The 57,671-nt window shown below is 73.1% G+C and carries 43 protein-coding genes and 1 pseudogene (2 of these 44 running past the window's edge); 16 read left to right on the plus strand and 28 right to left on the minus strand.

Annotated elements, in window-relative coordinates; all coding sequences use genetic code 11:
• The 6 genes from AMK18_RS32120 to AMK18_RS32145 all read right to left on the minus strand — a co-directional run.
• Window positions 1-1,624 carry the 5' portion of an ABC transporter ATP-binding protein gene (locus AMK18_RS32120; RefSeq protein WP_073865572.1) on the minus strand. Its footprint begins 149 nt before the window's first position, so only the first 1,624 of its 1,773 coding nucleotides appear in the window; the start codon lies at window positions 1,622-1,624; its stop codon lies beyond the left edge, outside the window.
• Window positions 1,621-2,679: an iron-siderophore ABC transporter substrate-binding protein gene (locus AMK18_RS32125; RefSeq protein ID WP_073865573.1), complete on the minus strand. Its 1,059-nt coding sequence runs from the start codon at window positions 2,677-2,679 to the stop codon at window positions 1,621-1,623. Before AMK18_RS32125 ends, AMK18_RS32120 begins: the two co-directional genes overlap by 4 nt.
• A gap of 113 nt (window positions 2,680-2,792) precedes the next feature.
• The gene (locus AMK18_RS32130; protein WP_018102795.1) at window positions 2,793-3,635 is read right to left on the minus strand and encodes an ABC transporter ATP-binding protein; all 843 of its coding nucleotides are present in this window, start codon (window positions 3,633-3,635) and stop codon (window positions 2,793-2,795) included.
• 38 nt (window positions 3,636-3,673) lie between these two features.
• Window positions 3,674-4,735, minus strand: a complete 1,062-nt coding sequence (locus tag AMK18_RS32135; RefSeq protein ID WP_018102794.1) for a FecCD family ABC transporter permease — start codon at window positions 4,733-4,735, stop codon at window positions 3,674-3,676.
• Window positions 4,732-5,790, minus strand: coding sequence for a FecCD family ABC transporter permease (locus AMK18_RS32140; RefSeq protein WP_198957120.1), 1,059 nt, complete (start codon window positions 5,788-5,790; stop codon window positions 4,732-4,734). The genes AMK18_RS32135 and AMK18_RS32140 overlap by 4 nt, the downstream gene beginning before the upstream one ends.
• 53 nt (window positions 5,791-5,843) lie before the next feature.
• Window positions 5,844-7,190: a lysine N(6)-hydroxylase/L-ornithine N(5)-oxygenase family protein gene (locus tag AMK18_RS32145; protein WP_026171481.1), complete on the minus strand. Its 1,347-nt coding sequence runs from the start codon at window positions 7,188-7,190 to the stop codon at window positions 5,844-5,846.
• A 249-nt stretch (window positions 7,191-7,439) separates the two neighbouring features.
• Here AMK18_RS32145 and AMK18_RS32150 point away from each other — a divergent pair, with 249 nt between their 5' ends.
• Window positions 7,440-8,387, plus strand: a complete 948-nt coding sequence (locus tag AMK18_RS32150; protein WP_018102791.1) for a methionyl-tRNA formyltransferase — start codon at window positions 7,440-7,442, stop codon at window positions 8,385-8,387.
• 60 nt (window positions 8,388-8,447) lie between these two features.
• On the opposite strand, the gene AMK18_RS32155 is transcribed toward AMK18_RS32150, so the two are convergent.
• The 8 genes from AMK18_RS32155 to AMK18_RS32190 form a co-directional block, all read right to left on the minus strand.
• Window positions 8,448-9,848, minus strand: coding sequence for an MDR family MFS transporter (locus AMK18_RS32155; RefSeq protein ID WP_073865575.1), 1,401 nt, complete (start codon window positions 9,846-9,848; stop codon window positions 8,448-8,450).
• The gene (locus AMK18_RS32160) at window positions 9,845-19,828 is read right to left on the minus strand and encodes a non-ribosomal peptide synthetase (protein ID WP_073865576.1); all 9,984 of its coding nucleotides are present in this window, start codon (window positions 19,826-19,828) and stop codon (window positions 9,845-9,847) included. The genes AMK18_RS32155 and AMK18_RS32160 overlap by 4 nt, the downstream gene beginning before the upstream one ends.
• A gap of 1 nt (window position 19,829) precedes the next feature.
• Window positions 19,830-20,615 (minus strand): ABC transporter ATP-binding protein, encoded by a 786-nt coding sequence (locus AMK18_RS32165; protein ID WP_073865577.1) that lies wholly within the window; start codon window positions 20,613-20,615, stop codon window positions 19,830-19,832.
• Window positions 20,612-21,607 carry a FecCD family ABC transporter permease gene (locus tag AMK18_RS32170; protein WP_073865578.1) on the minus strand — a complete coding sequence of 332 codons (996 nt, stop codon included), beginning with the start codon at window positions 21,605-21,607 and terminating at the stop codon, window positions 20,612-20,614. Before AMK18_RS32170 ends, AMK18_RS32165 begins: the two co-directional genes overlap by 4 nt.
• Window positions 21,604-22,629, minus strand: coding sequence for a FecCD family ABC transporter permease (locus AMK18_RS32175; protein ID WP_018102786.1), 1,026 nt, complete (start codon window positions 22,627-22,629; stop codon window positions 21,604-21,606). Before AMK18_RS32175 ends, AMK18_RS32170 begins: the two co-directional genes overlap by 4 nt.
• Complete coding sequence (locus AMK18_RS32180) at window positions 22,626-23,627, minus strand: ABC transporter substrate-binding protein (protein ID WP_018102785.1); 1,002 nt, start codon at window positions 23,625-23,627, stop codon at window positions 22,626-22,628. The genes AMK18_RS32175 and AMK18_RS32180 overlap by 4 nt, the downstream gene beginning before the upstream one ends.
• A gap of 95 nt (window positions 23,628-23,722) precedes the next feature.
• Window positions 23,723-24,607 (minus strand): siderophore-interacting protein, encoded by an 885-nt coding sequence (locus AMK18_RS32185; RefSeq protein ID WP_073865579.1) that lies wholly within the window; start codon window positions 24,605-24,607, stop codon window positions 23,723-23,725.
• The gene (locus tag AMK18_RS32190) at window positions 24,604-24,843 is read right to left on the minus strand and encodes a phosphopantetheine-binding protein (protein WP_073865580.1); all 240 of its coding nucleotides are present in this window, start codon (window positions 24,841-24,843) and stop codon (window positions 24,604-24,606) included. The genes AMK18_RS32185 and AMK18_RS32190 overlap by 4 nt, the downstream gene beginning before the upstream one ends.
• 483 nt (window positions 24,844-25,326) lie before the next feature.
• On the opposite strand from AMK18_RS32190, the gene dhbC reads away from it, so the two are divergent.
• Window positions 25,327-26,523, plus strand: a complete 1,197-nt coding sequence (dhbC, locus tag AMK18_RS32195) for an isochorismate synthase DhbC (RefSeq protein WP_073865581.1) — start codon at window positions 25,327-25,329, stop codon at window positions 26,521-26,523.
• Between the two features lie 9 nt (window positions 26,524-26,532).
• Here the strand turns inward: dhbC and AMK18_RS32200 are convergent, their stop codons facing one another.
• Both AMK18_RS32200 and AMK18_RS32205 read right to left on the minus strand, forming a co-directional pair.
• A complete protein-coding gene (locus AMK18_RS32200) occupies window positions 26,533-27,195 on the minus strand; it encodes a lysophospholipid acyltransferase family protein (RefSeq protein WP_026171480.1) in 663 nt (220 codons plus the stop codon).
• 113 nt (window positions 27,196-27,308) lie between these two features.
• Window positions 27,309-27,905: a TetR/AcrR family transcriptional regulator gene (locus AMK18_RS32205; RefSeq protein WP_073865582.1), complete on the minus strand. Its 597-nt coding sequence runs from the start codon at window positions 27,903-27,905 to the stop codon at window positions 27,309-27,311.
• Between the two features lie 73 nt (window positions 27,906-27,978).
• Here AMK18_RS32205 and AMK18_RS32210 point away from each other — a divergent pair, with 73 nt between their 5' ends.
• Window positions 27,979-28,794 (plus strand): class I SAM-dependent methyltransferase, encoded by an 816-nt coding sequence (locus AMK18_RS32210; RefSeq protein WP_073865583.1) that lies wholly within the window; start codon window positions 27,979-27,981, stop codon window positions 28,792-28,794.
• On the opposite strand, the gene AMK18_RS32215 is transcribed toward AMK18_RS32210, so the two are convergent.
• From AMK18_RS32215 to AMK18_RS32225, 3 genes are all read right to left on the minus strand, one after another.
• The gene (locus AMK18_RS32215) at window positions 28,791-30,746 is read right to left on the minus strand and encodes an acyl-CoA dehydrogenase family protein (RefSeq protein ID WP_073865584.1); all 1,956 of its coding nucleotides are present in this window, start codon (window positions 30,744-30,746) and stop codon (window positions 28,791-28,793) included. The genes AMK18_RS32210 and AMK18_RS32215 overlap by 4 nt on opposite strands.
• Window positions 30,747-30,804: 58 nt before the next feature.
• Window positions 30,805-31,938 (minus strand): hypothetical protein, encoded by a 1,134-nt coding sequence (locus AMK18_RS32220; RefSeq protein ID WP_241836693.1) that lies wholly within the window; start codon window positions 31,936-31,938, stop codon window positions 30,805-30,807.
• A 303-nt stretch (window positions 31,939-32,241) separates the two neighbouring features.
• Complete coding sequence (locus AMK18_RS32225) at window positions 32,242-33,732, minus strand: DHA2 family efflux MFS transporter permease subunit (RefSeq protein WP_073865585.1); 1,491 nt, start codon at window positions 33,730-33,732, stop codon at window positions 32,242-32,244.
• Window positions 33,733-33,988: 256 nt separating this feature from the next.
• Here AMK18_RS32225 and AMK18_RS32230 point away from each other — a divergent pair, with 256 nt between their 5' ends.
• A complete protein-coding gene (locus AMK18_RS32230) occupies window positions 33,989-34,585 on the plus strand; it encodes a TetR/AcrR family transcriptional regulator (protein ID WP_018102775.1) in 597 nt (198 codons plus the stop codon).
• 5 nt (window positions 34,586-34,590) lie between these two features.
• Here AMK18_RS32230 and AMK18_RS32235 read toward each other — a convergent pair whose 3' ends face one another.
• Window positions 34,591-36,075 carry a hypothetical protein gene (locus AMK18_RS32235; protein WP_143202283.1) on the minus strand — a complete coding sequence of 495 codons (1,485 nt, stop codon included), beginning with the start codon at window positions 36,073-36,075 and terminating at the stop codon, window positions 34,591-34,593.
• 180 nt (window positions 36,076-36,255) lie between these two features.
• On the opposite strand from AMK18_RS32235, the gene AMK18_RS32240 reads away from it, so the two are divergent.
• Complete coding sequence (locus AMK18_RS32240) at window positions 36,256-37,647, plus strand: MFS transporter (RefSeq protein WP_073865587.1); 1,392 nt, start codon at window positions 36,256-36,258, stop codon at window positions 37,645-37,647.
• A 72-nt stretch (window positions 37,648-37,719) separates the two neighbouring features.
• Here AMK18_RS32240 and AMK18_RS32245 read toward each other — a convergent pair whose 3' ends face one another.
• Both AMK18_RS32245 and lnt read right to left on the minus strand, forming a co-directional pair.
• Window positions 37,720-38,202: an NUDIX hydrolase gene (locus tag AMK18_RS32245; protein ID WP_073865588.1), complete on the minus strand. Its 483-nt coding sequence runs from the start codon at window positions 38,200-38,202 to the stop codon at window positions 37,720-37,722.
• A 29-nt stretch (window positions 38,203-38,231) separates the two neighbouring features.
• Window positions 38,232-39,827, minus strand: coding sequence for an apolipoprotein N-acyltransferase (gene lnt, locus AMK18_RS32250; RefSeq protein ID WP_018102772.1), 1,596 nt, complete (start codon window positions 39,825-39,827; stop codon window positions 38,232-38,234).
• A 194-nt stretch (window positions 39,828-40,021) separates the two neighbouring features.
• Between lnt and AMK18_RS32255 the strand changes: the two genes are divergently transcribed.
• Complete coding sequence (locus tag AMK18_RS32255) at window positions 40,022-41,134, plus strand: O-antigen ligase family protein (RefSeq protein WP_198957121.1); 1,113 nt, start codon at window positions 40,022-40,024, stop codon at window positions 41,132-41,134.
• On the opposite strand, the gene AMK18_RS32260 is transcribed toward AMK18_RS32255, so the two are convergent.
• Both AMK18_RS32260 and AMK18_RS32265 read right to left on the minus strand, forming a co-directional pair.
• A complete protein-coding gene (locus AMK18_RS32260) occupies window positions 41,082-41,645 on the minus strand; it encodes a hypothetical protein (protein WP_018102770.1) in 564 nt (187 codons plus the stop codon). The two genes, AMK18_RS32255 and AMK18_RS32260, sit on opposite strands and share 53 nt — an antisense overlap.
• Before the next feature lie 69 nt (window positions 41,646-41,714).
• Window positions 41,715-42,497 carry a glutamate racemase gene (locus tag AMK18_RS32265; protein WP_018102769.1) on the minus strand — a complete coding sequence of 261 codons (783 nt, stop codon included), beginning with the start codon at window positions 42,495-42,497 and terminating at the stop codon, window positions 41,715-41,717.
• 58 nt (window positions 42,498-42,555) lie between these two features.
• Here AMK18_RS32265 and AMK18_RS32270 point away from each other — a divergent pair, with 58 nt between their 5' ends.
• The gene (locus AMK18_RS32270; RefSeq protein WP_073865590.1) at window positions 42,556-43,728 is read left to right on the plus strand and encodes a glycosyltransferase; all 1,173 of its coding nucleotides are present in this window, start codon (window positions 42,556-42,558) and stop codon (window positions 43,726-43,728) included.
• A gap of 21 nt (window positions 43,729-43,749) precedes the next feature.
• Here AMK18_RS32270 and AMK18_RS32275 read toward each other — a convergent pair whose 3' ends face one another.
• Both AMK18_RS32275 and AMK18_RS32280 read right to left on the minus strand, forming a co-directional pair.
• The gene (locus AMK18_RS32275; RefSeq protein ID WP_073865591.1) at window positions 43,750-45,105 is read right to left on the minus strand and encodes a TerD family protein; all 1,356 of its coding nucleotides are present in this window, start codon (window positions 45,103-45,105) and stop codon (window positions 43,750-43,752) included.
• A gap of 111 nt (window positions 45,106-45,216) precedes the next feature.
• Window positions 45,217-46,326 (minus strand): DUF5954 family protein, encoded by a 1,110-nt coding sequence (locus AMK18_RS32280; RefSeq protein ID WP_073865592.1) that lies wholly within the window; start codon window positions 46,324-46,326, stop codon window positions 45,217-45,219.
• A gap of 367 nt (window positions 46,327-46,693) precedes the next feature.
• Between AMK18_RS32280 and AMK18_RS32285 the strand changes: the two genes are divergently transcribed.
• The 3 genes from AMK18_RS32285 (at window position 46,694) to AMK18_RS32295 (ending at window position 50,591) form a co-directional block, all read left to right on the plus strand.
• Window positions 46,694-47,170, plus strand: a complete 477-nt coding sequence (locus AMK18_RS32285; RefSeq protein WP_018102765.1) for a DUF6643 family protein — start codon at window positions 46,694-46,696, stop codon at window positions 47,168-47,170.
• Between the two features lie 223 nt (window positions 47,171-47,393).
• Window positions 47,394-47,993 carry an Rv1733c family protein gene (locus tag AMK18_RS32290; protein WP_073865593.1) on the plus strand — a complete coding sequence of 200 codons (600 nt, stop codon included), beginning with the start codon at window positions 47,394-47,396 and terminating at the stop codon, window positions 47,991-47,993.
• A gap of 174 nt (window positions 47,994-48,167) precedes the next feature.
• Window positions 48,168-50,591: a right-handed parallel beta-helix repeat-containing protein gene (locus tag AMK18_RS32295; protein ID WP_073865594.1), complete on the plus strand. Its 2,424-nt coding sequence runs from the start codon at window positions 48,168-48,170 to the stop codon at window positions 50,589-50,591.
• On the opposite strand, the pseudogene AMK18_RS32300 reads toward AMK18_RS32295, so the two are convergent.
• Window positions 50,564-52,848 (minus strand): annotated as a pseudogene (locus AMK18_RS32300) (hypothetical protein); the annotation flags it as partial. The gene AMK18_RS32295 and the pseudogene AMK18_RS32300 overlap by 28 nt on opposite strands.
• 240 nt (window positions 52,849-53,088) lie before the next feature.
• Here AMK18_RS32300 and AMK18_RS32305 point away from each other — a divergent pair.
• Window positions 53,089-53,922 (plus strand): DeoR/GlpR family DNA-binding transcription regulator, encoded by an 834-nt coding sequence (locus AMK18_RS32305; protein WP_073865595.1) that lies wholly within the window; start codon window positions 53,089-53,091, stop codon window positions 53,920-53,922.
• A gap of 48 nt (window positions 53,923-53,970) precedes the next feature.
• Window positions 53,971-54,423 carry a hypothetical protein gene (locus AMK18_RS32310; protein WP_018102761.1) on the plus strand — a complete coding sequence of 151 codons (453 nt, stop codon included), beginning with the start codon at window positions 53,971-53,973 and terminating at the stop codon, window positions 54,421-54,423.
• A gap of 4 nt (window positions 54,424-54,427) precedes the next feature.
• Here AMK18_RS32310 and AMK18_RS32315 read toward each other — a convergent pair whose 3' ends face one another.
• Complete coding sequence (locus tag AMK18_RS32315) at window positions 54,428-55,564, minus strand: PLP-dependent cysteine synthase family protein (RefSeq protein ID WP_018102760.1); 1,137 nt, start codon at window positions 55,562-55,564, stop codon at window positions 54,428-54,430.
• 227 nt (window positions 55,565-55,791) lie between these two features.
• On the opposite strand from AMK18_RS32315, the gene AMK18_RS32320 reads away from it, so the two are divergent.
• The 4 genes from AMK18_RS32320 to AMK18_RS32335 form a co-directional block, all read left to right on the plus strand.
• Window positions 55,792-56,133, plus strand: a complete 342-nt coding sequence (locus tag AMK18_RS32320; RefSeq protein ID WP_018102759.1) for a hypothetical protein — start codon at window positions 55,792-55,794, stop codon at window positions 56,131-56,133.
• A gap of 186 nt (window positions 56,134-56,319) precedes the next feature.
• Window positions 56,320-56,838 carry an ATP-binding protein gene (locus AMK18_RS32325; protein WP_026171477.1) on the plus strand — a complete coding sequence of 173 codons (519 nt, stop codon included), beginning with the start codon at window positions 56,320-56,322 and terminating at the stop codon, window positions 56,836-56,838.
• Between the two features lie 85 nt (window positions 56,839-56,923).
• On the plus strand, window positions 56,924-57,499 hold the full coding sequence (locus AMK18_RS32330) for a TetR/AcrR family transcriptional regulator (protein WP_073865596.1): 576 nt from the start codon (window positions 56,924-56,926) through the stop codon (window positions 57,497-57,499).
• 29 nt (window positions 57,500-57,528) lie between these two features.
• Window positions 57,529-57,671 carry the 5' end (the start) of a (R)-mandelonitrile lyase gene (locus tag AMK18_RS32335; RefSeq protein ID WP_073865597.1) on the plus strand. Its footprint extends 256 nt past the window's final position, so the window shows 143 of its 399 coding nt (coding positions 1-143); it begins with the start codon at window positions 57,529-57,531; the stop codon falls past the right edge of the window.

Genomic DNA, 57,671 nt, shown 5'->3' on the forward strand with positions numbered 1-57,671 from the left:
CGAACAGCGTCGTGCGTCCCGCACAGGCCGCCAGGACGGCGCGCTCCAGCTCCGCGGCGCCCTCGCTGCCCGCCTCGGCGGTGGACTCGTCCAGCACCACCACGGGTGAACGGGCCAGCACCAGGCGGGCCAGGGCGATCTGGGCGACTTTGGTGACGTCCAGCCGCTCGCCGCCCTCGCCGACCTCGGTGTGCAGCCCTTCGGGAAGCGCCTCCACCCAGTCGGCGGCACCCACCGTCCGCAGGGCGTCCAGCAGTTGGGCCTCGCTCACCCCGGGCGCTGACAGCCGGAGGTCGTCGGCGAGCGGGCCGGAGAACACATGGGTCTCCTGGGTGAGGATGCTCACCAGGGCCCGCGCGCCCGCCTCGTCCACATCGGCCAGATCGGTCGTCCCGATGCGCACCGATCCCGACTGCGGGGTGCCGATACCGGCGATCAGCGCGGCCAGGGTCGACTTTCCGGCGCCGGTCGCCCCCACCAGGGCGAGGGAGCCCCCGGCCGGAATGGTCAGGCTCACGTCGCGCAGGACCGGCTCCTCGGAGCCGGGATAGCGATACGTCAGCCCCTCCACCGCCACCCGGTACGGCACGTCCTGAGCGGGCGTCACGCCGGGGTCGCCCACCAGTCTCTCCTCGGTGTCCTCCCCCAGGACCCCGACCAGGCGGGTCAGGCTGGCGCCCGACTTCTGCGCCTCGTCGAAGGTGAACATGATCGCGCCGAGCGGGGTGAACAGCCGGTGGAACATGAGCGGGGCGGCCGCGACCTCGCCGAGGGTGGCCGCGTCGCCCTCCAGCAGGGCGTACCCGACCAGGAGGATGAGGACCAGCCCGATGAACTCGGCGCGGTTCTCCCGGCCGACGAACCGGCCGAAGAAGCGGAACACCTCGACGCCCAGATCGCGTACCCGCCAGGACTCGGTGGTGACCTTCTCGCGGAACGCGCCCTCCAGGCGGTACGCCCGGACCGTGTCGATCCCGTTGAGGCCGCTGATCAGCGCCTGGGCGCGGTCGGCCTGGGCCGCGCGCTGCTTGCGGTAGAGCGGGGCGGAGCGCGGCAGGTACCAGCGCAGGGCCAGCGCGTACGCGGGCAGCGCGGCGGCGCCCGCGAGGCCGAGCCGCCAGTCCAGGCCGAACATGCCGACGGTGGCGATGGCGACGAGCACCCCCGCCGAGAACACGGTGGGGATCGCGCTCCTGATGCCCCGGGAGAGCACGGCGACGTCGTCGCCGACCCGGGAGAGCACATCGCCGCGGCCGACCTGTTCCAGCCGGGTGCTCGGCATGCCGAGCACCGCGCGGACGGCGCCTTCCCGCAGCGTCGCCAGCAGGTCGGCGCCGAGCCGTCCGATCAGATACGTCGATGCCGCGGTGGCCGCCGCGCCGAGCAGCACGGCGGCCACCATCAGCGCCCCGACCCTGACCAGCACCGTGCGCGACTCGCCGTCCACGACCCCGTCGACCACCTGGCCGAGCAGCAGCACGGGGAGCACTTGGAGTGCCGCCCCCGCCACGGTCGTGAGAAGGGTCGCGGCGGTCAGCCACGGCACCGTGCGGCAGTGGGCGGCGAGCCAGCGGGTGGCCTCGCTCCCCGTCGCCGTACGCAGGGTGGGGACGACGAGGGTCACTTGGCTTCGGCCGCCTTCACGAGTTCGTCGACCGCGTACGGCATGGACAGCAGCGTGCCCTGCGAGATGGCGGCGCCGACCGCCGGGCCCTCGCTGTCGAGGAGGTAGGTCACCCGGCCCTCCTTGAACGCCTTGAGGTTGCTGAAGAGTTCGGACTTCTTCAGGGCGTCCGTGTCGGCCTTGTCGTTGATGACGAAGACGCGGTCGACGTCGACGAGGTCCATGCGCTCCGGGGAGAGCTTGGTGTAGAACTTGCCGCCGGCGATCTTGTCGATCTCGGTGTCACCCTGGTAGCCGATGCCGGTCAGCAGCCGGCCGCGCACGTCGGTGGTGGTGAACGGCGCCACCGAGTTGTCGTACCAGGACAGGGCGACGGCGGTCTGCTTCGCGAACTCGGGGTGCGCCTTCTTGGCGGTGTCCAGCTGCTCCTGGATGCCGTCCACCATCTCCTTGCCCTCCTTCTCCTTGCCGAGGGCCTTGGCGATGTGCAGCGCGTTGTCCTGCCACGGAGCGCTGAAGGGCTCCTTCTCGCCCTTGGTGCGGGCGACCGTGGGGGCGATCTTCGACAGCTTGTCGTAGGCGGCCTGGTCGATCTCGGAGTAGACGGCGACGATCAGGTCGGGGCGCAGGCCCGCGATCTTCTCGTAGTTGGGGCCGGAGTCACCGTTCTTCATGATGACCTCGGGGCGGGCGTCCCCCCACTTGTCCTTGGTCCAGGGCCACTGGGTGTTGATGTCGGGGGTCTTGCCCTCGGGGTTCGGGTACTGGTCGACCATGCCGACCGGCTTGATGCCGAACGCCAGGATGTCCTGGTCGTCCGTGTAGCCGACGGAGACCACCCGCTTCGGGGCCTTGGTGATCTTCGTGGACCCGAAGGCGTGCTCCACGGTGACAGGGAAGACGCCGTCCGCCGAGGCGGCCGGGGCCTTGTCGGCCGCCTTGTCCTCGGAGTCGGAGCCGCAGCCCGCGAGGAGGCCGACACCGAGGGCCGCCGCGGTCAAGACCGCCGCGAGCCGCCGCCGCGACCTGGTGGGCGTGGTTCTGTCGAGGAGCATCCGAATCCCTTGCTTTCACACTGTCACTTGGGCCCTTCATAAGGGCAGCCAAACCTTATCCCGACCGGGTGAGGTCAGCCTACCCTTACCCGAACACTTGCTTGATCCTGAAACTACTTCAGGCGTACGTGGGTACGGCCGATGGGCACGATGAGCGGCCGGTCGCCGACCGGGTCGTCGATCACCATGGCCCGCAGCCCGAACGCCTCCTCCAGCAGCTCGGCGGTGATCACGTCGCGCGGGTGGCCCTGCGCCAGCACCGAACCGTCCCGCATCACCACGAGGTTGTCGCTGTAACGGGTGGCGAGGTTGAGGTCGTGCAGGACCATCACCACCGTGCACCCGGACTCGTGCAGGTCGTCCACCAGGTCGAGCACGTCGATCGCGTGCGCCAGGTCCAGATAGGTGGTGGGTTCGTCCAGCAGCAGCAGATCGGTGCCCTGAGCCAGGGTCATCGATATCCACACCCGCTGGCGCTGACCGCCCGACAGCGAGTCGACGGGCCGGTCCGCGAGGTCGGCGACCCCGGTCAGCGCGAGCGCCCGCCGTACGATGTCGGCGTCGTCCGACGACCACTGCCGCAGCCAGCTCTGGTGCGGGTGGCGCCCCCGGGCGACCAGGTCCGAGACCGTCAGCCCCTCGGGCGCGACCGGCGCCTGGGGCAGCAGGCCGAGTTTCTTCGCCACGTCCCTGGTCCGGAGCGAGGCGATGTCCTCGCCGTCCAGCACGACGGCGCCGCCGGCCGGTTTCAGCAGCCGGGTCAGGGTGCGCAACAGCGTCGATTTGCCGCAGCCGTTGGGGCCGATGATGGTGGTGACCACGCCGGACGGGATCTCGACGTCGAGGCCGTCGATGACGGTCCGCCCGCCGTAGCCGACCCTGATGCCCCTCGCGGCGAGCCGTGGAGCGTCGCCGCCCGGCGCCTTGGTTTCCGTGGTGGTGAGATGCGCGGCCACTGGCCCCCCTCTGCTCGGGTTGTCCGACTCGTCTGTCATTACCTGAGGTTCGCCCGGACCAGCAGGTACACCAGGAAGGGTCCGCCGATCGCGGCGGTGACCACGCCGACCGGCAGGCCGACGGGCAGGGCCGTGCGCGCGATCAGGTCGGAACCGGTCAGCAGCAGGGCGCCGACCAGTCCCGAGGCGGCCATCGGCGGCGTCGGGTGTCTTGCCAGCCGCATCGCCACCTGCGGTGCGACGAGCGCGACGAAGGGCACGGGGCCCGCCGCGCTCACCGCCGAGGCGGCCAGCAGCACCGCGCACAGCAGCATGACGGCCCGCACCCGGTTGAACCGGACGCCGAGCCCCGCGGCGACCTCGTCCCCGAGGTGCAGCGGCTTGAACTGGAAGGCGAGGCAGACCACCACGGCCAGCAGGGCCAGGGTGCACCAGAGCGCCACCCGGACCTCGCCCCACGACCGGTTGTCCAGGGAGCCGACCAGCCATGCCTGGGCCCGGGCCACGTCCCGGATGTCGGCCGACGTGAGGAGCCAGGTCGTGATCGCCTCCATCGCCGCGCTCACCGAGATGCCGATGAGGATGAGCCGGAAGCCGTCGATCCCGCGCCGCCAGGCCAGGAAGTACACGAGCAGCCCCGTGCCGAGACCGCCCAGGAGCGCCGCTGCCGACAGGCCCACCGAGTTGGTGACCGCCGTGGCGGCCCCGCCCGAGACCGTCACCAGGAACACCGCGACCGCACTGGCGCCCCCGGTGATGCCGAGGACGTCGGGGCTGGCCAGCGGGTTGCGGGCGACGGACTGGGTGATCGCGCCGGACACCCCGAGCGCGACGCCGACGACGACGCCGGCCAGGGCGCGCGGCATCCGCAGGTCCATGATGACGAACCGGTCGACCTGCTCGCCGCCCCCGAGGATCGTGGCGATCACCCGCGACAGGCCGATCGGGAAGTCGCCGACCGCGATGGACAGGCAGAACACCAGGAAGGTGGCCGCCGCCAGCAGCAGGGTGACCAGGACGAGCCAGGGCCGCCAGACGAACGAGAGGCCCCCGGCGCGGACGCCCGCCGTGACCGATGCTTTCAACTCCGTGCCGTTCATGCGCTCCTGAACTTTCCACGCCACACCAGGACCGCGAAGAACGGCGCGCCGAGCAGCGAGACGACGACCCCGGCGTCCAGCTCGCCCGGCCGTACCACCAGGCGCCCGACGATGTCGCACACCAGCAGGACGACCGCGCCGAGCAGACCCGCGTACGGCACCAGCCAGCGGTAGTCGGGCCCGGTCAGATACCGGGCGACGTGGGCCACCATGAGCCCGAGGAACGCGATGGGGCCGCAGGCCGCGGTGGCGGCGCCGGCCAGCAGCGTGATGGCGATGATGCCGACCGTCCGGCTCAGCGCGATGTTGACACCGAGTCCGCGGGCCACGTCGTCACCGAGGTTGAGCAGGTTCAGGGAGGGCAGCATGACCGCCGCCAGGACCAGCCCGACCGCGACGAACGCGGTGACGGGCCAGATGACGTCGTAGCCGACGCCCGCCACCGAGCCCGCGTTCCAGAACCGCAGCACGTTCAGGGACTTCACGTCGGACAGGGCGACGGCCGTGGTCATCGCCGCGAGGAACACCGTGACCCCCTGCCCGGCCAGGGCCAGGGTCAGCGGGTTCCCGGCGCCCCTGCCGATGCTGGCGAGGCCGAACACGACGACTCCGGCGACCGCCGATCCCAGGAAGCCGAACCAGACGTACTGGAGCGGGTCGGTGAGCCCGAACAGGGCGATCACCGACACCACGGCGAACGAGGCGCCGGCGTTGACGCCGACCAGCCCGGTGTCGGCGATCGGGTTGCGCGTGTACCCCTGGATCAGCGCGCCGCCGACCCCGAGGGCCAGGCCCGCCACGATGCCGAGCACCGTACGGGGCACGCGCACGGTCTGCACGATGAGCCGGATCTCGGAGAGCCGCTGATCGGACTCCGGGGCCGCGAACAGGCCGTGCCACACCTCGGCGGGCGTCAGGGCGCGCGCCCCGACGGCCAGGGAGAGGGCGGCCACGGCCAGGACGGCCACCGCGAGGGCGGCCAGGCCGGTGACCCGTCTGCGACGGGTCACCGTCACGCCCCTGGTTATGGGGCGCTCCACTGCAGTTGTGCTCATGTCCGCGTACGTTATCTCTCTGGCCCGCCGGGCCCGGACGGTGGTCGGGCTGTCTAGCGGGAGCCGTCCCCGGCGACCGGACGGGCGGCGTCGGGGGCGTTCTTGACGCTCCGGTCCAGCAGCGAGTCCAGGATCTCGCCGACCCGGATCGCGGTGTTGGACAGCAGGGCCGAGGTGATGCCGTGGGTGTGCTCCGTACCGCCCTGGAGGTAGATGCCGCAGTTCAGCGCGGCGTCGGTGGCGATGCGGTAGTCGCGCTCGACGCGGACCCGGCCCTCCTCGTCGCGCAGGCAGTACTCGGCGGCCTCGCCCAGGAGGCCCAGCGGGTCGGCCGGGCTGTAGCCGGTGGCGAACACCACGACGTCGGCTTCGAGCACGGTCTCCTCGCCGGTGACGAGGGACGTCACGGTGGCGCGCACCGTGTCCGGAGTCTCCTCGGCCGCGGTCAGCCGGGACACGTTGAGAAAGCGCAGCCGCTCGGTGCCGAGCACCTTCTCCTGGTACATCTGCCGGTACAGGTCGTCGATCAGATCGATGTCGACCACGGAGTAGTTGGTGTTGCCGTGGTAGTCCATCAGCCGGCGCTTGATGTTCTCGGGCGCCGCGTAGAACTCGTCCACCGCGTCCGGGTCGAAGATCTTGTTGGCGAAGCTGCTGTCGTCGGCCGGGCTGTAGCCGTAGCGCGAGAAGACCGCGCATATCTCGGCCTCGGGGAAGCGGCGGTGCAGATACGCGACGTTCTCGGCGGCGCTCTGCCCGGCGCCCACGACGACGAAGCGGGAGGGCGAGGTGCCGTCCAGCTCGCCGACCCGGGTCAGCAGTTCGGAGTTGTGCCAGACGCGGTCGCCGCGCTCGATGCCCTCGGGCACCAGCGGGCGCAGTCCGGTGCCGATGACGAGGTTGCGGGCGCGGTGGACCGTCAGCCCCTCCCCCGACCGGACGGTGACGTCCAGGTACTCCACGACGCCGTCCTCGACCACCTGGGTCACCCCGACGACCTCGTGGTCGTAGGAGACGAGGTCGTCCACCTGGGCGGCGGCCCACTCGAAGTAGTCGTGGAACTCGACACGCAGCGGGAAGAGGTTCTTGTGGTTGATGAAGTCGATCAGGCGTCCCTTGCTCTTGAGGTAGCAGAGGAAGCTGAACTCACTGGACGGGTTGCGGAGTGTCACCAGGTCCTTGAGGAACGAGACCTGCATGGTGGCGTCGTCGATGAGCATCCCCCGGTGCCAGCCGAAGGCCGGTTGCTGCTCGAAGAACTGGGCGGTCACCGCTTCCCGCGTTCCGGAGCGCGCGTTGTGCTCGCTGATCGCGATCGCCATGGCCACATTGGACGGGCCGAAGCCGATACCAATGAGGTCGTGGACCGGTGCTGCGTCGCCAGGACGAGCCTGTGACATGTCACTCCCATCGTGCGGGGAAGCCGCCTGTCGGATGTGGGGAAACGGGCGTAGGACGGGCACGCCGAAACAGCGGCCCGATGAACTTAGGTGAGCCTAAGCTAATCCGTCAACGCTTGTCGATAGGTGCGATTCGGACACCTCCGGCACAGGGCCACCCCAACTGGGGCACTCCACACCTCCGTTGCAAGATAAGGTAAGCCTTGCTTTACTTACCTGTCTTTGTTTTCTGCGTCGAGGAGGAACCCCATGCGGGTCGTCATGTTCGGTTACCAGACCTGGGGCCACCGCACCCTGCAAGCCCTCCTGGACTCCGAGCACGACGTGGTGCTGGTCGTCACCCACCCCAGGAGCGAGCACGCCTACGAGAAGATCTGGAGCGACTCCGTCGCCGATCTCGCCGAGGAGCACGGCGTCCCGGTCCTGATCCGCAACCGCCCGGACGACGACGAGCTGTACGAGGCCCTGAAGGCCGCCGAGCCGGACGTCATCGTGGCCAACAACTGGCGTACGTGGATCCCGCCGCGCATCTTCGCGCTCCCCCGCCGGGGCACCCTGAACGTCCACGACTCGCTGCTGCCGAAGTACGCGGGCTTCTCGCCGCTCATCTGGGCCCTCATCAACGGCGAGACCGAGGTGGGCGTCACCGCGCACATGATGAACGACGAGCTGGACGCCGGCGACATCGTCCGGCAGGAGTCCGTCCCGGTCGGCCCGAGGGACACCACCACCGACCTCTTCCACAAGACCGTCGACCTCATCGCCCCCGTCACCACCAAGGCGCTGGCCCTGATCGCGGACGGGCAGACGGAGTTCACCCCGCAGGACCGCTCGCAGGCCACCTTCTTCCACAAGCGCGCCGAGGAGGACATCCGCATCGACTGGACCTGGCCGGCCGAGGACCTGGAGCGACTGGTGCGCGCCCAGTCGGCCCCGTATCCCAGCGCCTTCACGTACCACCGGGGCAAGCGGATCGAGATCCTGGCCAGTGTGGTCTCCGAGGCTCGTTACGGCGGAACGCCGGGCCGGATCTTCTACCGCGAGGGCGAGGGCGTGGTCATCGTGGCCGGGGCCGACGCCCGTACCGGCCGCAACCACGGCCTGGCCGTGACCCGGGTCCGCACCGAGGACGGCCGCGAGCTGCCCGCGACGGAGTACTTCACCTCCATGGGCGGGTACCTGACCAGCCGCCCCTGACCCCACATGGGTGTGCCCCCCGGCCCGAGGGCCGGGGGGCACACCCATGTGTCCTGCCGGTCAGCCCTTGCGGGGCTGGGTACGGGGCAGCCGCGTCGCCGCCGCCGCGGCGAACAGGCAGAAGCCGAGCACCCACCAGAAGGTGTCGCCGAAGGCCGCGGGGACGTCCGCGCCCGTGGCGGCGAGCCGGTTCTCCAGGATCACCGCCACCGCCGCCGTACCGACCGAACCGCCCACGGTGTTCAGGAGGTTGAGCGCCCCGGCCGCCCGGGGCAGCTGCTCCGGCTCGATCCGGCTGTAGACGATGTTCATCACGGGCGCGCCGACCATCGACATCCCGAAGCCCCGCACCACCAGCGCCGCGACGACCACCGCGTCCGGGACCCCGTGCCCCAGCAGGGTGAACGGGGCGGTCCCGGCGACGATCAGCACGATGCCGGTGACCACCAGGGTCCTCGGCGCGACCTTGCTGATGGTCCGGTTGACGAGCACCGAACCGGCGGCCGCACCCAGCCCCTGGGGGGCGAGCAGCAGCCCCGCCTCCCAGGCCGACATCCCCCGCCCCGACTGGAAGTACAGCGGCAGCAGGAACGTCGTGCCGAACACCGAGGCCCCGAGCACCACCAGCGCCAGGGCGGCGGCCCCGAACGGCGGCCGGGCGAACAGCCGGGGGTCCACCAGCGGAGTGGACCGGGTGCGCAGCCCGTGCACGGTGAACGCGGCCAGCATGACCACCCCGGCCACGATGCCGATCGTGGCCGGGACGGCGCGGTCGTGGGCGACCTCGGTCAGCCCGTACACCAGCACCGCGAGGCCCGGCGAGAGCAGCAGCGCCCCCCGCAGGTCGAACGCGGTCCGCTGCGGCGCCGGGGGCACCACCGGCACGTAGCGGCGGGCCAGCAGGACCGCCGCCGCGCCGATCGGCAGGTTGACCAGGAACAGCCAGGGCCACGGAGCGACCGCGAGCACGGAGCCCCCGGCGAGCGGCCCGAACACCGGGGAGAGCAACGGGACCACGGCGACGATGCTGATCACCTTGCCGGTGCGCCCGGGGCCCGCGACCCGGGCGAGCAGCGCCTGCCCGGTCGCGGGGAGCAGGCCGCCGCCGAGGCCCTGGATCACACGGAACACGATGAGGCTGGTCGCCGACCAGGCCAGGGCGCACAGCACCGAGCCGACCAGGAACACGCCGATGGCCGCGAGCCAGACCCGCCGGCCGCCGAAGCGCCCGGCCAGCCAGCCGGACGCGGGGACGGCGGCGACGACGGCGAGCAGGTAGGCGCTGGAGACCCACTGGATCTCGGCGACGGAGGCGTCGAACTCCTCGGTGAGCCGGTCGAGTCCGACGCTGACGATGGTCGCGTCGAGCGTGGCCATGAACGTGCCGAGGACCAGGATGAACGCGATCCGCAGCAGCTCCCGGTCCACGCGTTCGGCGGGCGGGGCGGGTGCCTCGGTCATCGGTCCTCCAGGAGGGCGGTCACATCCGCGTCCAGGTGCCGCTCCATGTTCCGCAGCAGATCGACCAGTTGGGCGGCGAGCCCGTCGGTGTCCGTGCCGGCCCGGTGGGCGAGCACTCCGGTCCAGCCGTCGCCGTCGGGCATGACGGTCAGAGTGGCGGGGTGGTGGGTGGACTCCCGGAAGCGCGTGGCGAGCACGGTGAGTCCGGGCGCGGGTTCGCGCAGCCGGTCCGGGTCGACCGGGTAGTTCTCGAAGACGACCATGCTGTCGAAGAGCCTGCGACGGCCGGTGAGCCGTTCCAGGTCGGACAGGGCCACGTGGTGGTGCTCGACCAGGTCGCGCTGGCGGGCCTGGAGACCGGTGAGCGTGGCGGCCAGGGTGCCGGTGAGCCGGGCCCGTACCGGCACGGTGTTGGCGAGCAGGCCGATGATCTCCTCCACGCCGTCCAGGGCCGGGGGCCGGCTCGACACCATGGCGCCGAAGCAGACGTCCCGCCGCCCGGAGCGCCGGGCCAGCAGCACCGACCAGGCGCCCTGCACCAGGGTGTTCGGGGTCAGCCCGCGCCGTGCGGCGAGCCGGGTGAGCCCGGCCACGAGCGCCGCGTCGAACGTGATGACCTCGGGCTCCTGCCAGGCCGGGCCGCTCTCGCCACCGCCCAGGTAGTCGCCCTCGGGCAGCCCGTCCAGCTCGGCCGCCCAGGCGTCGAGGTCCGGCTCGTGCTCCGCGCACCAGTCCAGGTAGTCCGCGAACGGGACGGGGGCCGGGAGTCCGTGCGCGCGGTTCTCGGTGCGCGCGGTGTACAGGGCGAAGAGCTCGCCGAGGATGCGCGGGGCGGACCAGCCGTCGGACAGGGCGTGATGGCTGGTCAGGACGAGGTCGGCGCGCTCCGGTCCGAGCCGGATCACGGTGATCCGGTAGAGCGGGCCGCGCGCGAGGTCGAAGGGTTCGGCGAGGTCGGCGGCCAGCACCTCGTCCGCCGGTGCGTCGGTGACCCGGAACTCCGGCCGGGGCGACTCGGGGATGACCCCGAGGGACGCGGGGAACACCGCGCCCATGTTGGGGTGCCGGGCCAGCAGGTCGTCACCGGCCCCGCGCAGCGCCTCGGTGTCGAGCGGGCCCGCGAGCGAGAACACCGACTGCACGGTGTACGGGTCGGGGCGCTCGGTGCGCGAGTGCCGCAGCATCACCTCCTGCAACGGGCTGAGCGGCTGGACGGCGGCGACCGGCCGGTCCCCGAGCGCCACGGTCTCCGGCGCGGCGGCGACCCGCAGCAGCGCGGCCCTCAGGTGCTCCGCCAGCTCCTCGATCTCGGCGCCGGTGAACAGCGCCCGGGGCCAGGTGATCCGCACCCCGAGCGCGTCGTCGCGCACCAGCGCGTTGACCATGAGGCTGTACGGGAGGGGCATCGGTCCGGAGCCGTCGGAGCCGAGCGGGTCGGCGTCCGGGGCGGGCTGCCAGGGCGTCTCGGTCTCCGGGGCGCCGGGGTACTGGCCGAGGTAGTTCCAGGCGAGCTCCGGGCGGACCGGGTCGAGCAGGCCCGCCGTGGTGAGGATGCCGTGGCCGAGGCCGTCGCCCTGGGCACGCAGCCGGTCCCGGACCGCCCGCACATCGTCTTCGGCGTCGAGCCGGACGGGGTGGATCGCGGTGAACCAGCCGACGGTCTGGGAGAGGTCGACCTCGCGCGGCCGGCCGTGGCTCTCCAGGGCGACCAGCAGGTCCGGGGTGCCGCGCCAGTCGCGTACCGCCTGCGCGAGGGCCGTCAGGAGGACGGCGTCCGGGGTGGTGCGGTGGGCCGCGGGCAGGGTGGTGACCAGGGCGCGGGTGGTGTCCGCGTCGAGCCGGATCTCGTGGTGCGCGGCGGTCGCCACGGTGTCCCGGGCGGGGTCGAGCGACCGGGTGAGCGGCGTGGTCGCCGTCATCCGCCGCCAGTGCGGGAGTTCGGCGCGCCGGTCGGCCTCGCGCAGGGTGTGGGCCCAGCCGAGGAAGGACTGCCCGTGCCGGGTCAGCTCTCCGCCGTCGTGGGCGTGCCGGAGGTCGTCCAGGAGGATGCGCCAGGAGACGCCGTCGGCCACCAGGTGGTGGGCGATCAGGACGAGCCGGCCGGGGCGGTCGGGCCCGGCGTCCACCCAGACCGCGCGCAGCATCGGTCCGGTGCGCGGGTCCATCGCGGCGCGTGCGGCGGCGGTCGCTGCGTCGGCGGCGGCGCGCGGGTCGCCGTTCGCCGGGACGCGGGTCAGGACGTCGGCTCCGGTCGGGTCACCGGCCTGCGGGATGTGCAGGACGTCGTCGCCGAGGCGGGCGCGCAGCACGTCGTGGCGGGCGAGGAGGGCGTCGAGCACGGCCCGCCAGCTCTTCTCGTCGCCGCCGGGCGGGACGCAGACCTCCACCCACTGGCAGAAGCCGTCGGCGGCCTGCCCCGCGCGGTGCAGCAGGTCCCGCATGACCGGGGTCAGCGGGGCGTCCCCGACGGCCGGGGCGGCCTCGCCGTCCAGGGCGCGGGCCCGGGCCGCGATCCCGGCGACGGTCTCGCCGTCGAACACGTCCTTCGGGCTGAGCCCGAGCCCCTGGCGGCGGACCCGGGAGACCAGCTGGAGGGAGACGATGCTGTCGCCGCCGACGTCGAAGAAGTTGTCGTCGGGGCCGATGTCGTCGCGGCCCAGGACGTCCCGGAACACGGCGAGCAGCAGCGCCTCCGCCTCGGTGGCCGGTTCGCGCCGGGCGGCGGACACGGTGGCGGGGGCGGGCAGTGCCGAGGCGTCGAGCTTGCCGCTGGGGCTCAGCGGGAGGCGGTCGAGCGGCACGAGCGCGGTCGGCACCATGTGGTCGGGCAGCCGCTCGGCGAGGTACGCGCGCACCGCGGCGGTGTCCAGGTCGGCTCCGTCGGTCGGGATGACGTAGCCGACGAGCCGGCCCTCGCGCATCACGACGGCGCTGGCGCGGACGTCGGGGTGCCCTGTGAGGGCGGTCTCGATCTCCCCGAGTTCGACGCGGAAGCCGCGCACCTTGATCTGGTGGTCGGCGCGGCCGAGGAACACCAACTGCCCGTCGTGGCGCCACCGCACCAGGTCGCCCGTGCGGTACATGCGGGTGCCGGGCGGCCCGTACGGGTCGGCGACGAACGCGCCGGAGGTCAGTCCGGGCCGGCCGAGGTAGCCGCGGGCCACGCTCGGGCCGCCGAGATAGAGCTCCCCGGTGACGCCGACGCCGACGGGCTGGAGTCCGCCGTCGAGGACATAGGCGCGGACGTTCGGGTCGGGGCGCCCGATGGGCAGCGGCCCCTCGTCGTCCGGGTCGTAGTGCCAGGTGGTGGAGTTGATGGTGACCTCGGTGGGCCCGTACGCGTTGAACAGCGCCCGGCGGCCCCGGCCCCAGCGGTGGGCGAGCTCCGGGTCGAGCCGTTCGGCGCCGACGACGAAGAACACGTCGGGGTCGACGGTGCGGTCGTCGGGCATCGCGGCGAGGAACGACGGCAGCAGGTTGACGCCGGTCACCCGGTGCTCGGTGATGTAGTCGAGGAGTTCGTCGCCGGGTACGCGCACCTCCTCGGGCGCGATGACGGACGTACCGCCGGACAGCAGCGGCACCATGGTCTGCCAGAACGCCACGTCGAAGCTGGTCGACGCGAAGTGCAGGTAGCGGTCGTGCTCGGTGACCCCGACGACCTCCTCCTGGAGGGCGATCAGGTCGGGCACGCCCCGGTGGGTGACGCCGACGCCCTTGGGGCGGCCGGTGGTGCCCGAGGTGTAGATGACGTACGCGAGGGCGTCGTCGGTGAGTTGGGCGCGGGCCCCGGCCGGGTCGGTGTCCGGTACGGAGGCGAGGGTGGCCGGGTCGTCCAGGCGCAGGACGGGGATCTCGCGGTCGACGGGCAGCGCGGCGCCGGTCGTCACGACGGCCGCCGGCGAGATGTCGTCGAACATGTACGCGAGCCGTTCGCGCGGGTAGGCCGCGTCCATCGGCACGTACACCGCACCGGCCTTGGCGACGCCGAACAGGGCGACGGTCATCTCGATGTCCCGGCCGATCAGGACGGCGACGGGGTCCTGCGGCCGGACGCCCTGCGCGATGAGCGCGTGCGCGAGGCGGTTCGCCCGCCGGTCGAGTTCCTCGTACGAGAGGCTGCGGTCGCGGCAGACCAGCGCCTCGCCGGCGGGCTTGCGCCGGACCCAGCCCGCGAACTCGTCCAGCCAGTGGCCGCGTTCCTTCACGGCGACGATCTCGGTGCCCGTACGCAGCATGCGGGCGCGCTCGGCGGCGTCGAGGGCGGGCAGCGCGACGGCGGCCCGGCCCGGGTCCTCGGTGATCTCGTGGAGCAGGTTGCGCAGCCAGCGGCCGTAGTCGCGCACGGTGTCCCGGTCGAACGCGCCGGGCTGGTAGCCCAGGCCGACGGTGATCTCGTCGCCCGGGATCACGATGACGGTGAGGGCGTAGTGCGTGGCGTCCGTGATGTCGACGCCGGTGAGGTCGAGCCCGGGGGCGAGCGGGGTGCGGGTGCGGCTGGAGAGCGGGAAGTTCTCCATGACGAGCATGGTGTCGAAGAGTTCGCCGATGCCCACGGCCCGCTGGATGCCGGGCAGTCCGACGTGGTGGTGCTCGGCCAGGGCGACGCTCTCCGCGTGCACCTGGGCCAGGACGTCCGTCGCCGTGCGGTCCGGGGTGTACCGGACGCGGACCGGGACGGTGGTGCCGAGCTGGCCGATCATCGACTCGACGCCGTCGACCTCGGCGGGGCGGCCGGAGACCGGGCAGCCGAACACGACGTCGCGGCGGCCGGTGAGCCTGCCGAGGAGCAGGCCCCACGCCGTCTGGAGGACCGTGGTCAGGGTGATGCCCCGCTCGCGGGCGAAGGCGCGCAGCCGGTCGCTGAACTCGCGGCCCAGCTCGACGGTCTCCCGGCCCGGCCGCTCCACGGCGTTCCCGGTGCTCGCGGGGGCCAGCCGGGTCGCGTCGTCCACGCCCGAAAGCGCCTCGCGCCAGGCGGCGACGGACGCCTCCCGGTCCCGGCCCGCCAGCCAGTGGAAGTACTCGGACAGCGGCGGGGAGACGGGTGCGGCGGGGCCGCCGCCGAGTTCCGCGTAGATCGCGAGGAGGGTGCGGCCGACGATGGGCATCGACCAGCCGTCGAGCAGGGCGTGGTGGTTGGTGATCACCAGCTTGTGCTCGGCGGGGCCCACCCGGGAGAGCAGGAAGCGGATGAGCGGCGGCCGCGCCGGGTCGAAGGGGCGCGCCAGCTCGGCGCGGGCCGCTTCGGCGAAGTCGTCGTCCTGCCGCCAGTCCAGGGCGACATCGGCCGGGATGACCTGCACCACGTCGTCCCCGACGGTGCCCAGGTGGACGCGGAGCGCGGGGTGGCGGCGCAGCAGCTCATGGGCGGCGCGCGCCATCCGGTCCGGATCCAGCTCCCCGGACAGGGTGGTGACGGCCTGGACGACGTAGACGTCGGTCTCCGTGTCGTCGCGGACCATCGTGTGGAAGGAGAGACCGAGCTGGAGCGGGGTGGCGGGCAGCACGTCGCTGACCCGGCCGGTGCTCTCCAGGGCGTCGATCGCCTCCTGGTCGAGGGCCACCAGCGGCAGGTCGGAGGGGGTGAGCCCGCCCGTGGTGTGCAGGGCGTGCGCGGCCAGCGCGTCGAGCGCGGCGGCCCAGCAGTCCTGGAGGGCGGCCACGGCCTCGGGGCCCACGACCGCGCTCGCGGCGGTCCACTCGACGGCGAGCCGGGGGGTGTCGCCCTCGTGCACGAAGCAGTTGAGGGCCAGCACCTGTTCGAGGGCCTTGGCGTCGGGCTCGGTCACCGAGAACGCGTCGTGCTCGGGCAGCCGCCAGCCGTCGGCGGCCAGCGGGGCGAACCGGCCGAGGTAGTTGAGCAGCACGTCCGGCGGCGGTGTCGCGCCCAGCTCCGGACCCGCCTCCGGGTCGAGGTGGCGCAGCACCCCGTAGCCGACGCCGTTGTCGGGGACGGCGCGGCGGGCCTCCTTGGCGGCGCGGAGCGTGGCGCGGACGTCGTCGTGGGCGGGCACCCGGACGGGGTACTCGCTGGTGAACCAGCCGACCGTGCGGGCCAGGTCGAGGTGTTCGCGGCCATGGCCCTCCAGGGTCACGGTGACGGCGTCGTCGCGCAGGCCCCAGCCGCGCAGAGCGAGGACGAGGGCGGCGAGCAGGATCTCGTCCACCCCGGCCCGGTAGGCGGCGGGCAGTGTGGTGAGCAGGGCCTCGGTGGCCTCGGGCGAGGCGGTCGTGACCGTGCGGTGGGCGGTGGCCACGGTGTCGCGCGCGGGGTCCAGGGGGCGGGCACCGAGCCGGGACGCGGAGCCCAGTGCCGTACGCCAGTGGGCGAGTTCACCGCGCCGGGCGCCGGTCCTGCCCTGTTCGGCGAGGAGCTGGGCGTGGCGGCGCCAGGAGGTGGTGACGGGTTCGAGGGCGCCGCCGGCGCAGGCGGTGTGCAGGTCGGGCAGGAGGACGCGCCAGGACACACCGTCCATGGCGAGGTGGTGCACGACGAGGACGAGGCGGTCCGCCGTGCCGTCGCCCGTGCGGATCAGGGCGGCACGCACCAGGTCGCCGGTGCGCGGGTCGAGCTGTCCGGCGAGCCGCCGGGCCAGGGCGGTCACGCCTTCGCCGGTGGCCTCCTCGACCGTGACCTCCTCGACGGCGGCCCGGACCGTGCCCCGGGGCAGGATCTCCGGTCCGTCGGCCACCCGCAGCCGCAGCGCGTCGTGGTGGTCGAGGAGGGCCTGCACGCCCCGGGTCAGCTGCTCCGGGGTGAGCGCGTCGACGTGCAGGGCGGTCCACTGGGCGTATCCGGCGACCGTGTCGATGTCGGGGTGCGGGTCGAGCAGGGCGCGCACGATGGGCGGGGCGGGCACCGGGCCGACCGGCTCGTCCGCCGGGCCGTCCGCGCCGTCGAGCAGTTCGGCGGAGGCGGCGAGCGCGGCGAAGGTGCGGCGGGCCAGCAGGTCCTTGGGGCGCAGCCCGAGGCCGAGGGCGCGCAGCCTGCTGCTGACGGTGATGGCGGTGATGCTGTCGCCGCCGAGGGCGAAGAAGTCGTCGTCCACGCCGACCCGTTCGACGTCGAGCGCGTCGGCGAGGACGGTGCACAGCAGCCGTTCGCGTTCGGTGCTCGGTTCCCGGCCACCGCCGGGCAGGGCGGGCGCGGGCAGCGCGGCGCGGTCGAGCTTGCCGTTGGGCGTGACGGGCAGGGAGCCGAGAACCACGACGGCGGCGGGCACCATGTGTTCGGGCAGCCGCTCGGCGAGCCGGGCGCGTGCCTCGTCGCCGGTCAGGGAGGCGGACACGATGTAGCCGACGAGCCGGGACGACAGGACCCGGGCGGCGGCCGCGGTGACGCCGGGCAGGGCGGCCAGGGCCTCCTCGACCTCGCCGGTCTCCACCCGGTGGCCGCGGATCTTGACCTGTCCGTCGCCCCGGCCGCCGTACTCCAGGCCGCGGCCGGGCACCCAGCGGGCCCGGTCGCCGGTGCGGTACATGCGGTCGCCGGGGGCGCCGAAGGGGTCGGCGACGAAGCGTTCGGAGGTGGCGCCGGGGCGGCCGAGGTAGCCCCGGGCCAGGTGGGGTCCGGCCAGGTAGAGTTCGCCGGCCGTGCCGGGCGGGACGGGCTGGAGGGCGTTGTCCAGGACGTGGACCCGGGTGCCGGCGAGCGGGTGCCCGATGACCGGGTCGCCGCCGTCGATGCGGGCGGTGGTGGCGTCCACGGTGGCCTCGGTCGGGCCGTACATGTTGCGCGCGGCGATCCCGGAGGCGGCGACGCGGCGCCACAGCGCGGTCGGGGTCGCCTCGCCGCCCAGGAGCAGCAGTGCCGGGGGCAGGTCGAGCAGTCCGGCGTCGATGAGCGGGACGGCCATCGAGGGCGTGGTGTCGATGACGTCGATGCCGTCGCGGGCGTACGAGGCGAGCAGGGCGTCCGCGTCGCGGGCCGTCTCGGCGTCGTACACGTGGAGTTCGTGGCCGCAGAGCAGCCAGATGAGGTGTTCGAAGGCGGAGTCGAAGGCGAAGGAGTAGGTGTGCGCGGCGCGCAGCCGGCGGCCGGTGGTCCGTTCGGCCTCGGCGACGACCGTGGACCGCTGGTGGTGCAGCAGCGCGGCGAGCCCGCCCGCGCGGCCGAGCACGCCCTTGGGGCGGCCGGTCGATCCGGAGGTGTGGATGACGTAGGCCAGGTGCTCGGGGTGGCGGGGCCGGGAGAGCTCGGCGGTGGTGAGCGGGGCGCCGGACAGGTCGGCGGCCTCGTCCAGGAGGGCCTTCCAGGGCAGTCCGTCGACGGTGCCGTCGGTGAGGACGAGGACGGGGCGGGTGTCCGCGATGAGTTCGCGCAGCCGCTCGGGCGGGTGCGCGGCGTCCAGCGGCAGGAAGGCGGCGCCCGCGTCGAGCACGGCGAGCAGGGCGACGACTGCGTCGGCCGAGCGGGGCAGGGCGAGCGCGACGACGTCCTCGGCGCCGACGCCCCGGGCGCGCAGGGCGCGGGCCACGCGGTGCACCCGGTCGGCGAGTGCGGCCGCGGTCAGCCGTTCGTCGCCGCAGACGAGGGCGGTGTTCCCGGGTCCGGCGGCGGCCATCGCGTCGAAGGCGGCGGGCACGTCGAGGGGGGTGCCGGGCAGGGCGGGCGGGCTCCATTCGGCGAGCTGGGCGCCGGTGTCGCCGGTGAGCGCGATCCGGGCGACGGGCAGGCCCTCGATGAGGCCGGTGAGCAGGGCGCGCAGCCCGGTCATCAGGCTGTCGACGGCGGCCTGGTCCTTGGCGCGGGCGTCCACCTCGAAGCCGAGCAGGAGCCCGCCGTCGCGGGTGGGCAGGACGCTGAGGCCCATGTCCTCGGGCGGTCCGCCCGCGACGTTGCGCATGACGCCGGCCGCCCCGGCGAAGTCGAGGGTGAGGTCGAACGCCTTGAGGTTGATGCCGCGTCCGTGCAGCAGCGCCCCGGCACCGGGCACGCCGAGGTCGCGGGGCAGGTCCTCGCCCCGGTAGCGCTGGTGGTCGCGCATCTCGCGCATGGCGGTGGCGACGCGGCGGCTGAGCTCGCCGAGCCGGTCGTCGCCGCGCACGGTGACCCGCATCGGCAGCACGTTGACCGCCATGGCGGGGGTGCGCAGCGCGACGGAACCGGTCCGGCACATCAGGGGCAGGGCGAAGACGACGTCGGTGCGGCCGAGCATGCGGTGCAGGAAGGCGGCGTAGCAGGCGATCAGGGCCTCGCCCCAGGCGACGCCCTCCGCGTCCGCGAAGGCGCGCAGGGCGGCGGTCTCACCGGCGCTGAGTTCGGCCCGTGCGGTGAGCGTGCGGGCGGGCGCGCCGTCGGTGTCGGGCCCGTCGTGGGGCTCGACGTCGGGCAGCGGCGTGAACCGCTCGACCCAGTAGGCGCGGTCCTCGGCGGCCCGGTCGCTCGCGCGGTACGCGGTGTCCTCGGCGACGAGCGCCGCGAAGGCACCGAACGTCGAGCGGGGAGGTTCGGTGCCCCGGACGAGGGCGGTGTAGTGGGCGGCGGTGCGGCGGGCGAGCTGGGCGGCGGTGTAGCCGTCGAAGACGAGGTGGTGGCCGAGCTGGGTGTACCAGACCTCGCGGTCGGAGAGCCTGATGACGGTACGGGAGTACAGCGGGCGGTCCGTCATGCCCCGGCACGCCTCGGCGAGCCGGGCACGTTCGGCGTCGACCAGCGCCTGGGCCGCGGCGGCCGGGTCGGCCTCGGCGCTGACGTCGACGAGCGGCGGCAGGGCGACGGGTTCGGCGCCGACCGCCTGGCGCGGGCCCCCGGGCGTCTCGTACACCCTGAGCCGCACGCTCTCGGCCTCCTCGGTGGTGGCCCGGACGGCCTGCGCGAGCGCGTCCGTGTCGACGGGTCCCTCGCCGGTTATCTCGATCACGTCGCCGACCACGTAGTACGGCGAGTCGGGTTCGATGCGCTGGGCGTTCCAGATGCCGAGTTGGGCGCCGGTCAGAGGGAGGAGGCCGTCCGGGGACACGCTCGCGGTGGTCAACTTACTCTCCTTGCAGTGTGGGTACGACCATCGGAGTGCCGGTCACGGGGTCCGGGACGACGACGCTGGGCAGGTCGAACACGTCCTTGATCAGCGTGGCGTCCACGATGTCCCCGGGGTCGCCCTCGGCGACCACCTCGCCGGCCTTCATGGCCACCAGGTGGTCGGCGAACCGGCATGCCTGGTTGATGTCGTGCAGGACCGCGACGACGGTGCGGCCCTCGTTGCGCAGCTTGGCGAGCAGGCCGAGCAGTTGGTACTGGTGGGTGATGTCGAGGAACGAGGTGGGTTCGTCCAGCAGCATGTAGGGCGTCTGCTGGGCGAGCACCATCGCCATCCAGACGCGTTGCCGCTGCCCGCCGGAGAGTTCCTGTACGGGCCGGTCCGCCAGGTCCGCGACACCGGCGGCGGCCATCGCGCCGTCGACGGCCTCCTGGTCGCCGTCCGACCACAGGGCCAGCAGGGACTGGTGCGGGAAGCGACCCCGGGCCACGAGCTGGCGGACCTTGATGTCCTCCGGCGCCGTGGGGTCCTGCGGCAGGAAGCCGAGCTGCTTGGCCAGCGCCTTGGTGCCGAACGCGCCGACCTCGCGGCCGTCGAACTCCACCTGTCCGGAGTGCGGTTTGAGCAGCCGTACGAGCGCGCTCAACAGGGTTGATTTACCGCAGGCGTTGGGGCCGACGATGGCGGTGAACGCGCCGTCGGGTATGTCGAGGGTGAGCCGTGTGGACACGACGCGGTCTCCGTAGCGCAGGGTGATCTCCCGCGCCGTCAGGCGTGCGGTCACGCGCGCCTCACCTCCTTGGTCAGCAGCCAGATCAGATAGCAACCGCCGATCGCGGTGCTCACGACGCCCACGGGCAGCGCCACCGGGGCCAGCAGCATCTGCGCCAGCAGGTCCGCGCCCTGGAGCAGGACCGCCCCGGTGAGCGCGGCCGGGAGCAGCGGGATGCCGGCGGCGCCCGCGAGCCGGCGGCCGATCTGCGGCGCGGCCAGCGCGATGAACGCGATGGGCCCGGCCACGGCGGTCACCGTGGCGGTGCAGCCGACCCCGACCAGGACCATCAGCAGCCGCAGCCGGTCGAGTCCGACGCCGGTCGTGACGGCGATCGGGTCGCCGAGTGCCGCCTGGTGCATGGCGTGCGCCCGGGTGGTCATGAGGGCCAGCAGGACGGCGATCACGGTGAACGGGATGCCGAGGTCGTCCCAGCCCACGCCGTTGAGCGAGCCCGCGCTCCAGCCGACGGCGGCGATCGCCACCTCCAGGTCGGCGCGGAGCACGATCCACGAGTTGATCGCGGTGACCATCGCGTTGATGGCGATACCGATGACGACGAGCCGGAGCCCGGAGAAGCCGGTTTCGAGCGACAGCAGGTAGATGGCGGCCGCGACGACGAGTCCGCCGGTCACGGAGCCGATGGCGAGCTGCGCGGAGGTGCCCGACAGCACGGTGAGGGCGACCAGGGCGCCGGTGTAGGCGCCGGCGTCGAGACCGATGACGTCGGGGCTGCCCATGGGGTTGCGGGTGAGGTTCTGGAAGAGGGCCCCGGCGACGCCGAGCGCGGCGCCGAAGACCAGTCCGGCCAGCACCCGCGGCAGCCGCCAGTCCCGGATCACCACGGAGTGCTCGGAGCCGGTGAGGACGGCGAACACCTTGCCGGGCGGAGCCCATTGCGCCCCGTAGCACAGCCCGAGCAGGCCGAGCCCCAGCATCAGGGCGACCAGGACGGCGACGAGTATCGCCGTACGACGTTCGAAGTGGAATTTCAGCACGTTCACAGGGACCCCGCCCCGTAGCGGCGGACCGCCCAGATCAGCATGGGGCCGCCGAGGAAGGCGGTCACGATGGCCACCGGCACCTCGCCGGTGGGCAGCAGGACCCGCGCGGCCATGTCGGCGGCGAGGAGCAGGACGGGGCCGAGGACCATGGTGTAGGCGATGAGCCAGGGCACCGATCCGGCAGCCGGCTTGCGCACCAGGTGCGGCACGATCAGCCCGACGAACAGGATGGGCCCGGCCACCGCCGTCGCCGCGCCGCTGAGCACGGTGATGAGGACGAGGGTGGTGACGCGGACCCGGCCGACGTTGGCGCCCAGGGTCTGCGCCACGTTCTCGCCGAGCGTCAGGGCGTTGAGCGCCCTGCTCAGCAGCAGCGCACCGGCCAGGGAGACCGCGATGGCGGTCAACGGCCAGGACAGGGATGCCTGTTCGCGTCCGGCGAGCGTCCCCACCGACCAGAACCGGTAGAGGTCGAAGGTGTCCGGGAGCATCAGGCGCAGCCCGAGGGCGACGCCGTTGAGCACCGCGGTCACCGCCACTCCGGTGAGCACCAGGCGCAGCGGTGAGGTGCGGCCGACCGCGGCGACCAGGAGCGCCGCGGCCACCGAACCGACGATGGCGAAGCCGAGTTCGCCGGCCTGGCCGCCGGCCAGGCCCGCCGCCGACCCGAGGGTGACGGCGAACCCGGCGCCCGCCGTGACCCCGAGGATGCCGGGTTCGGCGAGCGGGTTGCGGGCGAGCGTCTGGATGAGCGCGCCCGCCACGGCGAGCGCGGCACCGACGGCGACGGCGAGCAGCGCACGCGGTGCCCGCACGTCGCGTACGACGACGTGGTCGTCGGTGCCCTGGTAGTCGAAGAGCGCGCGCACGACTTCGCCGGGGGCTACGTGGCGGGCCCCGACGCCCATGCTGAGTACGGCGAGAACGGCCAGCAGGATCAGTCCGCCGACGAGCAGGGCGGTCTGCGGGACGGCCCGCCGGTTCTTTTCCGCCGTCTCGGACGCGCGGCCCGCGACGGTCACGGCTTCAGCAGCGGAGCGAGCGACTTGTCGATCGCGTCCAGGGTCAGCAGGCCCTCACCGTAGGTGGCGGCTTCGGTGTAGCGGTACGGGAACGCCTTGCCGGCCTTGACGGCGGGCAGGTTCTTCCAGAGCTTGGAGTCCAGGACGTACTGGACGGAGGGCGGGACGCTGCCGTCGGCGTTGACCGAGTACGTCAGCACGTCGGCCTCGCGGAAGGCGGCGGGCAGTTCCTCGATGGAGGGGTACTCGCTGACGGCCGCGGAGCCCGGACCGGCCTTCTTGACCTTGCCGTAGTAGGTGGCGCCCAGGTCCTCGGCGATGTTGGTGCCCCAGGAGCCGTTGAACTCGCGCTGGAAGGTGCCCTTGGCGGCGTCGCCGTACGCGCCGACGTGGCCGAGCTTCAGCTTCGGCAGGACGTCCTTGTACTTGGCGGCCAGCTCGGCGGCCTTGTCGTCGTACGTCTTCTTCTGGGCGTCGAACTGCTTGCTCGCACCGGCCGCGTCGGCCTGCTTGCGGGAGAGGTCGCGCCAGGCGGACGGCAGGCTCGGGCCGATCGCGACGACGGGGGCGATCGACTTCAGCCGCTTCATGTCGATGTCGCCGAGCACGGGCGCGGGGACACCGATGACGATCAGGTCGGGCTCGGCCTCGGCGATGGCCTCGTAGTTGGTCTCGGTCGCCTGCTCGCCCGCGATCTTCTTGAGCTTCTTGTAGGTGGCGAGGTCGTCCTTGGTCATCATCGGCTCGCCGCGCTTCCACGACGAGATGCCGACCAGCGGTGCGTCGGCCTCGATCAGCGCGGGCACGGCATAGCCGGTGGCCACCACACGCTTCGGGTTCGCCGGGATCGTGATCTTTCCGTTGTCCGCGGTGAACACCCGGGTCTTGGTCTTCTCCGAGGCGGAGTCCGACCCGCCGTCCGAGGATGACCCGCATCCGGCCAGTACGAGGGCCAGCGCGACGGCGCCGACCAGGCCGGACGATCTGCGTATGGACATTCCGAAGCTCCTTGCTACTTAGGTAAGGCTCACCTTACTTGATGGCCTTTCGGGGGGACAACTCGCGGATCGTCCGCCCCTGGTACTGCGATGGATCAGTGGTCGTGACCGTGGTCGTGACCGTGCTCGTGCTCGTGGTCCTCGTCGAAGTCCGCGACGCCACGCTTCCAGTAGCCGGTGATGTCGTAGTCGGCCTTGTCCAGGCCGAGTTCGTCCCGGACCCAGCGGCGCAGCGGCTTGATCTGACCGGCCTCGCCGGCCACCCAGACGTACGCCCGCTCGCCCTCGGGCACGGTGACGGACATCGCGGCCCGGGTCAGCGCGTCACCGGAACCGGCGGGCGCGCCGTCACGGTGCAGCCAGCGCACCTCGACGCCCTCGGGCGCGGAGAGGTCGATCTCCTCGGCGGCGTCCGCGACTTCGATGAACGCCCAGCCCTTGGCGGTCCGCGGCAGCTCCTCCAGCCAGCGCGCGACGGCGGGCAGGGCGGTGAGGTCGCCGACGAGCAGATAGTGGTCGTAGGTGTGCGGGACGATCAGCCCGCCGGGCGGTCCGGCGATGTGGATGGTGTCGCCGGGCTGCGCCTTGCCCGCCCAGTCCGAGGCGAGCCCGCCCTCGTGCACGGCGACGTCGATGTCGAGCTCGCCGGTGAGGGAGTCGTAGCGCCGCACGGTGTACTCGCGGGAGGTGGGCAGGGGCCTCGGCCAGCGCAGCATCGCGCCGTTGCGCTCGGGCAGCCGGAGGGTGCCGTCGGCTTCCCGGAAGATCAGTTTGACGTGCTCGTCGGGCGCGTGGGCCTCGAACCCCTCGGTGCCGGGTCCGCCGAGCGTCACGCGCAGGAGACCCGCGCCGACGGCGACCGTGCGGACGACCTCGGCCTCGCGGATGCCGATCGGATAGCCGACCTTCTCGGCGTGCAGCCCGGCGCGCACCTCGGCGATCCGGTCGAGATGGCGCTCGCGGTGGTCGGTGCGGCTCATGCGGCCTCACCCGCCAGCAGCGTCTGCCAGTGGCCGAGTTCGGGCAGCTCGAAGAGGTCCGGGAACTCCAGCGTGGTCGCCCCCGCCGCGCGCCAGCGCTCCACCAGGACCATGATCCGCATCGAGTCGAGACCGAGGTCGACCAGGTTCTCGTCGGGCGCGATCTCGCCGGGCTCGCAGCCCAGCAGTTCGGCGATGTCGGCCCGGACACGGTCGGGCGACAAGGTCTGACTCATCGGAGTACTCCTCAGTGGGTGAGCGCCGACGGCGGGTCGGAGCGAGTGTGAAGGTGCTTACGGGGCGCGGCGCGGCGGTACGCGCGTGAACACCCGCCCGGGGCGGAGTCGTTCACGGGGCGCACGAGGGCGCGGCTCGGCCCGCCGACGGGCACGGCGGCCCGCGGCGCAGGTTGATGGAATCGGCCACAGTCCCCCCTCAGGCCGAGGCAAGGCTAACCTAACATTGACATCCGCGACACAAGCCCCCACCCCACCAATCGGGCGGCCAGGAAGCGCAGTTCAGGCACGGAATCCATGACCCGCCCCCCACCATCCTCCTGCGCGAACACCCAAACTTAGGTTACCCTCACCTAACCTACCGTAGGTGCTGCTCCGGGTGAAGACCCGCCGCAGGCGTCCCGCCGCGCCGAACCCGGCGCAGCTCCTCAGCGCATCCTCATCCCTGGCCCCGCCCACGGGGCCATCGAGAACGGAGTCCCCGTGTCGACGGCATCCCGAGTCGCCACGCCCATACCCACGGCCCATCCGGCCACCGGGGCGGCCACCTCTCTGCTGGACGCCTACGCGCCCGGCGCCCGCTTCCTCGCCACCCCCAGGCGCACCCTGCTGGCCCGGGGCGCCGCGCTCCAAGTGCCGCACGGCGCACAGCCGGTGGACCGGCGCGTGGCGGACACCCTGGCGCAGGCGGCCGACGCCGGGCAGCAATCGCCGGTCGTGATGGGCGCGATCCCGTTCGACCACACGCAGCCGGCCGCCCTGAGCGTGCCCACCGTGCTGCGCACCGCGCCGCCGCTCGCCTCCGACCCCCTCATCGCCCTGCCCTCGCCCGGGGCGGACTCCCCCGGCTGGGAGATCCGGCAGGTCCCGGAGCCGGAGGTCTACGCGAAGGGCGTGGCCTCGGCCGTGGAGCGGATGTGGCGCGGCGAGTTCAGCAAGGTCGTCCTCGCGCGCACCCTCGAACTCACCTCGCCCGCACCGCTGGACGTGCCCGCCATGCTCCAGCGCCTGGCCCGCCGCGACCCGTCCGGCTACACCTTCGCGCTCCCTACCGGCCCCGGCCGCACCCTGATCGGCGCCAGCCCCGAACTCCTCGTCTCGCGCCGGGGCCGCCAGCTGGTCGCCAACCCCCTCGCGGGGTCCGCCCCGCGCAGCGACGACCTCGCCGAGGACGTCCGCCGGGCCGCCGCGCTCCTTGAGTCCGCGAAGGACCTCCACGAGCACGCCGTCGTCGTGGACGCCGTGCACCAGGCACTCGCCCCGTACTGCACGGGGATGACCGTGCCGCCCCGGCCGACGCTGATCCGCACCGCGACCATGTGGCACCTGTCCACCACGGTCACGGGCACGCTCACCGACCCGGACACCTCCGCGCTCACACTGGCCTGCGCCCTGCACCCCACCCCGGCGGTGTGCGGCACTCCGACGGCGACCGCCCGGCAGGTGCTGACCGAGACCGAGCCCTTCGACCGGGGCTACTTCACGGGCATGGTCGGCTGGGGCGACGCGAGCGGCGACGGGGAGTGGGTCGTCACCATCCGCTGCGCCGAGGCGGAGGAGCGCACGCTGCGCCTCTACGCCGGGGCGGGCGTCGTCGCGGCGTCCGAGCCCGAGGCGGAGACCGCCGAGACGGCCGCAAAGTTCCGCACCTTCCTGAGCGCGGTGGGCGCCGAGCTCTGAGCCGCTGTTCTACGCGGTCAGGGCGGCGGGCTCGCCGAGCCGGGCGGCCGCCGTCCGCCAGGCGGCGGTGACCGCGCACCGGGCCTGGGCGGTGGCCGCCGGGCCGTCGCCGTCGAGTCGCAGCGGCGGCCCGACGTGGACGTGCAGCCGGGGGCGGCGCAGCGGAGCGGTGGCCAGGCCCGCGAGCTGCTTGGCGGCCGAGCCGGAGGTGACCCGGCGGGCCCCGGCCTGGCCCACCGGGATGACCGGCGCGCCAGTGCGGTGCGCGAGCCGGGCGAGGCCCCGATGGAAGGCGCCCGGCGCCGCTTCGGCCGCGTCCCCGCGGTCCGGCAGCCCGCCCTCCGCGTAGATGAGGATGTGCCGGCCCTGTTCCAGCGCCTCCTGGGCGAGAACGACGGCTCGCCCGGCGCGGGGGTCGCCCCGGTGCACGGGGATGTGGCCCTCCCGGGCGAGGGCGCGGCCCAGCACGGGGACACGCCAGAGCCCGGCGGCCGCCATGACGACGGGCCGGGCGCCGAGGCTGCGGAGCGCCGCCAGGACGATCGCGGGGTCCGCGAGCGAGGTGTGGTTGGCGGCGATGATGCCGGCCGGGGGCAGTACGGCGTCCGTGTCGGTGGTGAGCGTCAACCGCCCGAAGGCGGGCACCAGTTGACCGGCAAGACGGCTGAGCATGGGGATCTCCGGTTCGCTCGGGCGGAGTTCCATCGTTCCGCGCCGAACGCCCGTCCGGCTGAGCGGTGGTACTCATCCGCCGTGGGTACCCGGACCACCCCGCAACCCGCTCCTCACCGCCGTACGACGTCCGCGAGCACCGTGGTCACCAGCTTGCCGACCGCCGCCGCGTCCGGCGGCCCGGGGTCCTCCCGGTCCGCGAAGAGCAGATGCCCGCCCCCGACCAGGGACAGGGTGAGCGAGTCGATGTCGGCACCGGCCGACACCCGGCCCAGCGCGCGCTCCTCGGTGAGGTAGCCGGAGACGGCGGCCGTGATCTGGGCGAGGACCGCGATCCCGCCCCCGGGCGTCGCCTCCCGCAGGCGGGCGCGCAGCTCGTCCCGGAAGGTGATCAGGGGGATGATCGCCACCGGCACCGGCCCGAAGAGGCCGGTCAGCGCGTCGGTGAGATTGCCGGCCACGGTCCCCGTGCCGGCGCTCTCGCCCAGCGTCCGCGCCCGCGCGTCGAGTTCGGCGGCCCGGTCGAGCACGAGCTCGGCGAGGAAGGCGTCGAAGTCGGCGAAGTGCCGGTGCAGGACACCCTTGGCGCAGCCCGCCTCGTCGGTGACGGCCCTGCTGGTCAGGCCGCCCGCGCCGTCCCGCAGCAGGACGCGCTCGGCGGCGTCGAACAGCTGCTGCCGGGCGTCGCGAAGGTGCACTCCGGTCGGCACGTCCCCACTCCTCACCTCGTCCACGTCCCTGCCACACCTTGGCTTGTGGGCGCTTGCCCACTAAAGTGAACGCATGCCCATTCTACCGCGAGAGCAGCCCGGTCCCCCGCCGCAGCCCCATCACGCCCGGCGGACCGCCGAGTCCTTCGGCACGGACGCACGGCGTTACGACGAGGCCCGCCCCGCCTATCCCGACGACCTGGTGGCCCGGATCGTCGCCGGGAGCCCCGGGCCGGACGTGCTCGACGTCGGCTGCGGTACCGGGATCGCGGCCCGCCAGTTCCGGGCGGCGGGCTGCGCGGTGCTCGGGGTCGAACCGGACGCCCGGATGGCGGAGTTGGCCCGCGCGCACGGCGTCGGGGTGGACGTGGCGACCTTCGAGGAGTGGGACCCGGCGGGCCGGATGTTCGACGCGGTGACCGCCGCCCAGTCGTGGCACTGGGTGGATCCGGCGGTGGGCGCCGGGAAGGCGGCCCGGGTGCTGCGGCCGGGCGGGCGCCTGGCGGTCTTCGGGCACGTCTTCGAGCCGCCCGCCGCGGTGGCGGAGCCGTTCGCGGCGGCCTTCCGCCGGGTGGCCCCGGACTCGCCGTTCAGCGGTCAGCCGGCCCGGCGCCCGCTGGACGCGTACCGGGCGGGGTACGCGAAGACCGCCGAACAGATCGGCGCGACCGGGCACTTCCACGCACCGGAGCAGTGGCAGTTCGACTGGGAGCGCTCCTACACCCGGGACCAGTGGCTCGGCCTGCTCCCGACCACGGGCGGCCTCACCCGGCTCCGCCCCGAGCAGCTGACGGAGATCCTGACGGCGGTGGGCGAGGCCATCGACGCACTGGGCGGCCGCTTCACCATGGAGTACGTCACCCTGGCGACGACCGCCGTGCGCAGTTAGCCGATCAGGTCCGGGGCGCGCAGCATCTCGTCCGGGATGCCCCAGGCGTCCACGAGGTCCACCGCGAGCGGCCGGACCTTGCGGCAGAGGTCGTTCACCTCGCGGCTGATCGCCTTGGAGCGCTGGACGGTCAGCCGGCCGTGCTCCATGAACCAGGCCCGGTCCGCCTCGATGGCGGAGAGCGCGAAGAGGTCGCACAGCAGGCGCAGCGCCTCCTTGTCGCCGCCGTCGGGCAGGGCGCGCACCCGGTCCGTGAACGCCTCCAGGACGAGCCGTTCGACGTGGGCGCGGGCGACGGCGATGACGTGGTCCTGGACGCGGGAGAAGACGGCGCCCGGGTCCTCGTGCGCGTCCATTCCGCGCTTGAGCCTGCGGGCCACCCCGGCGAGCATGTGCTCCTCGCGGAAGCGGACCATGGCGAGCTGGTACTCCGGGTCGAGCAGCCCGGCCTCCCGGTCCCACTCGTCGCCGCCCGGCAGCAGGTCCCGGACCCGCTCCAGGAGCTTGTGGGCGGAGGTCTTCTCCAGGACCGTCTCGACGGCGAGCCCGGCGACGTGGCGGACGGTCCCGAGCTGGTCCAGGTCCTCGAACTCACTCGCGTAATGGGTGAGCAGGCCCTTGGCGACGAGCTGGAGCAGGACGTGGTTGTCGCCCTCGAACGTGGTGAAGATGTCGCTGTCGGCCTTGAGCGCGGCGAACCGGTTGACGCTGAGGTAGCCGGCGCCGCCGCACGCCTCGCGGCACTCCTGGACGACCCGGGTGGCGTGCCAGGTGGCGAGCGCCTTGGTGCCGGCGGCCCGGGATTCGAGGAGGCGCCGGGCCTGCGGGTCGTCCCCGGTGCCGGAGAAGACGTCGTGCAGCTGGGCGCGTACGGCGTCCTGCGCGAAGTGCAGTGCGTACGTACGGGCGAGGAGCGGCAGCAGGCGGCGCTGGTGCAGTCCGTAGTCGAGGAGCAGCTGCTCCTCCGTGTCCGGGGCGGCCGCGAACTGCCGCCGCCGCACGGCGTACTTGGTGGCGACGGCGAGGGCCACCTTGGCCGCGCCGACCCCGGCTCCGGCGACGCTGACCCGGCCCTGCACGAGGGTGCCGAGCATGGTGAAGAACCGCCGTCCGGGGTTCTCGATGGGGCTCTCGTAGACGCCCTCGGCGGTGACGTCGGCGAACCGGTTGAGCAGCGCCTCGCGGTCCACGCGCACCCCGTCGAAGCGGATGCGGCCGTTGTCGACGCCGTTGAGGCCCATCTTGCGCCCGTCGTCCTCGATCCGGACGCCGGGCACCACCTCGCCGTCCTGCCGGACCCGTACGACGAAGGCGTGCACGCCCTCGGCCTTCCCGGCCACTTCCAGCTGGGCGAAGACGACCGCGAGCTCCGCGTGGCGGGCGGCGTTTCCGATGTAGTCCTTGCACGCCTCGTCGTCCGGGGTGGTCAGGACGAACTCCTGGGTGGCGGGGTCGTACCGCGCGACCGTACCGAGCGACTGCACGTCGGAGCCGTGCCCGGTCTCGGTCATCGCGAAGCACCCCATCAGGCGCCCGGTGATCAGGTCCGGCAGATACGCCCGGTGGTGGCGCTCGGTGCCCAGCTGGAGGATCGCGCCGCCGAAGAGCCCGAACTGCACACCCACCTTGACCAGCACGGACAGATCCCCGAAGGCGAGCGTCTCGAACGCGGCGATGGACGCCCCGACGTCACCGCCTCCGCCGTACTCCTTCGGGAACCCCATCCCGGTCTGCCCGGTCGCGGCCATCTCGACCACGATCTCCCGCACCCGCTCGCGATACGCGTCGATGCCGAGCTCCTCGGCCTCCTCCAGCACGGAGGCGTACGCGACCAGATTGCTCCGTACGAGATCCCGGATCCCGGCGTAGTCCCCGTCGAGCACCCGGGTCAGCCCCGGTACGTCGATCTCGGGCTGTACGTATCCGGCAGCGGGCGTGTTCTCAGTGACCATGCACCTTCGCTACCCCGCCCCGGGGCGATCAAGCGACCGGGCCGGGTACGCCCCGGGTTCAGGAGCCCGCGACGATCCGGCCGACGACGGCCGCGGCCCGTTCGGAACCCGCCCTCAGCCACCGGCCCAGGTGCTCCCGCACCGCGAGCGCGACGCACGCCCGCACTTCGTTGTTGCCCAGCCGCTCGCGGATGGCACCCAGGAACTCGGGACGGTCGAGCTTCACGGACACGACAGCCGTCAGCCCCTCGCCGACGCGGTCGGCGGGTATGTCGGGGTCCATGGGCGCGAGGAGCCCGCTCTCGCGTGCGTACGTACTGACCGCGGCTGCCACTCCGTCGTGGAAGCCCACCACATGGGTGCCCGAGAGAGTCGCCCGGCTGTTGGCGAAGCTCCGCACCCGCTCCCCCGGACGGTCGCACCAGCGGAAGGCCAGGTCCATCACCCCGGCCATGCGGGCGTCCTCGTGCGCGAAGGCGACGGTGTCGCCGGGGCCGTGCGCCGCCTCGTGGCCGTCGAGGAAACCGACGAAGTCACGCGTGCCGCCGGGGAAGCACAGGCGTGCCGAACGGGCCTCGTCCGGGCGGCGCCGATCGGTCAGGGAGAGGTCCAGGCCCGGGTTCAGAAAGGCCAGTTCCCGCAACCGGTCCTCCAGCGCGTCGGCGGAGACCTCGGCGGACCCGAAGATGTCGGCGTCGGGCCAGAACGTGATCACGGTGCCGTTCCGGGCCGTTGTGCCCGTCTCGGTGAGCGGGGTGACGGCGGCGCCGCGCGCGTACTCCTGCGCCCACCGGACCCCGTCGTACCGCACCTCGGCCGTCATCCGGCGCGACAGCGCGTTGACGACGGCGGGCCCCACGCCGAAGTCACCGAGCAGCACACGATCACGGCCTTGGAATCCTGTCCCGGGCCCTCTACGGGTGAGCCGGGCTTCGAGTCCGGGGCCGTCGGCCTCGCCCGCCACGTCGTCGGCGACCCGCACGCCACCGTCCGCGGTCAGGGTGATGTCGACGGAGGCGGCCCTTCCGGCCGGCGTCCCGTTCACCGGCCGGTCCGCGATCTCGTAGACCAGGACGTGCAGGCCGCGCGGGCCGGTCGAGCCGATGTACATTCCGGGCCGCTTGCGGAATGCGTCCGCGCCGTACAACGCCTGGATGTCGCTCTCCTCGTACGCGGTGACCTTCTCGTCCACGACGCCCTCCCCGGGTTGTCCAACAGGCGCGCCCAGGCTAGCCGTTTCGCGATGAAACACCAGGTCAGAGCCATGACGGAAAGGCCGCAGACAGCCGCTCACGCACCTGCCGCGCACCCGCCGCAACCGCGGCATCCAAACCCTCGGCAGACTGCGCCGACCGGCCCGCCGAGGGCGGGGATGACGCCTTTCTCCGCGGAGCCGCAGCGCCGTTTTCATCCGGACGACACGAGAACGCCGCCGGGCCGGAGGCGGCGCGAGGCCGTTCCGGCCCGGCGGCGTCCGCCGGGCAGTGCCGTGTGCTCAGTGGCCGACCATCGCGGTCGGGTCCGCCGCCTTGACCTTCCTGCGGGGCAGCAGCAGGGCGGGGACGAGGCAGACCGCGATGAGGATGGCCGCCACCAGGAACACCGAGGCGAACGCGTCGCCCATCTGGTCCTTGATGCCGGCCGGGGTCCTCGCGGTGATGTCCTTGAGGCCGTTGGTGAGGAGCACCGAGAACAGGGCGGTGCCGATGGAGGCGGCGACCTGCTGGACGATGTTCATCAGGGTCGAGCCACGGGCGACCGTGTGCTCCCTCAGGGTGGCCAGCGCCGAGGCCATGATCGGCATCATCGAGGCACCCATGCCGAGGCCCATGATGAAGAGCGCGGTGATGATGTACGCGTAGGACGTGTCGGCGGTGAGCTGCGTGAACATGCCCATGCCGACGGTGATGACCACGATGCCGGTGATCACGATCTTGCCGGGGCCGATGCGGTCGGCGAGCATGCCGGCGATCGGCATGGTGATCATCGCGCCGATGCCCTGCGGGGCGAGCAGCACGCCCGAGTCGAGCGCCGACTCCCCGCGCACCTGCTGGAAGTAGAGCGGGAACAGCAGGCTGGCGCCGAAGAACGCCATGGCGAACAGCGACATGGCGATCACCGCGACGCTCAGGTCACGGTTCTGGAAGAGCCGCAGATCGATGAGCGGGTGGATGTTGGCGGGCCGCAGCGCCCACGGTACGAACGCGGCGACGAGCACCAGACCGATGATCGCGGGTATGAGCACCTTGGCGGCCCAGACGGTGCCGGTCTCCGGGATGGAGGAGACGCCGTACAGGAAGGACGCGAGGCCGGGCGAGAGCAGCAGCACGCCCACCCAGTCGAAGGTCTCGGACGGCTCCACGTTGTCCTTGGGCAGCACCAGCGCCGCGTACACGAGCGCGATCGCGCCGATCGGCAGGTTGATCAGGAAGATCCAGTGCCAGGAGGCGATGTCGATCAGCCAACCGCCCAGAATGGGGCCGAAGATGGGGCCGAGGAGCATCGGAATGCCGAGCACGGCCATCACCCGGCCGACCCGCTCGGGGCCGGCCGCACGCGTCAGAATCGTCATACCGAGCGGCATCAGCATGCCGCCGCCCAGGCCCTGGATCACCCGGAAGGCGACCAGCATCTCCAGCGAGTTAGCCGCGGCACACAGCGCCGACCCGGCCGCGAACAGCGCGACCGCGAGCAGATAGAGACGTTTTGTCCCGAACCTGTCCGCTGCCCAGCCGGTGAGCGGGATGACGCTCGCCAGGGCCAGCGTGTAGCCGGTCATCGTCCAGGCGACCTGGGCCGAGGTGGCCGCGAACTCCTTCTGGAACGTCTGCAGTCCGACCGAGACCACGGTGATGTCCAGGATCGACATGATCCCGCCGAGCACGACCACTCCGGCCACGAGGAGGACCTTGCTGTCCAGCTTGTCGCTGGAGGCACCACCACCTCCCCCCGGAGGGCTCGATTCATTCTTCTGCAACGTGGTCATGACTCACCTTTCGGAGAAGCTGCGGGGCCACCCGGGGCCCGCTCGATCTGTCCACCCCCCGCGACCTCCGGCTGGTGGCAACGGTGCGCTCCGGCGGGCATGAATACGGAATCCGCCCTTCCATCGGGCGGTCGGAGCTCCACCGGGGCACGGTCCACGACGGACGACTCACCGGGCGGGATTCATGCGATCCGTTGTGGAACATGAATGTACCAGCGCCGGTAGGCCAGTATCTTTTGGATTGATGACAAGAAACGTGCACCTTCGCGATCGCGTCGCGGTCGCGATCCTCGACGCCGCAGCGATGCTGCTCGCCCGGCGGGGCGAGAGCGTCAGCATGGCGGACGTCGCGGCGGCCGCCGGCGTGGGCCGCACCACTCTGTACCGCCACTTCCCCAGCCGCGAGACCCTGCTGGACGCCCTGTCCCAGGAAGCGTGCGCCGAACTGATCGGCAAGCTGGCGGACGCGGGGCTCGACCGCGTGACCGTGCCCGAGGGCGTGGCGCGGGTCAGCCGGATCGCGATGAGCCAGGCCGCCAAGTACCAGGCCCTGATGTGCATCCACGGCAAGCCCGCCATGCCCGACGAGACAGCCCGCCGCCTCATGGAACCCCTCACCGCCCTGTTCGTACGCGGCTCCGCCGACGGCACCTGGCGCACGGACCTCGGCCCCGACACCCTCCTCGACCTCTACAGCGCCCTCCTCCAGGGCGCCCTGGGCCAGGCCCTGCACGCCAAACTGGGCGTGGAACCCGCTGCCGCCGCCGTCACCTCGGTCTTCATGCACGGCGCGGGCACACGGCGCCCGGCGAACGAGAACCTGGTGAACAGCCCGTCCACGGCGGGGTTCTGAGGCGCTCAGCCGACCGCCGCGCTCCAGCCCTGCTCCGTGGCCACGTACAACGCGCCCTGGTGCAGGTCGAGGCTGCTGGGACCGGTGGCCTTCCCGGTACGGGCGAGCTCGCCGGGCCCCTGGAACGCGGTCACGGCGAGGCGGAAGGCGTGGGGCTCGGCGCAGCTCAGAGTGCGCAGGCGCCACGGCGCACCGGGCTCCGCCGGAAGAGCCAGTTGGAGCTGGGCCTCGGCGGGATGCTCCGTGCGGTAGCCGGCGCGGGCGGCCGTCCAGGCGGCCATGACGAGAGCGGCGCTGCGGGGCGGTTCCGGGCGCCGAGTCGCTTCGGTGAGCGGGGAGGGCGCGCCTACGCGGTCCTCACCGGCCCCGATGAGGTCGTCGCGACCCGCGCCGGACCTGAGGATGTGCGCGAACATGCGGGCGAGGACCGGGCCGCCCCGGTCGGCCCAGGCGCGGATCAGGTCCCGGAAGGCCGCCTCACGGTCGGCGCGCGGCGCGGAGCCGGCGGCGACGATCGCGGCCCCCGCCCCTTCGAAGACCCGGCACAGGTCGCGTACGGGCACCCGGTCGGCATGGCCGGGATACCGCACCGTGCGGATCTCCCACATCACGTGCCGCAGCAGCACGGCGGCGGCATGCGCGTCGGGCCCCAGCTCCCCGTCCTGCGGTGGCGGGTCGGGCCGGTCCGAGCGTTGACCCCGGGGCGGCGTCACGGCGTCGGCGCGTCGGCCGGCGGCGGAGCGGTGCCATGAACGGTCGTCGCACCAGTACTCGGCGACGTCGGCTCGAAGGCGGCCACCCGCCCCCACGGACACGGCGATCCCGTCGGCCCGTGGGTCCAGGACCGCGCCCCGCAGGTCCGACAGGTCGAAGGTGGCCTCGGTGACGCGGTCCAGCGCGATGTTCAGCAAGGCGGGGTCCGCGGCCCCGCCCTCCTCGACGGCGAACCTCCGGGGAACGGCCAGCTGCAGCAGGGCGGTCAGGTCCCGGCCGGCGCGTTCCACTCGCAGATGGCTCACCTCGGCCGCCGACAGGTCGTAGTCGGGGAGCAGTTCCTCCACACACTCCCGGGTCACCGGCCGGGGCAGGGGCGCCATGACGTGTCCGCGATAGTCCCGGCCCGGGACGTACGGCGCGGCCGGGGAGAGCAGTGGGCCGATGTCGTACCCGGCGAGGGCGGCCTGCTCCGTCATCCACCCGCGGCGGCGCTCGCTGATCCCGGCCATCCATGTCAGGGCGGCCAGCGCCCGCCGTTCACGCTTGTGCGCATGGGCCGAATGCGCGGCCCTGAACAGCGGGAAGAGGTTGTTGTCCCATACGTCGGAGGCCGCCCGGATCGCTTCCCGGTCGTACCAGCGGGCATCCGCCGCTGCCTCGGCAATCCGGACCACCGAGCGGTCCAGGAGCGCCGCCAGTACGGCCATGGCCGGGGCGGCGTTGACCCCTTCGGGGGAAACGCCGGACGGCTGCGGGGCGGCAGGGGGTGTCATGCCCGGGATCGTCGCACGAACCGGGCCGTGCCATCCGGCTGCGTACGCCCCAGTTCCATGGTGCCCCCGCGCACACCCCCGCCGAGAACTGTGGTGTCCCGCCACATACGCCCCTGACCTGCCCCTTCCTACGGTGTGGCGACACGTCCCCCGTCCCCCGACCGCCCGGAAGTGGTACCCATGGCCGACGCAGCATCCGCTCCCCCACCGCCCTCGCACCTGCGGCGCATCGTCGCCGCCAGCCTCATCGGCACGACCATCGAGTGGTACGACTTCTTCCTCTACGGGTCGGCGGCCGCGCTGGTCTTCAACAAGCTGTTCTTCCCGGACTCCGAACCGCTCGTCGGGACGCTGCTGTCCTTCCTGACGTACGCGGTCGGCTTCGCCGCACGGCCCATCGGGGCGTTGGTGTTCGGCCACTACGGCGACCGGCTCGGGCGCAAGAAGCTGCTGGTGCTGAGCCTGCTGATGATGGGCGGGGCCACCTTCGCGATCGGGCTGCTGCCGACGCACGCGACCGTCGGCGTGGCCGCGCCCGTGCTGCTCACCCTGCTCCGGCTGGTGCAGGGGTTCGCGCTCGGCGGTGAGTGGGGCGGGGCCGTCCTGCTGGTGTCGGAGCACGGGGACGCGAAGCGGCGCGGGTTCTGGGCGTCGTGGCCGCAGACCGGTGCGCCGGCCGGTCAGTTGCTGGCCACCGGGGTGCTCTCCGCGCTCACCGCGCTGACCTCGGACGCGGCGTTCGAGTCGTGGGGGTGGCGCATACCGTTCCTGCTGTCCGGGGTGCTCGTGATCATCGGTCTGTGGATTCGTCTCTCTGTCGACGAATCGCCTCTGTTCAAGGAGGCCCTGGCCCGCGCCGACGAGCGGAAGGCCGCTTCCGGGGGCGCCGAGAAGATGCCCGTCGTGGCCGTGCTGCGGCACCACTGGCGCGATGTGCTGGTCGCCATGGGGGCGCGGATGGCGGAGAACATCAGCTATTACGTGATCACCGCGTTCATCCTCGTCTACGCGACGACCGCGGCGGACCTGAGCAAGCAGACGGCGCTCAACGCCGTGCTCATCGCGTCGGCCTTCCACTTCGCCGTGATCCCGCTGTGGGGCGCGCTCTCCGACCGGGTGGGGCGCAAGCCCGTCTATCTGGTGGGCGCGGCCGGCGTGGGCCTGTGGATGTTCCCGTTCTTCGCGCTGATCGACACCCGGAGCTTCGGGAACCTGCTGCTGGCCGTCACGGTCGGGCTGTTCTTCCACGGGGCGATGTACGCACCGCAGGCGGCGTTCTTCTCGGAGCTGTTCGCGACCCGGATGCGCTACTCGGGCGCGTCGATCGGCGCGCAGTTCTCGTCCGTCGCGGCGGGCGCGCCCGCACCGCTCATCGCCACGGCCCTGCTCGCCGACTACGACAGCTCGACACCCATCGCCCTGTACGTGATAGCCGCCGCGCTCCTCACGGTGCTGGCCCTGGTCTGCGCCAAGGAGACCCGCCACCGGGACCTCGCGGAGGTCGGACCCGGGTCCGCCTCGGGGTCGGGGGCGGAGGCCGAGGCGCCCCGGGACGCCGCGCGCACCGTCTGATCCGGGCTCCGGAAAGCACGGGAGCCGGGCGGTCCGCCCGGCTCCCGCTTCATGTCTGCTCCCGCTCCGTGTCTACTCCTGCGGGGCGGTGGACTCGAACCAGGTGGGTCCGTCGGTCAGCGCCTGCTTGATCCGCAGCAGTGCGAACTCGGCCAGGTCGGGCAGCGCGTCCACGGGGAACCAGCCGACCTCCAGCGACTCGTCGTCGTTGACCCGGGCCGTGCCGCCGGTGGCGCGGCAGCGGAAGGTGATGTCGAGGAACTGGCAGCGGTCGCCGTTCTCGTACTGGATGGGCGGCAGCGCCTGGGTGAGGACGACCCGCTCCGCCACGCAGCGCACGGCGGTCTCCTCGTACACCTCGCGCTCCGCCGTCGTCGCGGGCTGTTCGCCCGGCTCGGAGATGCCGCCGATCACGGACCACTCGCCGGTGTCGGCACGGCGGCCGAGGAGCACTCTGCCCTCGGCGTCGAAGACGACGGCGGTGACACCGGGCAGCAGGAGCAGCTGCTGCCCGGCGGTGGCACGGATCTCGCGGATGAAGTCAGGAATGGCCATGCGACGACCCTACGTGGCGGGCCGTCCGTTCAGCCGGCCCGTCGTGCGCGCACCGCCAGGGCGCCCGCCCAGCCGAGCGCGCCGAGCGCGAGCAGGACCAGGATGCCCTCGGGCAGCGGTCCCATCCGGGTCGCCGGGGTCAGCGAGGAGCGCAGCGGCACCTCGTCCACCAGGGCGTCCGGGGTAAACATCTTCGTCTTCTCGGCCACCGTGCCGTCCGGGCGGATGATGGCGCTGACGCCGCTGGTGACGGGGACGACGACGGCCCGGCTGTGCTCGACCGCGCGCACCCGGGACATCGCGAGCTGCTGGTACGTCATCTCGCTGCGGCCGAAGGTGGCGTTGTTGCTAGGGACGGCGATCAGCTGGGCGCCGTGCTCGACCGTGTCGCGTACGGCGTCGTCGAACGCGGCCTCGTAGCAGGTGACCAGACCGGTGTAGGTGCCCCCGAGGTCGAAGACGCCGACCTTCTTGCCGGGGCCGAAGTCGCGCTGCACCCGGTCGACGTCCGAGCTGAAGATGCGGACGAAGGAGCGCATCGGCATGTACTCGCCGAATGGCTGGATGTGCCGCTTGTCGTACGTGGCGACGGGGCCCTTGTCCGGTTCCCACTGGATCAGGGTGTTGCGCAGGGGGCCGCTGTCGGGCTCGACCACCGCGCCGATGACGGTCGGCGCCCCGATGGCCTTCACGGCGTCGTCGATGACGATCCGCGCGTCCGGGTTGCGGTACGGGTCGAGGTCGGAGGAGTTCTCCGGCCACAGGACGAGGTCCGGCTGCGGGACCTTGCCGGCCTTCACGTCCCGGGCCAGCTGCTCCGTACGCTTCGCGTGGTTGTCCAGGACCGCGCGGCGCTGGGCGTTGAAGTCGAGGCCGAGGCGGGGCACGTTGCCCTGGATCGCGGCTACGGTCGCGGTGCCGTCCTCGGCGGAGTCGTCCACGAGCGGCAGCGACGCGAAGGCCGCCGCCACGGGGACGAGGACGGCCGCCGCGGCCACGGCGGCCGCTCCTCGCCGGAGCTCACCGGCGGACCGGTAGTGGGCGAAGCGGCGCACCGCCTCGAAGAGTCCGAAGCCGCAGAGCACCACGGCGAAGGAGAGCAGCGGGGTGCCGCCGAGCGCGGCGAGCGGCAGGAAGACGCTGTCCGCCTGGCCGAAGGCGATCTTGCCCCAGGGGAAGCCGCCGAACGGAACCCGGGCGCGGACCGCCTCGTCCAGCGTCCAGACCGCGGCCGCCCACAACGGTCCGCCGGGGAGCCGGGAGACGGCGGAGATGCCGATGCAGCCGACCGCGACGAACAGCGCCTCGGCGGCGGCGAGGGCCAGCCACGGCACCGGGCCGACCTCCTCGCCGGTCCAGTGCAGCAGGGGCAGCATGAAGCCGAGCCCGGCCAGCAGCCCGAGCCCGAACGCGGCGCGGGCCCGGCGCTCGAACAGCACCCAGCCGAGCAGGGCGAAACCGGGCAGAACCAGCCACCACAGGGGCCGGGGAGGGAAGCTGAGGTACAGCATCACGCCGGAGAGGACGGCGGCCCCGGGCCGCACGAGGCGCTGGGGCAGCCCGCCTGCGCGAGAGGCGGGGGCGGGGCTCTGCGGTTCGCCGACCTGGGCGATGGTGGTGCTCACCCGGCGGAGTCTACGGTGACGGCCGGGCCACGCGGGAGCCCCGTCCCGATGGCGGAATCCCGACCACCGCATCATTTCTCCGCATCTTCCGCCCGTATGACCGATGCGGCCGTTAACCTGTGCGCCAGTCCCCCGCCGACGGGCCGGCTCCGGCCCTCGCGTACGGGACGGTCACAGGCCGGGGGACGGACGTGATGGCTGAATCTGTGGGGCGGGGGCCCGAGCGGGGGAGCGCCTCCGACGCCGTCGGCGCGCTGATCCTCGCCGCCTGCGCGGTCTGGGCGCTGATCAGCGCGGCGGGGCGGGAGACCCGGCCCGAAGGGGTGCTGCTCGCCCTGCTCGCCGTCGCGGCGGGCTTCGCCTGCGGGCGCATCTGCGGCACGCTGCTGCCGGTGGCGACCGCCGCGGGCGCCGCGCTGGCGGCCCTGCTCCTGGCCCTTGTCTGGCGGCACGGCATGCCCGGTGCGACGGCCACCGCTGACCACGCGCCGGGGCAGACCGGGGGCGCGGCCGCGCTGCTGGTCCTGGCCGCCGGGGCGGCGTGCTGCGCGGCGGCGGGGGCCGGGAGCCGGGGAGCCCGTACGGCGCTGCGGCTGCTGGCGCTGGGCACCGCCGGGGCCTCGTTCGCGCTGGGCTCGGTGGCCGGGTCTGCGGCGGCGCTCGGGGTGCTGGTGTGTTCGCTGGCCGCCGTCCGGACGCGGCGCCGGCTGCTGGGGCTCGGCGGCCTCGCGCTGGTGGCGGTGCTGGTCGTCGGGACCTCGTGGGCGCTGGCCGAGGAGGTGCTGCCCGAGGGGCTCACGGTCTCGCTGGAGGGGCAGCTCACCCGCAACCGGGTCGAGTTGTGGCAGGACGCCGCGCGGTTGGCGGAGGAGCATCCGGTGCTCGGGATCGGTCCCGGCCGGTTCGCCGAGCTGAGCCCGACCGCGCAGCAGAGCCTCGGTTCGGACGGGAAACCGCATTCGGCTCCGTGGCAGCAGGCCGCCGAGCAGGGGGTCGTGGGGGTGGTGCTGCTGGGCGCCGCGTTCGGCTGGCTGCTGTACGCGCTGTGGCGCTCGCCCCGGTCCACGGCGGTGGTCCTGGCGGCGGGGGCCACGCTCACGGCGCTGGCCGTGCTGGCGAGCGTGGGCAACGCGCTGAGCTTCACCCCGGTGACGGCAGGCGCGGGGCTGCTGGCCGGGCTGGCGTCGGCCAGGCGGCCGATCGGCGCGGGCGAGCCGTGCGGGCCGGACGGGGAGGACGGCGAGGAGGACGGGGTCAGGCCCCGGCCGGGAAGCCCGAGGACGGCAGGTGCAGCCGGGCCCGGATGAACCGTACGCCCGCCTCGGCGTCGTCCACCGTGATGGTGAACGTGCGGCCGTCGCCGAGCCGCAGCACCAGGCCCTCGCCCCGGCGCACGACCACGGCCGTGCCCTTCTCGGGGCGCCAGCGGTAGCCCCAGCCGCCCCACTGCCGGGGGTTCACATGGGGCGCGAAGTCGGCGGCCACCACATGGGTGAGCAGGATGCGGCGGCGCGGGAGGCCCATGTGGCCGCAGCGGACCTCCAGCGCGTCGCCGTCGACGCGGACGGCGACGTTCACGAAGGCGAGGGTCCCGAACAGCATGAGCAGACCGGCGGCCACGCAGCCGATCACCGACATCAGCAGCGGGGCGATGCCGGAGGTCCAGTTCGAGCTGACGGCGAGCTGGATGCCCAGGGCCAGGCAGGCGGCGCCCAGGGCCGCGAGGACCCACTGGGTGCGGTTGGTGGCCCGGCCGACCCAGACCTGCGAGTGGGTGCCGGTTCCGGTGCGCTTCGGTTCTCCGGGGTGCTCCCTCATGCCGAGCAGCGTACTGAAGAACGGGCGTCCGGGGAGGGCTCCGAAGGCTGTGGCTCGGCCGTCGGGAGGTCAGCGGACGGAGCCGACGGCGGCCAGTCCGCGCCCTTCCGGGTAGGTCAGAGCCGCCGGCGGCAGCTCCGAGACGCGTCCGCTGAGGATGACCGCGATGGACGAGGAGGGTTCGGCCGACGGAGCGGGTTCGGCACCGATCCGGCGCAGCGCCTGGGCGGCGACCGCCTCGGCGGACCCGTACAGATCGACGTGGCGCCGGGCGGGTCCGCCGACGGCCTCGCGGATGCGCTCGGCGACGAGCTCGTAGTGGGTGCAGCCGAGGACCACGGCCCGGACGTCGGGCGGGGTCAGCGCGGCGGCGGCGGCGATCGCCTTCTCGATGGCGTCCTCGTCCGCGTACTGCACGGCGTCGGCGAGGCCGGGGCAGGGCACCTCGGTGACGGCGGCGGACCCGGCGAACGCGCCGATCAGTCCGCGCTGGTACGGGCTGCCGGTGGTGGCCGGGGTCGCCCAGATCGCGACGGAGCCGCCGCCCGCCGCGGCGGGCTTGATGGCGGGGACGGTACCGACGACGGGCAGGCCCGGTTCGAGCTCGGCCCGCAGCAGCTCCAGCGCGTGCACGGAGGCGGTGTTGCAGGCGACGATCAGCGCGTCGGGCCGGTGCGCGGCGGCGGCGCGGGCCACCGCGAGCGCGTGGGCCTGCACACCCTCGGGGGCGCGGCCCCAGGGCATGTTGTCCGGGTCGGACGAAAGGACCAGATCGGCGTCCGGCCTCAGTCGGCGTACTGCGGCGGCGGCGGCGAGCAGTCCGATTCCGGAGTCCATGAGCGCGATCTTCACCCGGTCACCATAGTCGACCGCCCTTGCGGTCCCCGCTCAGTGGTGCAGACTTCCGCCAATGAGCGCCGTTGCCTGGATCGCCGTGGGTTCGCTTGTCGCGTGGGTGTGGCTGCTGCTGGGCCAGGGGTTCTTCTGGCGCACCGACCAGCGGCTGCCGAGCCGGGCGGCCCCGGAGCGCTGGCCCTCGGTCGCCGTCGTCGTCCCGGCGCGCGACGAGGCCGCGATGCTGCCGGTGAGCCTGCGGTCGCTGCTGGCGCAGGACTATCCGGGGGCCGCCGAGGTCTTCCTCGTGGACGACTGCAGCAAGGACGGCACGGGGGACGTCGCCCGCGCCCTGTCCGTGCGGTTCGGGGGCCTGCCGGTGACCGTGGTGTCGCCGGGCGAGCCCGAGCCCGGCTGGACGGGCAAGCTCTGGGCCGTACGCCACGGGATCGCGCTGGCCCGGGCCCGGGAGCCGGAGTATCTGCTGCTCACGGACGCCGACATCGCGCATGAGCCGGACAGCCTGCGGGAGCTGGTGGCGGCGGCGGAGACGGGCGGCTTCGACCTGGTCTCGCAGATGGCGCGGCTGCGGGTGGCGAGCTTCTGGGAACGGCTCGTCGTGCCGGCCTTCGTCTACTTCTTCTCGCAGCTCTATCCGTTCCGGTGGATCAACCGGAAGCGGGGGCGGACGGCCGCCGCGGCGGGGGGCTGTGTGCTGCTGCGGACGGAGGCGGCGGTACGGGCGGGGGTGCCGGACTCGATCCGGCAGGCTGTGATCGACGACGTGTCGCTGGCCCGGGCGGTGCGGCGCTCGGGGGGCCGGATCTGGCTGGGGCTCGCGGACCGGGTGGACAGTGTGCGCCCGTATCCGTGCCTGGCCGATCTGTGGCGGATGGTCTCGCGGAGCGCGTACGCCCAGCTGCGGCACAATCCGCTGGTGCTGCTCGGCACGGTGCTGGGGCTGGCGCTGGTCTACCTCGCGCCGCCGGTGACGCTGGTCACCGGGGTGCTCGGCGGGAGCGCGGTCGCGGCATGGGCCGGGGGCGTCGCCTGGGCGGTCATGGCGGGGACGTACATGCCGATGCTGGGCTACTACCGGCAGTCGCTGTGGCTCGCCCCGCTGCTGCCGTTCACCGCGCTGCTGTATCTCCTGATGACCGTCGATTCGGCGGTGCAGCACTACCGGGGGCGCGGTGCGGCCTGGAAGGGGCGTACGTACGCCCGTCCCGAGGCCGCACCGGATCAGTGACTCAGCCGCGCCCGGGCCGGGTCACTTGCGGCCCGGGGTCCAGTTCATGCCCCAGCCGTAGGCGTGGTCGATGGTGCGCTGCGGGCTGACCCCGCGCTGCGGCACCAGGTAGCGGGCCTCGCGCTGCACGGTGAGGTCGTTCCCCGTGTTGGTGATGAGCGCGAGCGCGCAGACGGTCGACGGGACCGTGCACTCGTCCAGCGAGAAGTCGATCGGCGCGCCGTGCTGCGGCTGGAGGGTGACGGTGGCGTGCAGGTCGGCGAAGCTGCGGGCGCCCTCGTAGATGGTGACGAAGATCAGGACCCGGCGGAGCTGCGCCTTGTGGTCGAGGTTGATCGTCAGGTTCTCGCCGGTGGAGACGGCACCGGTGCGGTCGTCGCCGTCGAGGTGGATGAACGGCGGCTGGTTCAGCGCGCCGAAGGCGTTCCCCAGGGCCTGGACGACTCCCTTGCGGCCGTCGGTCAGCTCGTACAGGGCGCAGAGGTCGAGGTCGAGGTCCGAGTGGTTGGCCACGGCGCGGCCGAGCTTGCTGCCCCAGCCCTTGAACTGCTTGCGCACCTCCCAGTTGAGGTTGACGCGCATGGCGCCGGACGTGCCGCCCTGCTTGGTGAGGGAGACGGACGGCGCCTCCTTGGTGAGCGTCACCTTGCTCAGCCGGACGGGCTGGGTGACGGGCGGTGCCGGAGGGGCCGGGGGGACGGGCGGGGCCATCGGGGACGCCAGGGGCGCCGCGAGCGTCGGCTGCTGCGGCTGCGGGTACTGCGGAGGCGGTGGGGTGGCGGTGACCCGGGGGGCCGCGTGGGGCTGGGGGGCGGGGGCGGCCGGCTGCGGCTGCTGGGGCTCGTCCACGGAGATCCCGAAGTCCGTGGCGAGCCCTTCGAGCCCGGAGCCGTAGCCCTGGCCGACCGCCCGGAACTTCCAGGCGCCCTGGCGCCGGTAGAGCTCACCGAGGATGAAGGCCGTCTCCACGGTGGCGTCCGAGCTGTCGAAGCGGGCCAGTTCGGCGCCGTTCGCGGCGTCCAGGACGCGTACGTACAGTCCGCTCACCCGGCCGAAGGTGCCGCCGTCGGCCGAGGCGGCCAGCACCACGCGGTCGATGGCCGGCTCCACCCGTGCCAGGTCGACCGCGAGGGTGTCGGTCGCCGCGCCGCCGGAGTTGCGCTTGCCCTCGTGGCGCACGGCGCCTGAGGAGTGCGCCGGCTGGTTGTAGAAGACGAAGTCGCCGTCGTTGCGCACCTTGCCCGAGCCGAGGAGAAGAAGCGCGGAGGCGTCCACATCGGGTGTCCCCGGGGCGGTGCGCCACCCCATTTCGACACGCACGGCCTGGGCCGCCACTGGGACATTGGTTCCCTTTTGCATGGTCATGCTCGCCCCCATCACGAGTCCGCTTCCGAGACCTTTCCGGGTCAACCTAATGCCAGGCCCGCCACGGGACCCACCGAGGGCGCCCGGACCCGTGGACGCGGCGCCCGCCGCCTCTTCGCCGGATCAGGCGGCGTCGGTGTCCTCCGGCCGCGTGCCCTCCTCGCGGTTGTGGACGACGCCGTACGCGTCCAGGCGGGGGTGGAGGGCCATCGGCTCCACCATGGTGACGTCGGACGGCCGTTGGCTCTCCGGGCCGTCGGGCCCCCAGCGCACCAGGCGCCGCGAGCGGGCGATGCGGCAGACGGTGTCACCGACCTCGACCTCGTTGAGCCGGCCCGCGCGCAGCCGGTCGGCCGCGTCGGCCAGGACCTTCATCTCGGCGAGGTCGGGGTGGGTGCCCTCGGCGACGACGCTGCGCGCGTCCACGTCCGGCCCGGCGGTGACGTCGATGACACCCGCCTGCCGCGGCCGGAACCAGGTCAGCGAGAAGTCGAGGGCGCGCCGGGCGTCCTGCGGGGTGGCGTGCAGGCCGCCGCCGACGCTCCACCGCTCGTCGCCGGTCCGTTCCACGACGACGAAGGAGGTCGGCAGGAGCAGGACGTCGGGGTGGGTGTGCACGGCGCGCTCGGAGTCGCGCAGGACGTTGCCGGGGTACCGGCTCCCCTTGTACGCGAAGGAGCGCATCGTGAGCATCTCCGCCGCCTGGAGGGGTGTGACGGACGCGTCCGGGTCCAGGACCAGTCCGTCGTCGACCGCGGCGGTCTCCGTGGTGCGGGTCCACTCGGGCAGGACGGGCTCGGGGTCGGTGGGGCGCGGCAGCTCGACGCCTCCGTCGGGGGCCAGGCCCGCGTACTCCTCCGCGCGCACCACGCGGTAGCGCGTGCCGAGGACGGTGACCTCGGACGGCTTCCCGGTCTCCAGCCGGGCGACCGCGCCGAGCAGGGCCCGCCGCTCCGCCTCGGTATCCGTCTCGTCCTTGGCCCGGAACCACAGCTTGGACTGCAGTTCGTCCCTGGCCTGCTGGGGGCAGCCGTTCGTGATCGCGCCGATCACCCGCCACCGCTGTCCGTCGGCCTCGGACTGCGCGGCCACCCCGAACAGCGGTCCGCGCACGGCCAGTTTGTTGCGCGAGGCCGCGTCGAAGGCGTCGGCCTCGATCGCGGCCTCGACGGGCTCCACCGGAATCCTCACCAGCACCGGCCGGGCAGCGGGGGGCACACCGTGTTTCTTCATGGCGTCATCCTGGCGTCAACGGACGGCGTTGTACGCGGCTTTCGCCGGATCATCCACCGTAAGTGCCGTCCCCGTGCGAAGTGTTGCCGCCATCGGTCAACAGCCGGTAAGGCTCGGGGCCGGGCCCCGGCCCTCTCCGCATCTCATTGCCATCCGGTGGGGGTGCTCACCGGAATTGCGCTCTGGAAATCGGCGAGGCACACGAAGCGTGCAAGATCGGCAGTGAATCGAGGGGCGATTCCCCCGGGGTACGGGCCCGGGATGACAACGATGTTTCAGCAGGTCAGGCAGGTAGGACGAAGGTAAATCCGATGACCACAAAATTGGGACTCCCCAATCTGCACATCGTGGGCTTAACTTAGGTGTCATGACCTCCCCCCGCTCCACCTACGGCGGCGGCTACTACGCCGCGCCGTCGTTTGCCGACACCCCGATCTACGACTCCCTCGTCGCGGAGCGGGGCACCCCTCAGATCGCACCGATCCGAGTCCCCGCCGCCTACGACACCGGCAACAGCTACCTGCCGGCGCTCCCGTCGGCCCTGCCGGCTCTTCCCGCGGCCCCCTCCCAGCCCCAGCAGTCCTACGGCTACCCCCAGCCGGCGGCGCAGCAGGGCTACTCACCGATGCAGCCCGCGCAGCTCCAGCACGCGCCGGCGCCGTACATCCCGCAGCAGCCCGCCGGCGGCCGCGGCATGTACCAGGCGCCTCCGCCGCAGCAGCAGCGCCCGGCGCCCGCTTCGGGCTACGAGTCGATGCGCCCCGCCGCGTCCCGGCCCGTCCCGGCGCAGTCCCCCTACGAGGACCCGTACGGCCGGCCCTACCAGGGCGGCCGGGGCTACTAGACCCTTCGGTTCAGGCGGCGCACGGCCCGGGGCGGGGTGCCCGGCAACACGGGTCCGTGCGCCGTTCCGCGTTCCGCGTGACCGGTCCGGGGGTACCGGGAACTCACGGGGGCGGGCCGCGCGTTGAGCACGGTGGGCCGCCCGTACCGTGCGGCTCCGGCGCTCGGCGGCACCGTACCGGGCGGGCACGGGTGCGGAAGGGGGTGCGGGGACTGTGCGAGCGATGGCGGGCGTCTGGCGTTGGCGGCGCAATCCGCTGCGCCGGGCGACGGACCGGTGCGAGGCGTGGCTGGCCCTGGCCGCGTTCCTGATGCTGATGCTGGCGGTCCCGGCGGTGGGCTGGCTCTGCGGGGCCCGGACGGACGCGGCGCTCCAGGCGGCGGTGCGCGCCCAGCGGGCGGACCGTCACCTCACCGCGGCCGTCGTGGTGCGGCGGGTGGCCGGTGCTCGTTATGCCTCCGATCCCGAGATATCCGGTGGCTCCATGAGGCGGACCGAGGTGGTGGCCCGGTGGCACACCCCGGACGGCGCGGCCCGCACGGCGAGGGTGACGACCGCCTCGCGCAACGCGTCGCCGGGAGCCCGGGTCCGGATCTGGACCGACGGCCGAGGCGCCCCGGCGCTGCGGCCGATGGACCTGCCGACGGCGCACACGCATGCCGCGCTCGCCGGCTTCGGCGCCGCGATGCTGTCCGCCCTGCTGATCGAGTGCGTCCGGCGCCTGATCCTGCGCCGCATGACCTGGCGGCGGTACCAACGGCTCGACCGGGCCTGGGCGGCGGTCGGCCCGGACTGGGGCAGGACGGGCACCGGCAGCAGCTGAGGTGTGTCCGGGCAGCCGCCGGGACCTGCGCATCGGGTCAACTCCCGGCGTCCGCGCGCGCTACGGTGGACCGGCCCGCCCGTCGCTCTCCGGCAGGCGGACCCCGGCTGGTCGCTGCCGCGAGGCCGGTGACACGGGCACCACACACGCACGAGGCGGGGGCACGACAGCGCCATGGCACAGGGCACGGTCCAGGTGACGCACACCGGCACATCGCGGTGGCGGCGCCGCACGGGCGAATACGCCTCCCTCACCGCGGCGCTCGAAGCGGCGGCGGACGGTGATGTGCTCACCGTCGCGCCCGGCACCTACCGGGAGAACCTGGTCATCGCCCGCGCGGTCACGCTGCGCGGCCCCGAGGGCTCCGTCGGCTCCGTGCGCATCGCCCCCGCCGACGGGGTGCCGCTGACGCTGCGCGCCTCCGCCGTCGTCCAGGACCTCCATGTGGAGGGGCAGGACTCGGCGGCCCCGGCGGTGCTGGTCGAGGACGGCGCACCGGAGATAGCGGACGTACGGATCGTGACCCGCTCGGCGGCCGGTGTCGAGGTGCGCGGCGCGGCCCGGCCCACCGTGCGCCGGTGCACCGTCGACAATCCGGCCGGCGTCGGCATCGCCGTGCTCGACGGCGCGGGCGGGGTGTTCGAGGAGTGCGAGATCGTCTCGGCCGGGCAGTCCGGAGTCGCCGTGCGCGACGGCGGGCACCCCCGCCTCGACCGCTGCCGGGTCCACCACGCCTCGGGGGCGGGCCTGTCCGTCACCGGCGAGGGCAGCGGCCTGGAGGCGCTGGGCTGCGAGGTGTACGAGATCAAGGGCAGCGGGATCCAGGTGACCGCCCGCGGCTCCGCCCATCTCACCGACTGCACGGTGCACCGCACCTCGGCGGACGGCGTCACGCTGGACACCGACGCGGTGCTCACCCTTGCCGACTGCGACATCCACGACATCCCGGAGAACGCGGTGGACCTGCGTTCGCGGGCGGTGCTGACGCTGACCCGCTCGACGGTGCGCCGCTTCGGCCGCAACGGGCTCTCGGTGTGGGACCCGGGCACCCGGGTGGACGCCAACCAGTGCGAGATCCACGACAGTACGGGCGACTACCCGGCGGTCTGGGTCAGCGACGGGGCCACGGTGATACTGGATTCGTGCCGGGTCCACGACGTGCCGGACGCCCTGTTCGTCCTGGACCGGGGCTCGCGGGCCGATGTCGTGGACAGCGATCTCTCCCAGGTCCGCAACACCGCGGTCTCGGTCAGCGACGGGGCGACCGCCCAGCTGGACGACTGCCGCATCCGGGAGGCGTCGACCGGCGCCTGGTTCCGGGACCACGGCAGCGGGGGCACGCTGAACAACTGCACCGTCGACGCCGCGCAGACGGGCGTGATCGTCACCAAGGGCGCCGACCCGGTGATCGAGCGGTGCACGGTGACCTCCCCCGCCGAGGCCGGGTTCTATGTGTCCGCCGAGGGCCGGGGGACGTTCAACGGCTGCCGGGTCACGGGCAGCGAAGGCTACGGCTTCCATGTGATGGAGGGCTGCCGGACGACGCTCACCCGGTGCCGCACGGAGCGGTGCGCGCGCGGCGGTTACGAGTTCCCGGAGGGCACCGGCTCCGGGAACGGCACGGGAAGCGGGCCGGTCGTGGAGGACTGCACGAGCGACGAGAGCGGGCTGCGCACCGCCACTCCCCCGCCGGCCCCGGTTCTGACGGCCACCCAGGCCTCGCCCGGGCTGCTCGGTTCGGTCCCCGCCCCGCGCCCCGTGGAAGCGGAGCCGCCCGCCGAGCCCGCGCGCACCTCCGGGGAGGTCCTGGGCGAGCTCGACGCGCTGGTCGGCCTGGACAGCGTCAAGCGCGAGGTGCGGGCGCTCACGGACATGATCGAGGTGGGCCGCAGGCGCCGGGAGGCGGGCCTCAAGGCCGCGTCGGTCCGCCGCCATCTCGTCTTCACCGGTTCCCCGGGCACCGGAAAGACCACGGTGGCCCGGCTGTACGGGGAGATCCTGGCCGCGCTCGGGGTGCTGGAGCGGGGCCATCTGGTCGAGGTGTCCCGGGTCGACCTGGTCGGTGAGCACATCGGCTCGACCGCGATCCGTACGCAGGAGGCGTTCGACCGGGCGCGTGGCGGGGTGCTGTTCGTGGACGAGGCGTACGCGCTGTCGCCCGAGGACTCCGGCCGGGACTTCGGCCGGGAGGCGATCGACACGCTGGTGAAGCTGATGGAGGACCACCGGGACGCGGTGGTGGTCATCGTCGCCGGGTACACCCAGGAGATGGAGCGGTTCCTGACCGTCAACCCCGGGGTCGCGTCCCGCTTCTCGCGGACCATCACCTTCAGCGACTACGAACCGGCCGAGCTGCTGCGGATCGTGGAGCAGCAGTCGCAGGAGCAGGAGTACAGCCTGGCGTCGGGCACCGGTGAGGCGCTGGTGAAGTACTTCACGGAGCTGCCCAAGGGTCCCGCCTTCGGCAATGGGCGCACCGCTCGCCAGACCTTCGAGTCGATGGTCGAGCGGCACGCCGGCCGGGTCGCCCAGCTCGCCGATCCGAGCACGGACGACCTCACCCTGCTGTATCCGGAGGACCTCCCGGAACTGCCCTGACGTCCTCGCCGACGGGCTCCGCCTGCTGGGGCAGGACGGGGTCGAGCCGTTCCAGGAGGGCGGCGCGCTCCTCGGCGAAGACGGGGTCGGCCTGGTAGTCGGAGTGGCCGAGCACCGGCTCGGGCAGCGGGTGTTCGGGCGTCCGCCCGTAGACCAGCGGGTCCCTCAGGGGGCCCCGGTCGACCTCCGGGCCGGATTCCTCGCCGAGCCGGATCTCGCCGCCGATGGGATCGGTGGCCCGCCACAGATTGCGCCAGCAGTGCACGGAGCGGTGCAGCCCGTGGAGTTGCCCGGCCCCGAAGTAGGCCGGGAACCAGCGGCCGTAGAGCCGTTCGATCGGCGATCCGTACGTGAGCAGGGCGACCCGGGAGCGGGTGCGGGCGGGCAGTTGCCAGACCGCGGAGGCCGCGAGGACGCTGCCCTGGGAGTGGCCGGAGATGACGAGCCGGCCCCGGGTGCGGCCGGTCCAGCCGGACATGCGGGAGGCCAGGTCGGGCACGGCGCGCTCCGCGTAGCAGGGCGGGGCGAAGGGGTGGGCGGCGCGCGGCCAGAACGTACCGACGTCCCAGAGGATGCCGATCGTGCGCCGGGCGGACGCGTCCCGGTAGGCCCGCCTGCCGCAGGCGACGAAGACGAGGAAGCCGAAGCCGATCAGCCAGGAGCCGGTGGACTGGGCCGCCTCGGCCACCGATTCGAGGAACGGGCCGCTGCCGTCCAGCGCGAGTCCGGGGACCTCGCCGGTGGCCCAGGACCCGGCGACCGCCCCCGCGCCCAGGAACAGGGTGGCGCCGGAGACGATCCCCACCACGCGGGGCGCCGCGTCGGTGAGCGCGGCCGTGGCCCGGATGCGGGCGATCCGCTTGGTCCGCGACGGATCGGGGAAGCGTTCGCCGTACTCCGCGTCGACCACGGGCTCCAGCCGCCGGGCCGCCAGCCAGGTCCGCAGGCCGAGGACGGCGCCCGGCACCAGGAGCAGCGCGAGGAGGACGGGGATGACCGACGCCTGCCAGCTGAGCAGCACCGGCGGCCCCTCTATCAGCGCGCTGCGCCCCATGCCCGGGCTGCCGGGTCCGTCGAGCCAGTCGGCGACGCGCTGGGCGACGCCGCCGGTCATCACGCCGCCCAGCGCGCACGCGAGCATCGCGACGGCCGGTCCGCCGAGGCCGCGCAGGACGGTGCGGGGCTCCGGGCACCGCCGGTACAGGTAGAGGGAGATCGCTGCGAGGAGCACCACCAGGACGCCCTCGGTGACGCTGACCGCCCGGAACAGCGTGGTGTCGCCGGGGAGTCTCCCGGAGGAGGTCCAGCCGGGGCGCGACCAGGCGGCGTGGACGGCGGCGAGGACGAGGAGGGCCAGCGCGGCGCCGGGCAGCCAGGTGATGACCGCCCGGTCGAGCCGGTTGTCGAGGCGCCGTTCGCTGCGGCCCCGGCGGCAGACCACCCAGAGCACGACGACGAGCCCGAGGGCGAGGGCCCCCTCGATGAGCCGGCCCAGGAGCGGGGCCACCGGTCCGGTGACGGCGCGGTCGTGGCGGGCTGCGGCCTCCGAGACGGCCGCGGCGACGGTGAGGAAGCCGGCGGCGGTGTGGGCGGCGCGCAGCCGGGCGACGAGGCGGCGCCCGTACCAGAATCCGGGCCGTCCGAGCGCGGGGCGGACGGGTTCGGCGGCGGGGGCGGGGCCGTCGTCCCCCTCGATGTCGTCCGGCTCCGCCTCGGTCAGCGGGCGCTGGGACTCGTAGGCGCTCCAGGTGCGGTTGGACAGGAACCAGAGCAGCCCGACGAGCGCGGCCGGGACCAGCGCGGCCAGGGCGAGGCGGCGGCCGGGCTGGGACCACCAGCCGCCCTGCTCGGCGGAGAGGAAGCCGAGCCAGGAGCGCTTCTCGGAGCAGGCGGCGACGCCCGCGCACTGCCAGGCGGTGAGGTCGAGGGCGACCTCGCAGGCGGCTGCGGTCAGCAGCACGGTGAGGCTGAGCGCGATGAGCCGCACGAGGACGCCGTACACCCGGATCGCGCGGGGGCGGCGCCGGGCGGTGGGGCGCATCCAGTGGGCGAGGTTGATCACCATGAACGGGAGCAGCACCAGCCACAGCGCGCGGGAGCCGTTGCCGGAGGTGAGGTTGGACCAGCAGTACGCCTCGGCGATGGGCTTGTCGCGGTACCGCTCGGGGTGCTGTTCGGCGTCGACGTCGGCGGAGCGCCGGTAGATGGCCGCGGTGGTGTCGCCGGTGACCCGGACCGTGCGCGGGTCGGTCAGCATGTCCTGGGGGGTGGTCCCGCCCACCCCGTGGACCAGTAATTCCAGCGCGGGGCCGGGGCTGCGCGGGGCAGGGGTGGGAGGGGGCACGTGCGTCTCGCTCTCGCAGGGGGAAGGCGGCTGATGGCCGGTCACCGTTACTGACGAATCTCCCCCGGGCAGGGGTCCGCGACACCGGGCGTGGCAGGATGACTCCGTCGATACGGACTCCTGTACGGCCAGAGGGAAGGGCGAGGCCCGGCGTTGAGCGAGAATCAGAACCTGCTCGCGGAGCAGCGGCGCGCGCTGATCCTTGACGAGGTGCGCCGGCGCGGCGGGGTGCGGGTCAACGAGCTGACCCGGAAGCTGAACGTCTCGGACATGACCGTCCGCCGGGATCTGGACGCGCTGGCCCGGCAGGGCGTGATCGAGAAGGTGCACGGCGGTGCCGTGCCGGTGGTCGAGGCGAGCACCCACGAGCCCGGTTTCGAGGCGAAGTCGACCCTGGAGCTGACCGCCAAGGAGGACATCGCCCGGGCCGCCGCCGCGATGGCGGTGCCCGGCAGTGCGATCGCCCTGTCCGGGGGCACCACGACGTATGCGCTGGCCCAGCATCTGCTGGACGTGCCGGACCTGACGGTCGTGACGAATTCGGTGCGGGTCGCGGACGTGTTCCACGCGGCGCAGCGGCCCGGCACTCCGGGCGGCCGTCCGGGGGCGGCGACGGTCGTGCTCACCGGCGGAGTGCGTACGCCCTCCGACTCGCTGGTCGGACCGGTCGCGGACCGGGCCATCGCGGCGCTCCACTTCGATGTGCTGTTCCTCGGGGTCCACGGGATCTCGGTGGAGGCGGGGCTGTCCACGCCCAATCTGGCGGAGGCGGAGACGAACCGCCGGTTCGTGCAGTCGGCGCGCCGGGTGGTGGTGGTCGCCGACCACACCAAGTGGGGCACGGTCGGTCTCAGCTCGTTCGCCTCGCTGGACGAGGTGAGCACGTTCGTCACGGACGCGGGGCTTCCGGCGGGGGCCCGGGCGGAGATCGAGGAGTATCTGCCGGGGCTGCTGGTGGCGGGCGACGCCGGGCCCGCCGAGGGCTGAGCATTCCGCTCCGCTCGCGGCAGGGCGTTCACACCCTAGGATCTCGGTGTGGCCGTGTTCCGGATCGAGCGTTTCACCTCCTTGCCCGCAGCCGAGTCCTGGCGCCGGGTGACGGACTGGGAGCGGCATGCCGCGCAGGTGCCGCTGACCGTGATCACGGTGCCGACGGGCCTGCCGACCCGGGTCGGGACGGTGTTCGTGGCGCGCACCGGCGTGGGTCCGCTGGCGTTCGACGATCCGATGGAAGTGGTCCGCTGGTCGCCGCCGGCCGGGAGCCGGGCAGGGATGTGCCGGCTGGAGAAGCGCGGCCGGGTGGTACGGGGCCGCGCGTCGATCGACGTGTATCCGAACCGGTCCGGCTCCCATGTGGTGTGGGTGGAGGAGATGAGCGTACGGCTGCTGCCGCGCTGGGCGGACCCGGTGCTGGCCGGTGCCGGGAAGCGGGTGTTCGGCCGGGTGCTCGACGCCATGCTGGACCGCCCGGCGGGCCGGTACGGCTGAGGTCTCACGCCTCCGGCCAGTCGCCGGTGGCCAGGAACCGGTCGATGGTCCGGGTGTACGGGGTGATGTCGAGGCCCTGCGCGGTCAGCCAGGAGTCCGAGTAGTACTTGTCGAGGTAGCGGTCGCCGGGGTCGCAGATCAGGGTGACGACGCTGCCCCGCTCGCCCCGGGCGACCATCTCGGCGATCAGCTTGAAGGCGCTCCACAGCCCGGTGCCGGTGGAGCCGCCCGCCTTGCGCCCGATGGCCCGTTCCAGGGCGCGCACGGCGGCGACGCTCGCCGCGTCGGGGACCTTCATCATCCGGTCGATGGCGCCGGGGACGAAGCTGGGCTCCATCCGGGGCCGGCCGATGCCCTCGATGCGGGAGCCGCAGTCGCTGGTGGCGTGCGGGTCGTGGTGGGTCCAGCCGTCGAAGAAGCAGGAGTTCTCCGGGTCGGGCACGCAGATCCGGGTGTCGTGCTGCATGTAGTGCACATAGCGCGCGATGGTCGCGGAGGTGCCGCCGGTGCCGGCGGTGGCGACGATCCAGGTGGGCTCGGGATAGCGTTCGAGCCGCAGCTGCTGGTAGACGGACTCCGCGATGTTGTTGTTGCCCCGCCAGTCGGTGGCCCGCTCCGCGTAGGTGAACTGGTCCATGTAGTGGCCGCCGGTCTCCGCGGCGAGCCGGGCCGATTCCTCGTACATCCGGCGCGAGTCGTCCACGAAGTGGCAGCGCCCGCCGTGGAATTCGATGAGCCGGCACTTCTCGGGGCTGGTGGTGCGGGGCATGACCGCGATGAACGGCACGCCGATCAGTTTGGCGAAGTACGCCTCCGAGACGGCGGTCGAGCCGCTGGACGCCTCGATGACCGGTTTGCCCGGCCTGATCCAGCCGTTGCAGAGCCCGTAGAGGAAGAGCGAACGCGCGAGCCGGTGCTTCAGGCTGCCGGTGGGGTGGGTCGACTCGTCCTTGAGGTAGAGGTCGATGCCCCAGCTCTCCGGCAGCGGGAAGAGCAGCAGATGGGTGTCGGCGGAGCGGTTGGCGTCGGCCTGGACCTTGCGGACGGCCTCCTTGAGCCAGGCGCGGTAGGCCGGGTCGGAGCGGTCGACGTCGACGGTCGGCGCGGCTGCGCCGCCGTGTCCGTGCTCGGTGGTGTCCATCTGCGCGCTTCTCCTCGTACGACCGGTCTCGGCGGGGCCCACGATATGCCCCCCACCTGCACAAACGTTGACTTTGATGGTCCATAGCAGTGCCTTGGTGTCGCGGCCGGGCCGCTGTGCTCCCGCACGGCCCGAATGCGCCGTTTACGTACCGTCCCGCTCTGGTGCACACGCCCCGGGATGGGCACACTTCGTCTCAGAGGCATGACGAAGGGGGCGAAGGGGCCATGTCGGAAACGGAGTTCGGGGTAACGGGCGTGACGGAGTTCAGCGCGACCGGGGTGCGCATCGACCGGTGGGCGCGCTCGGTCACCAGGGCGGGGCAGGTGACCGTGAAGGACGGGCGGGTGGCCCTCCTGACGAGTTACGGGCGGGAGATCGACAGCGCGCCGGTGGGCACGGTGAGCGCGGGCAGACCGTGGTTCGCGGGGTCGGACGCCACGGTGGCGCGGGTCAACGGGACGCGGTACCGGCTGACGATGCGGCGGCCGGACGGCAAACCCGGTGACACGGCGCCCTCGCACCGGTTCCTGGAGGCGCTGTACAGCGCGGGAGGGCGTCGCTCCTGAGACCGGTGGGGCGCGGGACACCGCGAGTTGCGGAGCCGTATGCCCTGAGCGACATTGGAGTCACGTCACTCATGGTGTACCGGCGGTGACACTGTGATCCAGGCCGCCGGCCCGGACTCAGCAGCGAGCCATGTGCTGGATCCGTTCCTTCGTCTTCTTCCGGACCTATTTCGGGGAGTCGCAGCCGTGATCAGCGAGCCAAGCAGGCACTGCACGGTGGAGCTCCAGGCCCTGCCGTCGCGGATCGGTCAGGTCCGCAGAATCATTTCGGCGCAACTGCGCTACTGGCATCTCGATTCTCTGATCGACCAGACAGCGCTGGGCGTCACCGAGCTCCTCACCAACGTCCACCGGCACGCACAGCCGGACAAGTCATGCACCGTCGAGATCGAGCTGCTGCTCGAACGGCTCACGGTGTCCGTCCACGACCACGATCCACGGCTGCCGACCGTGCGGGAGGCCGACGACTCCAGCACGTCGGGGCGCGGGCTGGCGCTGATCGCCGCGGTCAGCGAGAGCTGGGGCGTGCGCCCCCGGGGCGGCGCGGGGAAGGTCGTGTGGTTCACGCTTCCCGCACCGGCACCGCTCACCCCGCCGTCGCACGTGGTGTACGGGGCGACCACCGACGGGCCGTTCGACCTGAGCGTCCTGAAGCACCTGGAGGGCTCACCGCCCTCGGCGTCGCGATCGGCCGTGGTGGGCTGACACGACGTGAACGGGGCATCCCCTGCCGGGGGTGCCCCGTTCACGCATGCGTGGCGAAACGTTTCCGCATTCTGTACCTACTAGTATGTACACTGTCCGCATGAGCACTCCGGACCGTCTGATCGAAGCCACCCGGGAGCTCCTGTGGGAGCGCGGCTACGTGGGCATGAGCCCCAAGGCCATCCAGCAGAACGCGGGGGTGGGCCAGGGCAGCATGTACCACCACTTCACCGGCAAACCGGATCTGGCCCTCACCGCCATCCGCCGCACGGCCGACGAACTGCGCGAGACCGCCGAGCGGGTGCTCGACGCGCCCGGAACGTCGTACGAGCGGATCGCGGCCTATCTGCTGCGCGAGCGCGATGTGCTGCGCGGCTGTCCGGTGGGGCGGCTGACCATGGACCCGGACATCGTCGCGAACGACGAGCTGCGGGAGCCGGTGGACGAGACCATCGCCTGGCTGCGCGGCAGGCTCGCCGGCATCGTCCGCGAGGGCGTCGACCGGGGCGAGTTCGCCCCCGGCGTGGTGCCCGAGGACATCGCCGCCTCGATCGTCGCGACGGTGCAGGGCGGCTATGTGCTGGCCCGCGCCTCGGGTTCGACGGACGCCTTCGACGCGGGCGTACGGGGACTGCTCAGCCTTCTCGCCCCGCCCGCCTGACCCATCGACCCCTTCAGGAGCAGCCGCACATGCACATCACCAGGAACCGCCCCGACACCGGACAGGGTCCCTCCGCACACTTCAACGGCACGGTGTGGCTCGATGAGATCGCCGCCCCCGAACCGCCGTCCCGACTGCGGATGTTCAGCGTCCACTTCGCCCCGGGCGGCCA

The sequence above is a fragment of the Streptomyces sp. CB01249 genome (assembly GCF_001905735.1).
Lineage (GTDB): Bacteria > Actinomycetota > Actinomycetes > Streptomycetales > Streptomycetaceae > Streptomyces.

Coding starts and splice junctions, on each gene's coding strand:
- AMK18_RS32260 (WP_018102770.1), bottom strand. CDS start 41,645: ATGAGGGAGCACCCCGGAGAACCGAAGCGCACCGGAACCGGCACCCAC.
- AMK18_RS32280 (WP_073865592.1), bottom strand. CDS start 46,326: ATGAAGAAACACGGTGTGCCCCCCGCTGCCCGGCCGGTGCTGGTGAGG.
- AMK18_RS32200 (WP_026171480.1), bottom strand. CDS start 27,195: ATGCTCAGCCGTCTTGCCGGTCAACTGGTGCCCGCCTTCGGGCGGTTG.
- AMK18_RS32140 (WP_198957120.1), bottom strand. CDS start 5,790: ATGAGCACAACTGCAGTGGAGCGCCCCATAACCAGGGGCGTGACGGTG.
- AMK18_RS32190 (WP_073865580.1), bottom strand. CDS start 24,843: ATGAGTCAGACCTTGTCGCCCGACCGTGTCCGGGCCGACATCGCCGAA.
- AMK18_RS32215 (WP_073865584.1), bottom strand. CDS start 30,746: ATGGTCACTGAGAACACGCCCGCTGCCGGATACGTACAGCCCGAGATC.
- AMK18_RS32245 (WP_073865588.1), bottom strand. CDS start 38,202: ATGGCCATTCCTGACTTCATCCGCGAGATCCGTGCCACCGCCGGGCAG.
- AMK18_RS32270 (WP_073865590.1), top strand. CDS start 42,556: ATGAGCGCCGTTGCCTGGATCGCCGTGGGTTCGCTTGTCGCGTGGGTG.
- AMK18_RS32150 (WP_018102791.1), top strand. CDS start 7,440: ATGCGGGTCGTCATGTTCGGTTACCAGACCTGGGGCCACCGCACCCTG.
- AMK18_RS32320 (WP_018102759.1), top strand. CDS start 55,792: ATGTCGGAAACGGAGTTCGGGGTAACGGGCGTGACGGAGTTCAGCGCG.
- AMK18_RS32145 (WP_026171481.1), bottom strand. CDS start 7,190: ATGTCACAGGCTCGTCCTGGCGACGCAGCACCGGTCCACGACCTCATT.
- AMK18_RS32290 (WP_073865593.1), top strand. CDS start 47,394: ATGGCGGGCGTCTGGCGTTGGCGGCGCAATCCGCTGCGCCGGGCGACG.
- AMK18_RS32275 (WP_073865591.1), bottom strand. CDS start 45,105: ATGGGGGCGAGCATGACCATGCAAAAGGGAACCAATGTCCCAGTGGCG.
- AMK18_RS32295 (WP_073865594.1), top strand. CDS start 48,168: ATGGCACAGGGCACGGTCCAGGTGACGCACACCGGCACATCGCGGTGG.
- AMK18_RS32235 (WP_143202283.1), bottom strand. CDS start 36,075: ATGACACCCCCTGCCGCCCCGCAGCCGTCCGGCGTTTCCCCCGAAGGG.
- AMK18_RS32255 (WP_198957121.1), top strand. CDS start 40,022: ATGGCTGAATCTGTGGGGCGGGGGCCCGAGCGGGGGAGCGCCTCCGAC.
- AMK18_RS32185 (WP_073865579.1), bottom strand. CDS start 24,607: ATGAGCCGCACCGACCACCGCGAGCGCCATCTCGACCGGATCGCCGAG.
- AMK18_RS32285 (WP_018102765.1), top strand. CDS start 46,694: ATGACCTCCCCCCGCTCCACCTACGGCGGCGGCTACTACGCCGCGCCG.
- AMK18_RS32135 (WP_018102794.1), bottom strand. CDS start 4,735: ATGAACGGCACGGAGTTGAAAGCATCGGTCACGGCGGGCGTCCGCGCC.
- AMK18_RS32210 (WP_073865583.1), top strand. CDS start 27,979: ATGCCCATTCTACCGCGAGAGCAGCCCGGTCCCCCGCCGCAGCCCCAT.
- AMK18_RS32330 (WP_073865596.1), top strand. CDS start 56,924: ATGTACACTGTCCGCATGAGCACTCCGGACCGTCTGATCGAAGCCACC.
- AMK18_RS32155 (WP_073865575.1), bottom strand. CDS start 9,848: ATGACCGAGGCACCCGCCCCGCCCGCCGAACGCGTGGACCGGGAGCTG.
- AMK18_RS32315 (WP_018102760.1), bottom strand. CDS start 55,564: ATGGACACCACCGAGCACGGACACGGCGGCGCAGCCGCGCCGACCGTC.
- AMK18_RS32225 (WP_073865585.1), bottom strand. CDS start 33,732: ATGACCACGTTGCAGAAGAATGAATCGAGCCCTCCGGGGGGAGGTGGT.
- AMK18_RS32240 (WP_073865587.1), top strand. CDS start 36,256: ATGGCCGACGCAGCATCCGCTCCCCCACCGCCCTCGCACCTGCGGCGC.
- AMK18_RS32125 (WP_073865573.1), bottom strand. CDS start 2,679: ATGCTCCTCGACAGAACCACGCCCACCAGGTCGCGGCGGCGGCTCGCG.
- AMK18_RS32180 (WP_018102785.1), bottom strand. CDS start 23,627: ATGTCCATACGCAGATCGTCCGGCCTGGTCGGCGCCGTCGCGCTGGCC.